Source organism: Pseudomonas pharyngis (assembly GCF_021602345.1).
In the GTDB taxonomy this organism is placed as follows: domain Bacteria; phylum Pseudomonadota; class Gammaproteobacteria; order Pseudomonadales; family Pseudomonadaceae; genus Aquipseudomonas; species Aquipseudomonas pharyngis.
On sequence record NZ_BQID01000002.1, the window covers coordinates 519,045 to 575,603 of the forward strand.

58 protein-coding genes and 1 pseudogene (2 of these 59 running past the window's edge) are annotated in these 56,559 nt (G+C 55.1%); 24 read left to right on the forward strand and 35 right to left on the reverse strand.

Features of this window, described 5'->3' with window-relative positions; all coding sequences use genetic code 11:
- Positions 1-607, reverse strand: partial view of a phytoene desaturase family protein gene (locus L6D74_RS05840; protein ID WP_236184395.1) — the start only. 992 nt of this gene lie to the left of the window's left edge; 607 of the gene's 1,599 nt are visible here — the first part of the coding sequence; its start codon is at positions 605-607; its stop codon lies beyond the left edge, outside the window.
- Between the two features lie 295 nt (positions 608-902).
- Between L6D74_RS05840 and L6D74_RS05845 the strand changes: the two genes are divergently transcribed.
- Together L6D74_RS05845 and L6D74_RS05850 are read left to right on the forward strand one after the other, a co-directional pair.
- A complete protein-coding gene (locus L6D74_RS05845; protein ID WP_236184396.1) occupies positions 903-1,778 on the forward strand; it encodes a TauD/TfdA dioxygenase family protein in 876 nt (291 codons plus the stop codon).
- 25 nt (positions 1,779-1,803) lie between these two features.
- Positions 1,804-2,118 carry an EthD family reductase gene (locus tag L6D74_RS05850; RefSeq protein ID WP_236184398.1) on the forward strand — a complete coding sequence of 105 codons (315 nt, stop codon included), beginning with the start codon at positions 1,804-1,806 and terminating at the stop codon, positions 2,116-2,118.
- Between the two features lie 123 nt (positions 2,119-2,241).
- On the opposite strand, the gene L6D74_RS05855 is transcribed toward L6D74_RS05850, so the two are convergent.
- The 8 genes from L6D74_RS05855 to L6D74_RS05890 form a co-directional block, all read right to left on the reverse strand.
- Positions 2,242-3,363 carry a PLP-dependent cysteine synthase family protein gene (locus L6D74_RS05855; RefSeq protein ID WP_236184399.1) on the reverse strand — a complete coding sequence of 374 codons (1,122 nt, stop codon included), beginning with the start codon at positions 3,361-3,363 and terminating at the stop codon, positions 2,242-2,244.
- A gap of 32 nt (positions 3,364-3,395) precedes the next feature.
- Positions 3,396-3,773, reverse strand: coding sequence for a Rid family detoxifying hydrolase (locus tag L6D74_RS05860; protein ID WP_236188162.1), 378 nt, complete (start codon positions 3,771-3,773; stop codon positions 3,396-3,398).
- Positions 3,774-3,879: 106 nt separating this feature from the next.
- Entirely contained in the window at positions 3,880-5,382 is a 1,503-nt protein-coding gene (locus L6D74_RS05865) for an FAD-dependent oxidoreductase (protein ID WP_236184401.1), read from the reverse strand.
- A gap of 277 nt (positions 5,383-5,659) precedes the next feature.
- The gene (locus tag L6D74_RS05870) at positions 5,660-6,970 is read right to left on the reverse strand and encodes an NAD(P)/FAD-dependent oxidoreductase (RefSeq protein ID WP_224790104.1); all 1,311 of its coding nucleotides are present in this window, start codon (positions 6,968-6,970) and stop codon (positions 5,660-5,662) included.
- A 70-nt stretch (positions 6,971-7,040) separates the two neighbouring features.
- On the reverse strand, positions 7,041-7,706 hold the full coding sequence (locus tag L6D74_RS05875; RefSeq protein ID WP_236184403.1) for an amino acid ABC transporter permease: 666 nt from the start codon (positions 7,704-7,706) through the stop codon (positions 7,041-7,043).
- A 10-nt stretch (positions 7,707-7,716) separates the two neighbouring features.
- On the reverse strand, positions 7,717-8,385 hold the full coding sequence (locus L6D74_RS05880; protein ID WP_108538218.1) for an amino acid ABC transporter permease: 669 nt from the start codon (positions 8,383-8,385) through the stop codon (positions 7,717-7,719).
- On the reverse strand, positions 8,369-9,172 hold the full coding sequence (locus tag L6D74_RS05885) for an amino acid ABC transporter ATP-binding protein (protein ID WP_150750596.1): 804 nt from the start codon (positions 9,170-9,172) through the stop codon (positions 8,369-8,371). The genes L6D74_RS05880 and L6D74_RS05885 overlap by 17 nt, the downstream gene beginning before the upstream one ends.
- A 48-nt stretch (positions 9,173-9,220) precedes the next feature.
- Entirely contained in the window at positions 9,221-10,042 is an 822-nt protein-coding gene (locus tag L6D74_RS05890) for a substrate-binding periplasmic protein (protein ID WP_236184405.1), read from the reverse strand.
- Between the two features lie 275 nt (positions 10,043-10,317).
- Between L6D74_RS05890 and L6D74_RS05895 the strand changes: the two genes are divergently transcribed.
- Positions 10,318-10,821 carry an Lrp/AsnC family transcriptional regulator gene (locus tag L6D74_RS05895; protein WP_069787660.1) on the forward strand — a complete coding sequence of 168 codons (504 nt, stop codon included), beginning with the start codon at positions 10,318-10,320 and terminating at the stop codon, positions 10,819-10,821.
- A gap of 45 nt (positions 10,822-10,866) precedes the next feature.
- On the opposite strand, the gene L6D74_RS05900 is transcribed toward L6D74_RS05895, so the two are convergent.
- Positions 10,867-11,478: an acyl carrier protein phosphodiesterase gene (locus L6D74_RS05900; protein ID WP_236184413.1), complete on the reverse strand. Its 612-nt coding sequence runs from the start codon at positions 11,476-11,478 to the stop codon at positions 10,867-10,869.
- Between the two features lie 583 nt (positions 11,479-12,061).
- Here L6D74_RS05900 and L6D74_RS05905 point away from each other — a divergent pair.
- Positions 12,062-12,265, forward strand: a complete 204-nt coding sequence (locus L6D74_RS05905) for an oxidoreductase (RefSeq protein ID WP_224796979.1) — start codon at positions 12,062-12,064, stop codon at positions 12,263-12,265.
- A 222-nt stretch (positions 12,266-12,487) separates the two neighbouring features.
- Here the strand turns inward: L6D74_RS05905 and L6D74_RS29955 are convergent, their stop codons facing one another.
- From L6D74_RS29955 to L6D74_RS05935, 6 genes are all read right to left on the reverse strand, one after another.
- Positions 12,488-12,775, reverse strand: coding sequence for a cyd operon YbgE family protein (locus tag L6D74_RS29955; RefSeq protein ID WP_309295705.1), 288 nt, complete (start codon positions 12,773-12,775; stop codon positions 12,488-12,490).
- Positions 12,772-12,894 carry a cytochrome bd-I oxidase subunit CydX gene (gene cydX, locus L6D74_RS05915; RefSeq protein ID WP_236184415.1) on the reverse strand — a complete coding sequence of 41 codons (123 nt, stop codon included), beginning with the start codon at positions 12,892-12,894 and terminating at the stop codon, positions 12,772-12,774. The genes L6D74_RS29955 and cydX overlap by 4 nt, the downstream gene beginning before the upstream one ends.
- Before the next feature lie 22 nt (positions 12,895-12,916).
- The gene (gene cydB, locus L6D74_RS05920; RefSeq protein WP_236184417.1) at positions 12,917-14,053 is read right to left on the reverse strand and encodes a cytochrome d ubiquinol oxidase subunit II; all 1,137 of its coding nucleotides are present in this window, start codon (positions 14,051-14,053) and stop codon (positions 12,917-12,919) included.
- Entirely contained in the window at positions 14,046-15,617 is a 1,572-nt protein-coding gene (locus tag L6D74_RS05925) for a cytochrome ubiquinol oxidase subunit I (RefSeq protein ID WP_236184419.1), read from the reverse strand. Before L6D74_RS05925 ends, cydB begins: the two co-directional genes overlap by 8 nt.
- Complete coding sequence (gene cydP, locus L6D74_RS05930; protein WP_024076427.1) at positions 15,614-15,790, reverse strand: cytochrome oxidase putative small subunit CydP; 177 nt, start codon at positions 15,788-15,790, stop codon at positions 15,614-15,616. Before cydP ends, L6D74_RS05925 begins: the two co-directional genes overlap by 4 nt.
- 158 nt (positions 15,791-15,948) lie before the next feature.
- On the reverse strand, positions 15,949-17,274 hold the full coding sequence (locus L6D74_RS05935) for a sigma-54 interaction domain-containing protein (RefSeq protein WP_236184428.1): 1,326 nt from the start codon (positions 17,272-17,274) through the stop codon (positions 15,949-15,951).
- Between the two features lie 243 nt (positions 17,275-17,517).
- Here L6D74_RS05935 and L6D74_RS05940 point away from each other — a divergent pair, with 243 nt between their 5' ends.
- The 4 genes from L6D74_RS05940 to L6D74_RS05955 all read left to right on the forward strand — a co-directional run bounded on the left by L6D74_RS05940 (position 17,518) and on the right by L6D74_RS05955 (position 23,326).
- Entirely contained in the window at positions 17,518-18,396 is an 879-nt protein-coding gene (locus L6D74_RS05940; protein ID WP_236184431.1) for an MBL fold metallo-hydrolase, read from the forward strand.
- 53 nt (positions 18,397-18,449) lie between these two features.
- Complete coding sequence (locus L6D74_RS05945) at positions 18,450-20,120, forward strand: bifunctional protein tyrosine phosphatase family protein/NAD(P)/FAD-dependent oxidoreductase (RefSeq protein WP_236188165.1); 1,671 nt, start codon at positions 18,450-18,452, stop codon at positions 20,118-20,120.
- 28 nt (positions 20,121-20,148) lie between these two features.
- Complete coding sequence (locus L6D74_RS05950) at positions 20,149-20,949, forward strand: sulfite exporter TauE/SafE family protein (RefSeq protein ID WP_236178662.1); 801 nt, start codon at positions 20,149-20,151, stop codon at positions 20,947-20,949.
- Between the two features lie 352 nt (positions 20,950-21,301).
- On the forward strand, positions 21,302-23,326 hold the full coding sequence (locus L6D74_RS05955) for a c-type cytochrome (protein ID WP_236188167.1): 2,025 nt from the start codon (positions 21,302-21,304) through the stop codon (positions 23,324-23,326).
- Positions 23,327-23,677: 351 nt separating this feature from the next.
- Here L6D74_RS05955 and L6D74_RS05960 read toward each other — a convergent pair whose 3' ends face one another.
- The 4 genes from L6D74_RS05960 to L6D74_RS05975 form a co-directional block, all read right to left on the reverse strand.
- The gene (locus tag L6D74_RS05960) at positions 23,678-24,661 is read right to left on the reverse strand and encodes a c-type cytochrome (RefSeq protein WP_236188169.1); all 984 of its coding nucleotides are present in this window, start codon (positions 24,659-24,661) and stop codon (positions 23,678-23,680) included.
- Positions 24,658-25,323 carry a c-type cytochrome gene (locus tag L6D74_RS05965; RefSeq protein WP_236188171.1) on the reverse strand — a complete coding sequence of 222 codons (666 nt, stop codon included), beginning with the start codon at positions 25,321-25,323 and terminating at the stop codon, positions 24,658-24,660. Before L6D74_RS05965 ends, L6D74_RS05960 begins: the two co-directional genes overlap by 4 nt.
- A 589-nt stretch (positions 25,324-25,912) precedes the next feature.
- Positions 25,913-26,485, reverse strand: coding sequence for a TetR/AcrR family transcriptional regulator (locus tag L6D74_RS05970; protein ID WP_236188173.1), 573 nt, complete (start codon positions 26,483-26,485; stop codon positions 25,913-25,915).
- 108 nt (positions 26,486-26,593) lie between these two features.
- Positions 26,594-28,075: an amino acid permease gene (locus L6D74_RS05975; protein ID WP_236184450.1), complete on the reverse strand. Its 1,482-nt coding sequence runs from the start codon at positions 28,073-28,075 to the stop codon at positions 26,594-26,596.
- Positions 28,076-28,446: 371 nt separating this feature from the next.
- Between L6D74_RS05975 and metC the strand changes: the two genes are divergently transcribed.
- Positions 28,447-29,616, forward strand: a complete 1,170-nt coding sequence (metC, locus tag L6D74_RS05980) for a cystathionine beta-lyase (protein ID WP_236188175.1) — start codon at positions 28,447-28,449, stop codon at positions 29,614-29,616.
- A 15-nt stretch (positions 29,617-29,631) separates the two neighbouring features.
- On the opposite strand, the pseudogene L6D74_RS30080 reads toward metC, so the two are convergent.
- Positions 29,632-29,847 (reverse strand): annotated as a pseudogene (locus L6D74_RS30080) (hypothetical protein); the annotation flags it as partial.
- Between the two features lie 784 nt (positions 29,848-30,631).
- Here L6D74_RS30080 and L6D74_RS05985 point away from each other — a divergent pair.
- The 5 genes from L6D74_RS05985 to kefC all read left to right on the forward strand — a co-directional run bounded on the left by L6D74_RS05985 (position 30,632) and on the right by kefC (position 34,854).
- Positions 30,632-30,964: a carboxymuconolactone decarboxylase family protein gene (locus tag L6D74_RS05985; protein ID WP_236188176.1), complete on the forward strand. Its 333-nt coding sequence runs from the start codon at positions 30,632-30,634 to the stop codon at positions 30,962-30,964.
- Between the two features lie 42 nt (positions 30,965-31,006).
- The gene (locus L6D74_RS05990) at positions 31,007-32,113 is read left to right on the forward strand and encodes an alkene reductase (protein WP_069787675.1); all 1,107 of its coding nucleotides are present in this window, start codon (positions 31,007-31,009) and stop codon (positions 32,111-32,113) included.
- A 48-nt stretch (positions 32,114-32,161) separates the two neighbouring features.
- Positions 32,162-32,380: a tautomerase family protein gene (locus L6D74_RS05995; RefSeq protein WP_069787676.1), complete on the forward strand. Its 219-nt coding sequence runs from the start codon at positions 32,162-32,164 to the stop codon at positions 32,378-32,380.
- A 109-nt stretch (positions 32,381-32,489) separates the two neighbouring features.
- Positions 32,490-33,011, forward strand: coding sequence for a glutathione-regulated potassium-efflux system oxidoreductase KefF (gene kefF / locus L6D74_RS06000; RefSeq protein WP_069787677.1), 522 nt, complete (start codon positions 32,490-32,492; stop codon positions 33,009-33,011).
- A gap of 1 nt (position 33,012) precedes the next feature.
- Positions 33,013-34,854, forward strand: a complete 1,842-nt coding sequence (kefC, locus tag L6D74_RS06005) for a glutathione-regulated potassium-efflux system protein KefC (RefSeq protein WP_236188179.1) — start codon at positions 33,013-33,015, stop codon at positions 34,852-34,854.
- 18 nt (positions 34,855-34,872) lie between these two features.
- On the opposite strand, the gene L6D74_RS06010 is transcribed toward kefC, so the two are convergent.
- The 8 genes from L6D74_RS06010 to L6D74_RS06045 form a co-directional block, all read right to left on the reverse strand.
- Positions 34,873-35,202, reverse strand: a complete 330-nt coding sequence (locus tag L6D74_RS06010) for a thioredoxin family protein (protein WP_179028428.1) — start codon at positions 35,200-35,202, stop codon at positions 34,873-34,875.
- A gap of 63 nt (positions 35,203-35,265) precedes the next feature.
- Positions 35,266-35,964, reverse strand: coding sequence for a DsbA family oxidoreductase (locus L6D74_RS06015; protein WP_236188181.1), 699 nt, complete (start codon positions 35,962-35,964; stop codon positions 35,266-35,268).
- A gap of 14 nt (positions 35,965-35,978) precedes the next feature.
- Positions 35,979-36,557, reverse strand: a complete 579-nt coding sequence (locus L6D74_RS06020) for a TetR/AcrR family transcriptional regulator (RefSeq protein ID WP_236188185.1) — start codon at positions 36,555-36,557, stop codon at positions 35,979-35,981.
- A gap of 101 nt (positions 36,558-36,658) precedes the next feature.
- Positions 36,659-37,432 (reverse strand): SDR family NAD(P)-dependent oxidoreductase, encoded by a 774-nt coding sequence (locus L6D74_RS06025; RefSeq protein ID WP_236184469.1) that lies wholly within the window; start codon positions 37,430-37,432, stop codon positions 36,659-36,661.
- A 94-nt stretch (positions 37,433-37,526) separates the two neighbouring features.
- Complete coding sequence (locus tag L6D74_RS06030; protein WP_069787683.1) at positions 37,527-38,081, reverse strand: OsmC family protein; 555 nt, start codon at positions 38,079-38,081, stop codon at positions 37,527-37,529.
- Positions 38,082-38,261: 180 nt separating this feature from the next.
- A complete protein-coding gene (locus L6D74_RS06035) occupies positions 38,262-38,837 on the reverse strand; it encodes a TetR/AcrR family transcriptional regulator (protein WP_069787684.1) in 576 nt (191 codons plus the stop codon).
- 120 nt (positions 38,838-38,957) lie between these two features.
- The gene (locus L6D74_RS06040) at positions 38,958-39,158 is read right to left on the reverse strand and encodes a YbdD/YjiX family protein (protein WP_069787685.1); all 201 of its coding nucleotides are present in this window, start codon (positions 39,156-39,158) and stop codon (positions 38,958-38,960) included.
- A 12-nt stretch (positions 39,159-39,170) separates the two neighbouring features.
- Complete coding sequence (locus L6D74_RS06045) at positions 39,171-41,228, reverse strand: carbon starvation CstA family protein (RefSeq protein ID WP_236188187.1); 2,058 nt, start codon at positions 41,226-41,228, stop codon at positions 39,171-39,173.
- 157 nt (positions 41,229-41,385) lie between these two features.
- Between L6D74_RS06045 and L6D74_RS06050 the strand changes: the two genes are divergently transcribed.
- Entirely contained in the window at positions 41,386-42,753 is a 1,368-nt protein-coding gene (locus tag L6D74_RS06050; RefSeq protein ID WP_236188194.1) for a cache domain-containing protein, read from the forward strand.
- Positions 42,754-42,783: 30 nt separating this feature from the next.
- Positions 42,784-43,425 carry a response regulator gene (locus tag L6D74_RS06055; RefSeq protein WP_236188196.1) on the forward strand — a complete coding sequence of 214 codons (642 nt, stop codon included), beginning with the start codon at positions 42,784-42,786 and terminating at the stop codon, positions 43,423-43,425.
- 17 nt (positions 43,426-43,442) lie between these two features.
- On the opposite strand, the gene L6D74_RS06060 is transcribed toward L6D74_RS06055, so the two are convergent.
- On the reverse strand, positions 43,443-44,414 hold the full coding sequence (locus tag L6D74_RS06060; protein ID WP_236188426.1) for a helix-turn-helix domain-containing protein: 972 nt from the start codon (positions 44,412-44,414) through the stop codon (positions 43,443-43,445).
- Positions 44,415-44,658: 244 nt separating this feature from the next.
- Between L6D74_RS06060 and L6D74_RS06065 the strand changes: the two genes are divergently transcribed.
- The 5 genes from L6D74_RS06065 to L6D74_RS06085 all read left to right on the forward strand — a co-directional run bounded on the left by L6D74_RS06065 (position 44,659) and on the right by L6D74_RS06085 (position 50,433).
- Complete coding sequence (locus L6D74_RS06065; protein ID WP_154973797.1) at positions 44,659-45,192, forward strand: 2,4'-dihydroxyacetophenone dioxygenase family protein; 534 nt, start codon at positions 44,659-44,661, stop codon at positions 45,190-45,192.
- 23 nt (positions 45,193-45,215) lie between these two features.
- Positions 45,216-46,457, forward strand: coding sequence for an MFS transporter (locus tag L6D74_RS06070; protein ID WP_236188199.1), 1,242 nt, complete (start codon positions 45,216-45,218; stop codon positions 46,455-46,457).
- A gap of 61 nt (positions 46,458-46,518) precedes the next feature.
- Positions 46,519-47,787: a carbohydrate porin gene (locus L6D74_RS06075; RefSeq protein ID WP_236188208.1), complete on the forward strand. Its 1,269-nt coding sequence runs from the start codon at positions 46,519-46,521 to the stop codon at positions 47,785-47,787.
- Between the two features lie 45 nt (positions 47,788-47,832).
- A complete protein-coding gene (locus tag L6D74_RS06080) occupies positions 47,833-48,564 on the forward strand; it encodes an SDR family NAD(P)-dependent oxidoreductase (RefSeq protein WP_236184476.1) in 732 nt (243 codons plus the stop codon).
- Positions 48,565-48,804: 240 nt separating this feature from the next.
- Complete coding sequence (locus tag L6D74_RS06085; RefSeq protein ID WP_236188210.1) at positions 48,805-50,433, forward strand: methyl-accepting chemotaxis protein; 1,629 nt, start codon at positions 48,805-48,807, stop codon at positions 50,431-50,433.
- 56 nt (positions 50,434-50,489) lie between these two features.
- Here the strand turns inward: L6D74_RS06085 and L6D74_RS06090 are convergent, their stop codons facing one another.
- Positions 50,490-51,335 carry a fumarylacetoacetate hydrolase family protein gene (locus tag L6D74_RS06090; protein ID WP_236188211.1) on the reverse strand — a complete coding sequence of 282 codons (846 nt, stop codon included), beginning with the start codon at positions 51,333-51,335 and terminating at the stop codon, positions 50,490-50,492.
- Positions 51,336-51,508: 173 nt separating this feature from the next.
- Between L6D74_RS06090 and L6D74_RS06095 the strand changes: the two genes are divergently transcribed.
- The 3 genes from L6D74_RS06095 to L6D74_RS06105 all read left to right on the forward strand — a co-directional run bounded on the left by L6D74_RS06095 (position 51,509) and on the right by L6D74_RS06105 (position 53,663).
- Positions 51,509-52,204 (forward strand): GntR family transcriptional regulator, encoded by a 696-nt coding sequence (locus L6D74_RS06095; protein WP_236188216.1) that lies wholly within the window; start codon positions 51,509-51,511, stop codon positions 52,202-52,204.
- 89 nt (positions 52,205-52,293) lie between these two features.
- Positions 52,294-52,842 carry a YbhB/YbcL family Raf kinase inhibitor-like protein gene (locus tag L6D74_RS06100; protein ID WP_236188223.1) on the forward strand — a complete coding sequence of 183 codons (549 nt, stop codon included), beginning with the start codon at positions 52,294-52,296 and terminating at the stop codon, positions 52,840-52,842.
- A complete protein-coding gene (locus tag L6D74_RS06105; RefSeq protein WP_236188225.1) occupies positions 52,842-53,663 on the forward strand; it encodes a helix-turn-helix transcriptional regulator in 822 nt (273 codons plus the stop codon). Before L6D74_RS06100 ends, L6D74_RS06105 begins: the two co-directional genes overlap by 1 nt.
- Positions 53,664-53,878: 215 nt before the next feature.
- Here L6D74_RS06105 and L6D74_RS06110 read toward each other — a convergent pair whose 3' ends face one another.
- From L6D74_RS06110 to hisM, 4 genes are all read right to left on the reverse strand, one after another.
- Positions 53,879-54,271: an ACT domain-containing protein gene (locus L6D74_RS06110; protein WP_236184493.1), complete on the reverse strand. Its 393-nt coding sequence runs from the start codon at positions 54,269-54,271 to the stop codon at positions 53,879-53,881.
- A 69-nt stretch (positions 54,272-54,340) separates the two neighbouring features.
- Entirely contained in the window at positions 54,341-55,540 is a 1,200-nt protein-coding gene (locus L6D74_RS06115) for a M20 aminoacylase family protein (RefSeq protein ID WP_152746382.1), read from the reverse strand.
- 28 nt (positions 55,541-55,568) lie between these two features.
- A complete protein-coding gene (locus L6D74_RS06120) occupies positions 55,569-56,327 on the reverse strand; it encodes an ATP-binding cassette domain-containing protein (RefSeq protein WP_152746381.1) in 759 nt (252 codons plus the stop codon).
- Positions 56,324-56,559 carry the 3' portion of a histidine ABC transporter permease HisM gene (hisM, locus tag L6D74_RS06125; protein WP_152746380.1) on the reverse strand. The gene runs 529 nt beyond the window's last position, so 236 of the gene's 765 nt are visible here — the last part of the coding sequence; its start codon lies off the right edge, out of view; it ends in the stop codon at positions 56,324-56,326. Before hisM ends, L6D74_RS06120 begins: the two co-directional genes overlap by 4 nt.

Sequence of the window (56,559 nt, forward strand, 5' to 3'; positions counted from 1 at the left end):
CCTTAAGGTCAGCGTTGTCAGTCAATTCGTCCAAAACATCCTGCACTGTGCGCTGCGCAAGTGACATGAACGCAGTCTGAGCCTTGGTGAACGCTGCATCAGACGCTGAACGTGGCAACGCCCGCTCTCCGAAGAAGCATTTCGCAGCCCGGCTTGCTTCACCCACTAGCTCTACGTAACGATCGATCGCGCGCGCATCCTTCGGAAAGTAGTCCTTGAGTCGATCCTTGTAGGCTTCTGCACCGGCCATATGATCGTAGCTATTGGCACCTACGATAATGCGATTGTAGTTTTCGGGCATGGGCGCCCATTCAAGTTGACCACCTGAGACTTTGTCGAAAAGGCGATAGAGGCCACTCGTTTTGCGATGTACCTCGCCCATATAGTGCAGGCCTACGTCCCACTCGAAGCCCTGGCGTTTGAAGGATTGCAAACAACCACCCAACACCGCGTGGCGTTCGAGCACCAAAACGCGCTGTCCTTCGAGCGCCAACAATGCGGCTGTGCTTAGGCCGCCTGCACCAGAACCTATGACAATCGTGTCGAACCTGCTGTCTAGCTCGCCACGAGCCAACGCGCGCTTAAAACTCAGATCGTAATCGCTCATCGTTCGTCCCCTTCCCTGCCCTTTCCGGGATTTTTATTGATCACTGCTGCGCACGCTACGCAGCCTGGCTGAGTGTGGGTACGTGTGGAATCGGCGGGAATGGCACCACACGCCAAAGATTTGTTTCGACACGACAATTGAAAAGCGGGAACACCAACCGCCCAAGGTATTGGCATCCCAAATCAATTCTCTGTCGCACGGTAGCAACGACAGCAGAGGGCTGGCATCGGAGAATCCCTCCACGGTCTTCCTGTGATTTATCTATTTATAAAAATGAGAGAAAGGGACTGCGATGATGGACAGCAACTTTAGGCATATTCAGGTGGAACCCGAGGCTCAGGGTTTTGGAGCCAGGATTACTGGTATCTCGATTGATAAGCCACTCACGGCAGCTGTATTAAGAGAGGTAAAGGAAGCGTGGGCCAGGCACTCGGTAATTTACTTCCCGGATCAGCCTCTCTCCCACACACAACTGGAAGCGTTCACGCTTCAGTTTGGTGAGTTCGGCGTAGACCCATATATCGTCCCGATGGAGGCTCATCCGCACATTCTCGAACTCAGACGCGAGGCAGATGAAAAGGCAGTTAACTTTGGTGCCCAGTGGCACTCAGACTGGAGCTTTCAGGAACAGCCGCCGGCGGGAACCATCCTACATTCCAAGATCACTCCACCCGTGGGTGGCGATACGCTATTTGCCGACGGCTATCGTGCCTACGATGACCTTTCTGAGACGATGAAAGGACTCATGAATAATCTCGTCGCGATACATTCTGCGAGCATGCCGTATGGCAAAAATGGCCTCTTCGCAAAAGAGACAGAAGCACGCTCAATGAAGATAGTAGTCAGTGAAGACGCCGACAAAACCTGGCCACACCCGCTGGTACGTATACATCCCGTGACGGGTCGCAAATCCCTCTACGTGAGCCCTGTCTATACGCAGGGTATTCAGGGTTTGACTCGTGGAGAATCAACGGCGCTGCTGAGTTATTTGTATCAACACATGGTGCAGGACACATATGTCTACCGTCACCGATGGGCGCCGAACATGCTTACTCTGTGGGACAACCGCTGCACGCTTCACAATGCAGAGGGTGGCTACGACGGCCACCTACGCCTCATGCATCGAACAACCATCTCAGGCGAACGCCCTGTTGGTGTTGCCGCCGTTTAATCAATAAACCAGGGAGATACACCCAATGATTGACGTAAGCATTCTGTACCCGAATGAAGCGGACGCAACCTTCGACTTCGATTACTATCGTGACCAACATATGACGATGATTCAGCAGAAGATGGCCGGGGCCTGCAGTCACTTCACTGTTGAAAAAGGCCTTCAAGGCCCAGTGCCGGGAAGCGATCCGACCTACCTTGCGATAGGCCATCTCTTCTTCGAATCGCTCGACGCATTCACCGCAGCATTCGGGCCGCATGCCAAGGCCATCGGGGCGGACATCGCCAATTACACCAATCTCAAGCCCATCATTCAGATCAGCGAAGTGCTCGTAGGCTGATCCCCAAGAAACTGATTGGCGCGAACCGAAAGGCACCTGGCTTTTAAGAACCAAGTGCCGATTTATTTAAAGCTTGCATAAGAGCCGTCAGCTTATTAATAACCAGTTATGAGTCAAGACTAACTACTGGCCTCGTACATTTTCACAGAGGTTGATCAGTGACACATCTGAAGCTTCTCCATCGAGAAATAAATTCAAATATTTCTCATAAGGCCTTATGTCAATTTTGGCTTCTTTAAGCCAGTCAGCATCGTAATACGTAGAGGTATAACGATCTCCCGAATCGCAAATTACCGATACTATTGACCCTGTCTGCTTCTGTGAGCGCATTTGCTCCGCGATACAACAAACACCAAAGAAATTCGTTCCCGTAGAACCACCAACACGACGCGATAGCCGCTCTGAAAGAACGTGCATGGCAGCAAGTGAAGCTGCATCTGGAATCTTTATCATGTGGTCGATGACATCAGGGATGAACGAAGGCTCTACCCTAGGCCGACCAATACCTTCGATCCGAGAGGGAGTGGCACAAGTGCTCGCCTTATCCCCAGTATCGTAGGATTCGTAGAAAGCAGAATGTTCAACGTCAACTACACAAAGTCGAGTGTTCAGATGCTTATACTTGATATACCTTCCGATTGTAGCTGACGTTCCTCCAGTGCCGGCACTCATAACCACCCAAGCTGGTTCAGGATCTTTCTCCATCGCCATTTGCGAAAATATACTTTCGGCGATGTTATTGTTGCCACGCCAGTCAGTAGCGCGTTCTGCATTTGTAAACTGGTCTAAATAATGACCACCCGTTTCACGAGCAAGTTGCTCGGCGACCGTATAGATAGCCCCAGGATTGTCAACAAAGTGACATGTTCCCCCTAATCGATTGATTGCATCGATTTTCTGGCAACTGGTGGAACGCTGCATTACTGCAGTAAAGGGCAGATTTAGGAGCTTAGCGAAATACGCCTCACTGACAGCTGTTGAGCCTGAAGATGCCTCGACTAACAAAGTACCTTTCTTTATCCAGCCATTGCAGATGCCATACAGGAAAAGCGATCGTGCCAAGCGGTGCTTCAGACTGCCTGTAGGGTGAGTAGACTCATCCTTTAGATAAATCGATATCCCAGGCAGCCCGTTAAAATCTAAAGGAATCAGATGTGTATCGGCAGAGCGATTGGCATCCCCCTGCAACACGCCGATCGCCCAGCGAGTCCACTCTTTATCCTGATTACCGAGATTAAGATTCATAAATATCCTGTATTTGGCTACTGATTCAACATTCAGTCCAGCGCGACAATGGCATCTACTGCAACGAGGGCTCCTTTTGGTAGTGCGGAAACCTCGAATGTGGCGCGAGCAGGGAACGGAGAAGAGAAATAGGTAGCATATACGTCATTCAACTTCGCAAAATCACTTAAAACCGTGACCATTATTGTTGTTTTGATAGTCTTTGAAATACCGGTGCCCGCTGCTTCAGCAATCGCTGAGATATTGCTGAGGCACTGTTTCATTTGAAGCAAGGCATCGTCCGCCACCAGCTCTCCTTTGGCTGGGTCAATGCCTAGCTGCCCAGAAACAAATAGATATTCGCCATGGCAGACTGCTTGGGAATAAGGGCCAACGGCAGCAGGGGCTAACAAAGTTGAAATATTTCGCATGAACAGATCCCTATCCATTATTAATGGATATTAACAATTTATAATTTTATGTCAGCAAAGGTATCGATTACCGATACCTTTCATGGGCCAAGCAATGACAAATAATTCAATCAGCGAAAATTTTGCTTGTCTGAGTTGAATTGCTGAACGGAACAACTCCTACCATCTCAAGCTCGGCATAATCGGTGAATTTATTATAAATTTCTTCAGCATCCTCAAGATAAAGCGATTTGGTGATACCACGTACCGCACGAGGAACCGAATATCTAAACCCGCTGATAGCCGAACCGGAAAGCCCCATACTTACAAGGGCGCTATAAGTAAAGTTGAATATATTCTTAATGTAGGGGGCTTCCCCAGGCGATTTTTCGACAAACTCAAAATTCTCACCCAGGTAGGGATGGCTAGATATTTGAGCATCTTCCTCCCCATGGGCAGGACTATATTTGTCTTGCCACAGCGCTATGTCATTGGCAATGCTTGAAAGCTCTGGGCGTAGTGAAAAATCGTTCACAAACCCAACAGCAACTATCAAGTAGTCGACCTTGAGCTTGTCTCCAGACGCAAGGGTGATCTCAACTTGTTCTTTTCCGTCATCAATGACGAGTTTCACCCCTTCCCAGGCCGCATTGGTACGAACGCTCGCACCTTCTAAACCTGACAATCGATTGTAGGCGTCCTGCGGAGCTGGAATGTTGTACCTGAACATATGCCGCATGTATTTCCACTTCAGGGAATTATCCATATCAGCGTAATGATTAAGAAACCCTGCTTTTGCCATCCAGATCTGAGGGTTAATTCGCTGGATATCCTTGCGACGAATACAAACAGTCGCTTCTAACGCTCCTGCCTCAAGCGCAGTCGAAGCGTTGTCGAATGCAGATGCGCCTGCACCGAGAACAGCAATCTTCTTCCCTACAAGCTTGGAAAAATCTATATGCTCTCCTGAAGATGCATATCGATCTTTAGGCAATGCCGATGAGATGAACTTGGGTACATGCCACGCCCCGCTGCCATCAACACCTGTCGCAACAACCACTCTGCGAGCATAAACAACGTCGCGAGCCGATATTTCTCCTCGATCGTCGAATCTGTTCAGCTCTAGTCGAAACAGCTTTTCTTCTGGAATGACGTTGGAGACACCAGTAAGATTCTCCACTGGGATCTTCAACGTATCGCGACACCATGTTAGATACTCTTGCCAGTCCCCTTTCGGAATTTTTATCAGCTCTTCCCAAGCCTCTTCGCCGTATTTGGCTGTATACCATGCTTGAGGTGCAAGACTGGTTAATGTCGCATCAATACCCGGCAAATGCTTTACGGTACGCAAAGTGCGCATCCGCGCCGTATTATTCCATGGGCCTTCCAGGCCTTTGGGCTGCCGATCAAAAACAACGATGTTATCAACCCGTTCGCGCAAGAGACCTGCAGCGATTGCCAACCCGCCTTGGCCTCCCCCGATGATAGCAACGTCGTAGACATGCTTGCCGCTAGGGTGCGCCTTAGGCAGTACCCAAGGGTCATGAGGAAAACGTAGAACGTGGAGATCGGCCTGTACCCTGGACGCCAATTCATCTAGAGCACTATATTCTGTTGATTTCACACTCATTTTTCTTCACCTATCTACATAGATCCGAAATATAGGTCATCTCGTCGCAAACAGCCCCAGAGGCCACTCATATCGCTATTTCGCTAATTGGGCTCGATGAAGTCAGTGTATTCTTCCTTCATCAAAAGCAGTTTCCAATCTTCACCGCTAAAGCCAAGCAAAAATGAATAAACTTCTAAAAAAAGCCAAACTCTTGGAATTATTTTTCCAGGTTTCGCTAGCGCACGAATGAAGACCTCCAACAGAACTGCAGAGCCCACGAGTTTTTTCGTCTTGGCTACGTGAAAAGCAGCGTATTACGATAGAAACGAATTCCAGCGTCATATGCTTCTAATGCGATCTCACGCATTGGATATTTCGTAGACTTTCTTAGTGGCAACGGAGTGATTACATCATCGCCAAGTGCGATTTTAGCCAGCATTTTTCCGAAATAAGCATTTGGTGCAATGCCTCGTCCGTTACATCCGATGGTTGCAAAGATGCCCGGGCGCGGTTCAACGAGATGCGGCAATCTGTCGACCGTTTGGCCAAGCGTGCCTGACCACCGATAGCCCCATTTGAATGTAGGCGCGAAAGGGTAGACAAACTTCATTGCGCGATTTACCCAGTTATCCCCTTCCGAATGAATGGGAAGGAATCCAATAGATCCAACATGAAGACGCCCAACCGGGTCATATCTGAACCACAGCGGTATCTTATGGGTGTCCCACATGGCTATGTAGTGAGGCAAAATTCGCTCTCTCCACTCAGGAGGTAACGGATCTGCAGTGGCGATACCAAAAGCACCAAGAGGCATTATTTCCTCTTTGAAACCTGGTACCAGATCATTGCTGTATGCGTTGGTTGAGAGAATGACTTTGTCGGCTTTTATTGTCGTATTGCCGGTGGTAGCAACCCATCCGGTACCTGAAGGTTCCAGGGATGTCACTTTAGACCCGGTAGAAATTCTAAGACCTCTGGCGACTGCGGCTCGCGCTAACCCGCGCACGTAGGCAAGCGGTTGAAGCGTAAATCCGCGATGATCGATCAGTGCAGCTTTATATCGGGTCGATCCGTTCATCTCTTCGAGTTCAGAGCCATAGACCATCTGAACATTCGCGCCCAGGGCTTGCCAATCCGAAGCCTGGGTTTCGAGTTCTCGTGTTTTTTGAGGAGACGTTGAACAGCGGATGATAGGCCTTTCGTCAGCGGCACAATCAATATCGTAATCGCGTATCAACTGACGGACGACGTCTGGGGCGCTACCCAATTCCTTCAAGAAAAGCTGACCATAATCGGGGCCTAACGCGCGGAGGATTTGTTCGGGCGAGAGGAACTGGCCAGGATTCACTTGCCCCGCATTGCGACCGCTCGCACCAGAACCAATTTCTTGAGCCTCAACCAATATCGTCTTAGCACCGCGCTCCGCACAGTGGAGTCCTGCCGTCACACCGTTAAAGCCGCCACCGATGATCAACACATCGCACGACTCTTGCCGTGCAAGGATCACGCTTTCTGGCTTTGCCCCACCAGTCGCAGACCACATTGAATGGTCGATCTCAGATTCTTGTCCGCTAATGAAAGGTCTATCGCCATTAAACATAGTCATCCTACTTCGCTACGAGCGCTTAAATTATTAACTGTTGTCAATCGCTACAAAGTTTTTCTTTCTTGCTTAACTAAATAGCCATGGTATGCAGGATTTTCCGCTCCAAGGCAGTAACTGCCCGGGTAATAGGAAATGCAATAACAAAATAGATTACTGCCGCTGCTGTCAAAAGCTCCACCGGGTGCCCTGTTCGGTTCGATATGTTTTGACTAACGAACATCAAGTCAGCCATACCCACGGCGGAGACGAGTGCACTCTCCTTAAATAAGCTAGTGCAATTCGATAAAAGCGTGGGAGCCGCTCTGAGAAGCGCTTGCGGTAGAAGAACGTACAAAGTATGAACACGATAAGTCAGTCCGAGAGCAACCCCCGCATCATGTTGCTCTTTGCTAACAAAACTGAACGATGCGCGGAACGTCTCGCTCGTAATCGCCGCCATATACAACGTAAGCGCGATTATTCCGCAAGTCAGATTCGAGAGCTCCATACCCAAGACCAGAGGCAAGCAGAAAAACATCCAAAACAACTGAATGAGCACTGGAGTACCGCGAAACAGCGCTACATAGACAGTGCTGACCCCATAGATAATCTTATTTTTTGAGCTCCTTGCAATCGCAACCAAAAAACCTAAAGCACACCCCAACACAACGCAGATCGCCGTGAGCTTTAAAGTTAACAAAAGGCCAAAAAACAACGCAGCCTTGTAATCGAAGATTACTGAAAAATCTAGTTCCATGGCCGCGTCCTCATGAGTTTTCCGCTTTACGGCGTCGCTCTATGTATTCTACGAGCTGTGATATAGGGAACGATATTGCAAAATATATAAGAGCTATAACGGTAAACACCTCGATAGGTCGATAAGTGTCGGTGGCCAGTATTTTTCCCATATACATGAGATCTTGCAAAGCGACTATCGCAACCAGCGCAGTTTGTTGGAATGCGCCAATGCCGTTTGCAACCAAAACGGGTAGCGCCGAACGAAATGCTTGTGGGAGCACCACATACACAGTTCGTTGAAACGGAGAAAGCCCCAGAGCAACAGTTGCATCGTACTGATTGCTTTGAACTCCCTGGATGGCGGCCCTGTACGCTTCCGCGTTGAATGCAGCAAGGTTGAGTCCAATCGCCAAAATACCCATCGTCATTGCATCGATGTAAACATCGAAGATGATGGGTATGCAGTAGAAAAACCATACGATCTGGACAAGCGCAGGGGTACAGCGGAAAAACTCGATGAACAAGGTAAAAGGCCAACGGAGTATCGGATTTGGGCTCATAACCAATAGTGCAATGATGAAACCAAGAGTCAATCCGATGATATTCGCTGCGACAGTGAGTTCCAGGGTTACGACTAACCCTTTGAGCAGCGGCCAGAGACCGTTCGCGATGAAGAACAAATCAAATTGATAGTTCACGTCCGACTCCTACCGTCTCGCCAATATGAAAGACTCGCTGTATGAACTCTCTCGTTCGAGCTTCCTTCGGCCTACCGAGTACCTGCTCGGGAGGCCCATCTTCGACTACAACGCCGCCAGCGCAGAAAATCACACGTGAAGCGATGTTTTTGGCGAAGTGCATATCGTGAGTCACTATCACCATGGGCATGGATTGTTCAGCCAAATGCATGATGACTTGCTCGACTTCAGCCACCAGCTCGGGATCGAGAGCAGAAGTCACTTCATCAAACAACATTAGCTTTGGATCGAGCATCAAGGCTCTAGCGATGGCGACGCGTTGCTTCTGCCCACCGGAAAGATGGGCAGGATAAGCTTTTTCCTTTGCTTCCAACCCGAATCTCGTCAACAAACCGCGCGCTCGAAGTTCTGCCGACTGCTTCGACTCACCTCTTACCTTGATCGGTGCGAGTGTCAGGTTCTGAAGAATATTGAGGTGGGGGAACAACGTATAATGCTGAAAAACCATTCCAATGTTACGACGGATCTCCTTATCAATTACCGTTCTTCCATATTTGTCAGTCGTAATGTAGTTTTTGCCTTGAAACAGTAATTGGCCTTTATCAATATCTTCTAGACCCATCAACACTCGCAGCAATGTACTTTTCCCGCCACCACTCGGCCCAATCACGACAACCCGATCACCAGGGCACATGCTAATGTCCAAACCTTGCAGCACAGGTTTCACGCCGCCCGCATAGCTTTTGTGCAGCCCCTTCATTTCTACGAGATAATTTGAATTTGCCATTAGCTTCTACTCCAAGATCAGACAGCCTCTAACACCCACTAAGACCAATCACTTAGTCTCGTGTGCGATCGCTTTATTGATTAGCTCATCCATATGACCGGTCGCGACGGCGTCATTGATATAAAGGTCTAATACTTGAAGATCAGCGTATGAGGTATCGCGCCGTAGGCCGAACGAAACGCCTTTTTTGTCGATCGCCGGCACAGGCTTAAGAATGACTGCCCAGTCGGTGTGCGAAGCAGCGAATAAGTCATTAGCTGCTGACGTATCAAAAATCACATCAGCTCGTTTAGACATTACAGCCAAACGGATTTCGTCCGGGCCAGGTAACCGCATAATCGATGCGTTTTTGATGATGGCCGTAAGTGACTTATCTTGAGCAGTACCAGACGAGACAGCGATGGTCACGCCAGGCTGGTCAATATCAGCAAGGCTTTTCGGATGATTCGTCTTTGGGTTTTTCTGGTTGTAGATAAAGGTCGATTCGGTCGCTGATAAGTTTTTTGAGAATACGATAGAGAGCGCACGTTGCGGGGTAGCCGTAAGTGCAGGTGCCAAATCCCATTTTCTGGATTGCAAGCCAGCGATCATGTTGTCCCAACTGGTATCCACAAATACCGGCTTGACCTTCAGGATCTCAGCAAACTCTCTGCACGCATCGACGAAGAAACCTGAATACTCCCCGGTGGCCGGATCTTTCATGATGTACGGTGGAGCTTCTGCCGTGCCACAACGAATCGACCCAGATTTTTGGGCTGCTGCCCAAACGCCATCCCCCTCACCTTCGGCGTAAACGCCTGATGATCCGGAAACCACTCCTACTAGAACCAATGCCGGTAACAGACGCATGCCCATACGTTTGAAAATCATATCGGTATCTCCCAGTGATGCGCCGGCCATGCGCAGATTTGAGGGGATGGCCCTCTGAGCCTCTTGTTATTTTCAGCGCGCCCGCTTTGGGGCTAGAACGCACCTCTTTTTTTCTCCCTGATGAAGCACTCTGCTCGATCCGTTTAGCTGATGAAAAAAGACTACCATTTGACAATAGGTAAACTATTGCAAAATTTCCACACCCCAACCTCTTGACATAGAAGCAACTTCCAATGCTTTCTGTATCTGTGCAATATTTTTTCGAGGCTGTGTAAATGTCCAGTTCTTCAAAGCTGCCGGATCGCTCATCCCGCCTAGACCGTATTGATCGTCGAATACTGGCAGGTCTCCAGCGAGACTCTACTCAGCCAGTCACCGAGCTCGCGGAGCAAGTCGGGCTCTCCATGACTCCCTGCTGGCGCAGAATTCAGCGCCTGGAACAACAAGGTTTCATCAAGAAACGTGTCGCCATCCTTGACAGAACGACGCTGAACGCAAAAGTGACAGTGTTCATAATGATCAAAACAAGGGAACACTCCATTGAATGGATAGATCGCTTCCATAAAGCCACCCGTGACATGACCGAAATTGTCGACATTTATCGGATGAGCGGTGAGGTTGACTATTTAATTCGGGCTTTCCTGCCTGATATCCAAGCGTACGATGCACTCTATAAAAAGATCATTAGTCAGCTACCGGTTGCGAATATGACTTCCATGTTTGCAATGGAAGAAATCAAGTCGACAAGTGAAGTACCGCTTGATTTTATTCCAGATTAAATCGACTTCTGAGGCAGCTCGTTGTATCCAGACGAGCTGCCTGGTCTAAACGCTAACCATCGAAATTGGCGATTTTTTTCCTAATTCCGAACCGGGTTGGGCGTACTGCCACAGCAATGGATAGAACTCTAAGAAATCCGCACTTAGCGGCTCATACAGAGCTGTCAGCTCTTCGTATGCCCCACGCAAGCCGTCTGGTTGGGATAGGCGTAGGGAGATGACTTCCAGCCCATGGCCGATCATCGAAAAATCCCTATACGCTCCAAGCCAATCTTCCGTGATGATCAACGGCGCGATTTGAGCCAATCGTTCCGGCAACGCGGGCTCCCCCTCTAAAAGTCGATAGATTTTTTGAGAGAAAACGTCCAGGGGTAGATCGGCGTATCGCTCCCAATCTCGCGCTAAGCAGTGATCAAAAAACATGTCGAGCGCGATTCCTGCATAGCGACGTCTTGTTGCCGGGAATCGATCAAGCGCCCTTCTAACCAGTGGATGGGAATCCGTGAAGGCATCAATTCGACGATGCAGCCTGATTGCCTCCTCAGTCTGAGTAGAAAATTTTCCTAAAAGCGCACCCTTCACAAAATCTCCATAAAGACTCCCCAGCAGCTGTTGCGGCTCCTGTCCGCCTAAGTGGAGGTGTGCAAGGTAGTTCATATTGATTCCTAGTAGCTGAATGGAGGCTGGCCACACTATTGAAGGAGAGTTCCAAGCGTAAAAAAATACCCTTAGCAGGAACACTACCAGTCAATAGGTAGGTCATCAACACCAGATTTCCCCTCCCCCAACACCGTCGTGTGGCAGACGACGGTCAACCGCCGACGCGTTCAAAGCGACATGATAAAATCGAATATTTAATCCACCGTTAATAGTCAACCAATTAGGTGGCGGCATGTAACAATATTCAACCCCCTTGCCGGTGAGCATCCGGGCTGTTAATTCCACGTAGGATGCTATGCAAGACGGTAAGCAAACTCGTGAAGCCCTCAATGCTTGCTTGGCGCAGGTGAGTAGCCTGCCACCCCGAGACGTGAAGGGCATGGCATAGCTTTGGTTGCCCTACAAATCAGGCCCGGTTCAACCAAGTGTCCCATGTGGTGTGGAAAATGAGGATGGAATACCGGGCATCGCAGACTCTGTGAAATCTGCGCGGATGGTAATGGACGCAGGTTTTGGTGATATCGAAATCATGGCTGCCAATGACTTTCTGTTCGATTAGTTCCTAAGCAGCACGCCGAACATTCGAACGGACCAATACAGTGGCTCCGTTGAAAACCGTCAGCGCTTCCTGCTGGAGACTATTGATTCGGTTGCTGCTGAAATCGCTGGTTCCAAGACCGATGTAGGTTGCTCACCGTTTGGGCACCTGTATGACGCTTGCATATACGACGGTGAGAATAAATTTAGACGAGCACGGCAGCAGCACTCAATGAGCGGGAACTAGAGTTTATTCAACTGAACTGCCTCGCCGCGCAGACACTTCAGGGTTTCAGTGGTGCATTCCTTGAATCCTACAGGCGCACCACTCGCGTTTCAAATAACGTCTAAATCAGGTATTAAAGCCGCCGACGAGTTTGCAGATGTCTAACGTTCTACTGGACCAAAGAAAAATACTTGCACATTTCACTAGGTCGAGCACTCAAGAGGTCAATCGTGTTGTCAGTGCTCAATGTAGAAACTTGACCCAGCCAGCAACTGCAAGTGACGCAAAGCAAGTCCAGCCCGAGAACAGCCAGCGCCACGCGCGCGCGCGTGGCACAAACCCCACGCCCCGCACAAAGGCCACACTCATCGCCGTGAACAAGGCCATTGCCAGCCCATGATCAGCTTTGCCGTCCGGGGCGACCATCAGGGGCGGATAGAGCGTACACACGAGCATGATAGCTACTGCGATAAGCAAGCTTAGCGGGTGAAGGCGTGAGGGTGCCGGGGCGTCGGCGACACGCGGCATCATGGCTGCGGCTCCTCACGGTCGCTCAGGGCGCGACCGGCTTCGTTCTCGCCCCACATCGCATTCAATATGGCCAGCAGCAAGGCAAAACCGACTCCCAGCATCCAGGCGAAATACCACATAGTCTTTACTCCTCTGATGGCGTTAGTAGGCCGAATGTTCGTTGGCTTCGATCTGTGCCACGGTGACCTTGCCGCGCATGACGCGATAGGCCCACGAGGTATAAATCACGATCAGCGGCATGAAGATCAACGTAGCCCAGAACATGATGGACAGGCTGAGATGACTGGACACGCTGTCCCACACGGTCAGGCTGGCCGCAGGCACGGTCGACGACGGCATGACGAAGGGGAACATCGACACGCCGGCCGTGCTGATCACCCCGATCACCGCGAGTGACGAGGCGACAAACGCGGCCAGTGTGCGGCGCATCATCATCAACAATGCGGCACCGACTGCGCCACCCAAGCCCAGCGCGGGCAGCAGCCACAACACAGGATAATGGCCATAGTTGGTCATCCAGGCCCCCGCTTCGCGTACCACGGTCTTGTTGAGAATGTCCGGCAGCCCGGCGGTATCCACTACCGAGGTAATGCGATAGCCGTCGATCGATTGCAACCACACACCGGCAATGACGAATGTAAACAGCAGCACCAGCGCCGCGCCAACCCCGCCCTTGATGGCACGGGCCTGGATCACGCCTTCAGTGCGGTGCGCCAGATAGGTACCGCCTTGCAGGGTGATCATTGCACTGCTCACCACGCCGGTCAGCAGCGCGAAGGGGTTCAGCAGTTGCCAGAAACTCCCGGTGTAAGTCGATACCAGCATGTTATTGAAGTGGAACGGTACGCCTTGCAACAGGTTGCCGAACGCGATGCCAAACACCAGCGGCGGCACGGCCCCGCCGACAAACAGCCCCCAGTCCCAGGTGCTGCGCCATTTGGCGTTGTGAATCTTGCTGCGATAGTCAAACCCCACCGGGCGGAAGAACAGCGCCCATAGGACCAGAATCATCGCCCAGTAAAACCCGCTGAACGCGGTGGCATACACCACCGGCCACGCCGCGAACAGTGCGCCACCCGCCGTGATGAACCACACCTGGTTGCCGTCCCAGTGCGGCCCGACGGTGTTGATTGCGACGCGGCGTTCCAGGTCCGTGCGGCCCACAAAGGGCAGCAAGGTGCCGACCCCCATGTCGTGGCCGTCCATGATGGCGAAGCCGATCAGCAGTACGCCGACCAGTGCCCACCAGATAAGTTTCAGGGTGAAGTAATCAAGCATGTTGGAGGTCCTTCAGGTTGGCATCGTAAGCGTAACGACCGGTTCCGAGGCTGCCGGGCCCTTGGCGGGCAAACTTGACCATCAGGAACATTTCAACCACCAGCAGCACGGTGTAAAACGCCACGAAGCCTGCCAGCGAGCCATAGAGGTTATTGATGCTGAGGGTCGATACGCTCATGTGGGTGGGCAGCACGCCGTAGATGGTCCAGGGCTGACGGCCATATTCAGCGACGAACCAGCCCAGCTCGCAGGCCAACCAGGGTGCAGGCAGCATGCAGAGCGCCCAACGCAGCAACCAGCGGCGGCGTGTGCAGACCGACTTCAAGGTGCTCCAGAAGGCCAGCCCGAACAGCAACAGCATGGCGAAACCCAGCGCGACCATGAGCCGGAACGCCCAGAACATCGGGGTCACGTGCGGTACGGTATCGTTCATCGCCTTGTCGATGATGGCCGGCGTGGCCTGGTTCACATCCTCAACGTACTTTTTAAGCAGTAGGCCAAAGCCGAGGTCCGCTTTGTACTCTTCAAAGGTATCGAACGCCGCCTTATCGGTACGATCGGCCCGCAGGGCTTCAAGCGCATTGACGGCGGTAATGCCACGCAAAATGCGCACGCGGTTTTTCGCTTTGATGTCATGAATGCCCGGGATCTGCTTGCTGACCGAGCGCGTGCCGATCAAGCCCATCACCCACGGCACGTCGACTTCCCAGTTGTTCCGGGATTCGGCTTCATTGATGCTGGCCAGCAAGGTCAGCCCCGCCGGCGCCGGCTTGGTTTCCCACATCGCCTCCATGGCCGCGAGCTTGGTTTGCTGCGCCTCGCCCACCGTGTAACCGGACTCATCCCCCAGCACGATGACGCTCAACACCGAGGCCAGGCCGAAGGCGGCCGCTACCCGAAAACTGCGCTTGGCGAACTCGACATCTCGATTCTTGAGCAAGTACCAACTGGAGATTGACAACACGAACATCGAACCGGTGACATAACCGGCCGACACCGTGTGCACAAACTTGGCCTGTGCGACCGGGTTGAACACCACCGCCCAGAAATCCACCATCTCCATGCGCATGGTGATGTAGCTGAATTCCGAGCCCACCGGGTTCTGCATCCAGCCATTGGCGATCAGAATCCACAGCGCCGACAGGTTGGTACCGATGGCCATCAGCAGCGTGACCAGCAAGTGGTGCTCTTTCTTCAGGCGATCCCAGCCAAAAAAGAACAGCCCGATCATGGTCGATTCGAGAAAAAACGCCATCAACCCCTCAATCGCCAGCGGGGCGCCGAAGATGTCGCCCACGTAGTGCGAGTAGTACGCCCAGTTAGTGCCGAACTGAAATTCCAAGGTGATGCCGGTGGTCACCCCCAAGGCGAAGTTGATGCCGAATAACTTGCCCCAAAAGTGCGTCATATCTTTCCAGATGACATTCCCGGTCATCACATAGACGCTCTCCATGATGACCAGCAGCCACACCATGCCCACCGTCAGCGGTACGAAAAGAAAGTGGTATAGCGCAGTAGCTGCGAACTGCAGCCGTGACAAATCCACCAGTTGTTCTGAGATCACTTGCTTGCCCCTTGAGTCGAGGTGGGTACACCGAATCGGTTGCCGACAGTGTTCGGGTCGACAGTGACGTGCGAATCCCGGACGAACAGCCACCACAGCACGCTCAGCAGCACGAGCTTGATCAGCACCGCGGTGAGCAGATGGCGCAGCAGTCGTTTGTCGGAAATGGTCATGCCAGGCAATTAGCACAGGGCATGCCATGGCCTGAGTCTGTATTTATATCGTTACAAAACAGACGGTTACGATGTTATCGGGTTGAATTCAGCGTGAATTGGCAGGCCAGCACGCTGCCAATCTGCCAGGTTGGCAGTCATTGGCAGTCGTAGACTGCCTAGGCCAGGCCCTGTTCTTTCAGGCGTCGGTACAAGGTCCTGTCGCTGATCCCCAGGTGCTTGGCCAACTCGCTGCGGGTGCCTTTGAATGTCGCCAACACCTGCGCCAGCGTGTTGCTGTCTAACGGCGTCGAAGCCACAGCCTGAGGCGGCAGCGCCGCGCATGCCTGGGGTAAATGGACGGCACGGATGACGCCGTCGTCAGCGAACAGACTGGCTCTTTCCAGAGCATTGCGTAACTCACGGATATTGCCAGGCCAGGGGTATTGCTGGAGCCTTGCCAAGGCTTCAGGGTCGAGGGTCAGGCGGCGCTTGCCGGCACCGCCACGCTGTAGAAAGGAATTGGCCAGCAAGCCGATGTCTTCGACCCGGTTACGCAAGGGTGGCAAGTGAATCGGGAAGGCGCTGATGCGATAGTACAGGTCCTGCCTGAACTCGCCTGTTTCCATCATCTTTTCCAGCGGTTTGTGGGTGGCGGCAATCAATCTGAAATTGGCGTGACAGGTCTCGACACTGCCGACCCGGCGATAAGTCGAGGATTCGATCAGGCGCAACAGTTTCACCTGCATGGCCAACGGCACATCGCCAATTTCATCCAGGAATAATGTGCCGCCCTGGGCGGTTTCGACCAAGCCGGGCTTGCGCGTGATGGCGCCGGTAAAGGCGCCTTTTTCATGGCCGAACAACTCGCTCTCGAACAGCGTTTCGGTCAAGCCCGAGCAATCCACCACGACAAACGGCCCGGCGGCCCGCTCGCTGGTTTCATGGACGGCGCGCGCGAACAGCTCTTTACCGGTGCCCGATTCCCCCAGCAGCAGCACCGGCAGCATGGAGGGCGCCACCCGTTGCAACTCCGACAGGGCGAGGTTGAAAGCCGCTGAACAGCCGACCAACCCTTCGTCGCTGGGGCGCGCCGAGGCGCTGCGTACCAGTGTCAGGCGCTCCACATAGGCGGTAATCACCCCGTGCTCGTCGAGGATCGGGCGCAATTCCACGTCGACATGCTCCGGCCCCCGAGGCGTGTGGTGGATGTGCAAGACACGATCCGGCCCACGCATTTCCTGGGCTTTTTTCATCGGGCAATTCTCACCCGCCTGATCACAAGGGACGTCGTAATGGTGGGAGATCTGATAGCACTTATGCCCGATGAAGGGCTTGTCAGCGCTGCCGAACTGACGCTGATAGGCCGTGTTGGCCGCCAGGATGTTGTAGTCCGGATCAAGCACGATCATGGGGTTCGGTTCGTGTTCCAAAAACGAAACAAGCGACTGCACTTGATCCGGAGGGGGGACGGCGTTGGTGGGGGTCGGCTGAAAAGTCTTCATCATGGCTCCTGGAATCCATTCTTCTATCCTGTTGTGGCACTGCCACCTCTGTCAACAGGCACTGCCAATGGCAGAAAAATCCACCCGATAGAGGCCCTAACACGCCCATACAACAACAAAAAAACAAATAAAATCAATTAGATATTAGAAAATTTAGTGAGTGCCATCGCCTGGCAAACTTATTGCAATGTCAGTCCTTAGTCTAAGTGGCTCGGTAAAAAAGCCCCCTCAAGGAGACCGTTCATGCGCGTCAAACTTCACGTCGAAGGCTTCTTCGACTCTGCCACCAACACCGTCAGCTATCTGGTACTGGATGAAGCCAGCCGCCACTGCGCGATCATCGACAGCGTTTTGAATTACGACCCCAAATCAGGCCACACCGCCACCACGTCCGCCGACCGCCTGATAGCCCGGGTGAACGAGCTGAATGCGCAGGTCGAGTGGATTCTGGAGACCCACGTCCACGCCGACCACCTGACCGCCGCGCCCTACCTGAAAGAGAAAGTCGGCGGAAAAATAGGCATCGGCAGTCAGATTTCGACGGTGCAGAAGGTCTTCGGCACGCTGTTCAATACCGGTAGCGATATGCCCCGCGACGGCAGTCAGTTCGATCACCTGTTCGTCAGCGACGAGTCGTTCAGCATCGGCACGCTGCACTGCACCGCACTGCACACACCCGGCCATACGCCAGCCTGTATGACTTATGTGATCCGCAACGGCGGCGAAACGGCAGCCTTCGTCGGCGACACCTTGTTCATGCCCGACTACGGCACTGCCCGCTGTGACTTCCCCGGCGGAGACGCACGCACGCTGTTCCAGTCAATCAACAAAGTGTTGAGTCTGCCGGCAGAGACATTGCTTTATATGTGCCACGACTACCAACCGGGGGGCCGTGAAGTGCAATTCGTCAGCACCGTTGCCGACCAGCGCGACCACAACGTGCATGTGCGCAATGGCATCAGTGAAGAGGCGTTCGTGGCGATGCGTACCAAGCGGGATGCATCGATGGACATGCCGACACTGATCCTGCCCTCGGTCCAGGTCAACATGCGAGCCGGGCATTTGCCCGAACCTGAATCGAATGGGACCCGCTATCTGAAAATCCCGCTCAACGTCGCCTGACGCTCACCCACCCAAAAAAACTTATAAGAAAAATAGCCATAACGGAGACACTAATGGATATCCGCCGCCTTGCACCTGCTTTATCAGTATCAGAACAGATTTTCCCCAGCCAATTGGCTGAACTGAAAGCCGCCGGCTTTCGTGCCATCATTTGTAACCGCCCCGATGGCGAAGGCAGCGACCAACCGTTGTTTGCCGAAATCAAACGCGCCGCCGACGCAGTCGGCATCGAGGCGCACTACCTTCCCGCCGAATCGGGCAAAGTCACCGACGAGCAAGGGGCTGCCTTCGGCAAGCTGTTGGAAACGCTGCCCAAGCCGGTGTTGGCCTATTGCCGCTCCGGTATGCGCTCGACAACGATGTGGGCGCTGTCACAAGCGGGTCAACACGACCTGCCGCACATCGTCGAGAGCGCCAAAAAAGCCGGGTTCGATATGAAGGGCGTGATTCGGCGGATTGCGAACCAGGGTCGCACGCCGGTCGAAGTGGCTGAGGCGCAGCACACCGTAGTCATCATTGGCGCCGGCGCGGCGGGTATCGCCACCGCCTCCAGCCTGCTGGCCCGCGCGCCGGGGCTCGACATTGCGATCGTCGACCCGGCCGATGTGCATTACTACCAGCCTGGCTGGACGCTGGTGGGCGGCGGTGTGTTCGACGCGCGTCAAACGGCTCACACGATGGGCACCACCCTGCCCCGCGGCGTGCATTGGATCAAGGCAGCGGTGGCGGCTTTCGAGCCCGAGCGAAATGCGGTCATTCTGGATGGCTGCCGGGTCGTCAAATACGAGCAACTGATCGTGTGCCCCGGCCTGAAGCTCGATTGGCATGCCGTCGAAGGTTTGTCGGAGACCCTGGGCCGCAACGGCGTGACCTCCAACTACCTGTATCACCTGGCACCTTATACCTGGGAAAGGGTGCAGCAACTGCGAGGTGGTCGGGCGATTTTCACGCAGCCGCCGATGCCGATCAAATGTGCCGGGGCGCCGCAAAAAGCCATGTACCTATCGGCCGATCATTGGAAACGCAGCGGCGTACTGGATGCCATCGAGATCGAGTTCTACAGCGCCGGTGCGGTGCTGTTCGGGGTTCCGGACTATGTGCCGGCGCTGATGGAATACGTCACTGCTTACGGTATCGACCTGAATTTCGGCAACACCCTCACCCGCGTCGACGGCCCGGCACGGACGGCCACGTTCAGCGGGGTGAATCTGGATGGCAGCCCCCGTGTGGTGACCCGTGAGTTTGATTTACTGCATGTGGTACCGCCGCAGGTCGCGCCGGATTTCATTCGAGTCAGCCCGTTGGCTGACGCGGCCGGCTGGATTGATGTCGACCCCGCCACGCTGCGACATAAAACCTGGGCAAACATTCATGCGCTGGGCGACGCGGCCAATTCGAGCAACGCCAAGACCGCTGCCGCCGCCCGCAAACAGGCGCCGGTGGTGGCCCATAACGTGTTGGCGGCCATGGGTAAGGCGAACGGTTGCGCGCAGTACGACGGTTACGGCTCCTGCCCGCTGACGGTGGAACGCGGCAAGATCGTCCTGGCGGAGTTCACCTATGGCGGCAAGGTCGCCCCCAGCTTCCCGTCATGGCTGATCGACGGCACCCGCCCGTCCCGGCTGGCCTGGCTGCTCAAAGAGCGGATTCTTCCACCGCTGTATTGGAAGGGCATGCTCAAGGGCCGCGAATGGCTGGCGAAACCCGAGTTGACCGACCAATGAAATCAGGGCTGAACGCAAGGAGACTGAAATGATCATCGTCTTACTGCTCGGATTGACAGTGGGCGTGATTCTGGCTCTGACCGGCGCCGGCGGTGGAATACTCGCGGTGCCGTTGCTGGTGTTCGGGGCGGGCTTGAGCATGGCCGAGGCCGGGCCCATTGGCCTGCTGGCCGTCGGCCTGGCCGCGACCCTGGGCGCGGTGATGGGCCTGAAAAACGGCACCGTCCGCTACAAGGCAGCGCTGTTAATTGCCGCCGCCGGGATCATCTGTTCGCCCCTGGGCCTTTGGTTGGCGCAGCGCACGCCGAATCGTCCGCTGACGATCCTGTTTGCCTGCGTGCTGATGTATGTGGCGTTCCGGGTATTCAAACGGTCGTTGCCGCCGTCCGCGGCGTCAAAGGCCGCTGTCGCGAGCAAGCCGCCGCCCTGCGTATTGGACGCCCAACGAGGCAAGCTGAACTGGACGGCGCCGTGCGCCTGGGCGCTCACGGTGTCGGGCGTGGTTGCGGGCGGGCTTTCGGGCTTGCTCGGCGTGGGCGGCGGCTTTGTGATGGTGCCGGCGCTGCAGCGATACACCAATTTGACCGCGCAGTCGGTGCTGGCAACGTCCCTGGCGGTGATTGCACTGGTGTCGATGTCCGGCGTTGCCGCAAGCTCGGCGGCCGGCCATCTGCAGTGGGCGATTGCCCTGCCGTTCTCCCTGGGCGCATTGGTTGGAATGATGTGCGGGCGCCTGATCGCGGCCAGGCTAGCAGGTCCACACCTACAAAAAGGGTTCGCCGCTGTTTCGATGGCGGTTTCGGTGGCCTTGCTGGTGAAGGCTATTTAGTGATGTACATGAGCCATCCACTTCCAGGCCTGCCTAAGCCTCGCCTATAGCCCGTGACTTGCCCCCAGCTTTGTTCGGCTGAGCGAACGGGTGTAGTGAGTGTCACCGGCGGGCACTGCGTCGACCGCTTTTTTCAAATCGCGTTGTCAGTGGCGAAGTCCGAGTCACTTAATAAAATCCCTTGATGTAAGTGGCTGACGCTGACCCACATCAAGGGACGCCCGCAAAAAATTTGCTAAAACGATGCTGGGGCTGACCACGCCCCGGTTGTCTGCCTGATGACTCAATAAAAACGATTGCAGACCTGCGCCGAGGGGACCGCCCCAGGCCGGGTTATTAAAGGAATAGTGCGATGATTTTTCCCCTGTTACGTCTGTGCCTTGTGGGGGTGACGCTGTGTCTGTCTCTTCCCCTGCACGCCAACGAAGCTCCCCCCTCGCTGATCGAACAGGGTAAGTACGTTGCCCAACTGGGCGACTGCATCGCCTGCCACACCGCCAAACAAGGCGCGCCAATGGCCGGCGGGCTGGAGCTGAGCACGCTGATGGGCACGATTTATTCGAGCAACATCACCCCGGACCGCGACACTGGCATCGGCCAGTACACATTCGAGCAGTTCGACCGGTTGATGCGTGAAGGCGTGACGCCTGCCGGGCAGAACGTGTACCCGGCGATGCCCTATCCGTCATACGCGAAGATGAGCGAAGGCGATATGCGCGCCTTGTTCGCCTACCTGATGCAGGGCGTGGAGGCAGTGAAAAAACCGAACATGGAAGCGCAGATGGGCTTTCCGTTCAACCAGCGCTGGGGCCTGGCGTTGTGGAATTTCGCGTTTCTCGACAAGCAGCCGTTCGTGCCTGATGCGGCGAAGGATGAAGTGCTTAACCGTGGCGCTTACCTGGTCCAGGGCCTTGGCCACTGCGGCTCTTGCCACACCCCGCGCGGCATCGCCTTCCAGGAAAAAGCCATGAGCGATGCGGACCGCAGCGGCCAGCATTACCTGGCCGGCGAGACCGTCGAACACTGGCGCGCGTTGAGCCTGCGCAACTTGTGGACGGTGGAGGACACCGTGCAACTGCTCAAAACCGGGCAGAACCGCTTTGCCACAGTCTCGGGCAACATGGCCGATGTGATTCACCACAGCACTCAGCACTTCACTGACACTGACTTGACGGCCATCGCGACCTATTTGAAATCCCTGCCGCCAGGTAAGGATGACCTGCCGATGCCTGCCGTGGCGCACGAGCCCGCAGCACCGCCCAAGGAACTGTTCAACAGCCGTGGCGGCCTGGGTTACATGCAGTTTTGCAGTGACTGCCACCGTAGCGATGGCGGCGGGGTGAAAGGCCTGTTTCCACAGTTGGCCGGTAACCCGAGTGTCGCCTCGAACGACCCGGCTTCACTGCTGCACATCACCCTCACCGGGTGGAAAACGGCTGAGACGGCAACCCATCCACGGGTCTACACCATGCCCGGGTTTGCTCGCCTGGCAGATCAGGAAATCGCCGAAATCCTCAGTTTCGTGCGCAGCAGTTGGAACAATGAAGGCACGCCCATCAGCGCAGCCCAAGTGAAGAAAATGCGCGACCAGCTCAACCCGATCACCACTGATTCTTCAGCCTTCGAAACCCCACGTTTGGCTGAGTTACTGACAGCCCCCAACGCCGAACAAGTTGTACGCGGCATGCGCCTGCATCTGCAGACCAAGGAGCTGCTGCCCAATAACGTCGGCAACTCGCTCAATTGCACCAGTTGCCATCTCAACGCGGGCACTGTGGCGGACGGTTCGCCGTTTGTTGGCGTCTCGACGTTTTTCCCAGGTTATGCGCCACGTGCGGGCAAAGTGGTGACCCTGGAAGAACGGATCAACGGCTGCTTTCGCCGCTCCATGAATGGCAAGCCGCTGCCACCACAATCGACAGATATGCAGGCGATGGTGGCGTACTTCGACTGGATGAAAAACAACGCTAAGCTGGAATATAGAGTGGCAGGGCGCGGGGTGGGCAAGATCGACACGACGATCAAGCCTAATCTGGACAACGGCAAGCTGGTTTATGCCAAGCAATGTGCGGTGTGCCATGGCGACAATGGCCAAGGTCTGACGCGAGCGGATGGCGAACGGGTGTATCCGCCGTTGTGGGGCGAACAGTCGTTCAATATTGGGGCGGGGATGGCGCGCACATACACGGCTGCGGCGTTTGTTAAACGCAACATGCCGATCGGGTTCCACGAGAAATTCCCATTGGGGCAGGGTGGGTTGTCGGACCAAGAGGCTGTGGATGTGGCGGCGTACTTCTCCCAGCAGCCAAGGCCGGATTTCGCAGACAAACTGAAGGATTGGCCGAAGGGTGGTAAGCCGGTGGATGCGCGGTATTAACCGCAGCCGCCCAAAGCGGGCGATGTAAATAAGAGAGCGGCGGTCTTGGTAACTTTATATAAACTCCATTAAGGCCGCCAGACAACTCCCACAGGGTCACACCGCGCCATGGCTCACAACGGATTAAGTAGCAGAATGAGGCTACTTGATCTCACCCTGGTTTTTAAAGATGAGTAAACTTGCATGATGCAGGAAAAGTTCATCGCGACTCTATTTTGGCTAGGGATGGCCTAAAGTAGACGGATATTTTCCGGCTACTTCAGCCCATTCCAAGCACCCATCTGCGGTATGCAATTGAAGCTGCTGACGGCTACATTGCACATTTGCTTACACACGGCGCCGCGGCTAGCGCTAATCCGGTTGGTTGATACCTTGTCCCAGCATCACACCATTAACGGTCTCTCCGTATAAGTTTACGCCGTCGCCTTCGTGATACTTTTTTCGGGTCTTTTCAATGGAACCATCGACCAGACGAGGATCCTGAGGTCGCTCATGGCTATTGATGTATGCAGCCACATGCCAAGCTTCATCATCCGTCAGAGAACCGCCCTTACCCAGGGGCATATTTTGCTTGATAAAACCGGCGGCAGTATTGATGCGGTGCATCCCCGCCCCCCAGTTGTAAGATTCCCATCCCCAAAGCGGCGGAAATACGAATGCTCCCAAGGACTTTTGGCCCTGCCCCTCCACTCCATGGCAAATGGAACATTGTTCAACATATATTTGTTTCCCTTTAGCCAGATCAAAACCTTTTTCAGGTGCGGGGATAACAGGATAGAGGCGCCCTGGAAGGTTCTCGCCCACAGGTGCCTTGGTCGAGAGCCAATAGGCATAGGTGCCGAGCGCTTTCATTACATGACTATCACTGGAGGGAGCCTTGCCGTTCATGCTGAATTCGAAGCAACCCTGCATCCGTTCGGTAAACGTATTCACTTTGTTATTCTTTTTTCGATAGGCGGGGTACATGCCATAAGCTCCCCACAGAGGGGCAGAATCCGCCTTACGACCTTGATCGAGGTGACAATTACTGCAGTTAAGACCATTGCCAACATACTCAGGAGCATTTTTTTGAGTATTGACAAAAATATCACGGCCCTCCTTTACCAGCACCCCGAAGGCATTGTCTGGCAGGTCCATTTCTTGCGGTGGGGTAAATACAGAAGGCGAAACCGTATCAACCGCCATGATGGCGTGGCTTTGAGCATTCGCATCACGTTGAGATCCGACCGGACCCTTGATTGTCGGAGCCATGTCGCGTTCTTCGTACAACGTTTTCGCAACCAGAAGTGGCACAGCTATGGCAATAGTGAGCAGTATTTTCGCTGGAAACTTCATTGCTTAACCTCACCGCTCAACCTGGGCAAATAGACTGACAAATCTTGAACTTCGGTATCGCTCAACGAACGTGCGATATGGCTCATTAGTTCATTTGGGTCATTCTTTCGCGTTCCACTGCGCCAAGCATTTAACTGCGCCGCGATGTAGGCACTGGACTGGCCAACAAGCGGGGGAAAGCTTTCTCCCACGCCAGTGTTACTCACCCCGTGACAAGCCACACACGCAGGAATATTGCGACTCCAGTCTCCTTGCTTCACCAGTTTTTCAGCGACACTGCCCAGACTACCTGTGGAATTCAACCCGACACTCGGAGCATCGACAACTAATGCATTTAAGTAGCGAGCAACAGCCTCACCTTCAGTATTTTTAAGCGCCAATGCGATGGGTTGCATCACGGCACTGGCCCTTTTTCCAGAGCGAAAATCTTCAAGTTGCTTGGCCAAATAACCCTGCGGCAAGCCCGCAAGACGGGGAAATCCTGCGCTGCTGTTGCCCATCCCATTGGTAGAATGGCAGGTAGCGCAAGCCACTGCTGCAGGTGACTCGCCTCCTTGAGTGTAGATTTTCTGACCTAGGGACTCGGCGTTTGCTCCGGTCGCCAGCACAACAACGCAGGCACTAATGCTGGTCTTGAGACAGAATCTTGTTGAAAGACTCACGATTTTTTGACTCCTTTTTTTATTGGCTCATTCACAGTGCGATCCAACTATTTATGCCCTAGGTTTATGCCCTAGGTGAAGGAGCTAGATAGCGACATACCGCGCTGTAATGATTTTTATGAATATACTTATGCCAAAAAAAATATTGTCAATTTGTTCCCTCACAACTTTGAGGGCCGAGCCCCTCCTCCCATCCCCTTACTTGGAAGCGTCGCTCGCCCCCCGTCAGACCTGAAATCGTACGAGGAACTTCAGTGTGCATATCGGCAACATACGCTTCCCACTATTGCAGCGGCTTATATCAGTGATCGCTTGTGACTACCCGTAATTCCATCGAGACAAGTGCGCGCAGAGTCGAGCCCGAATCTTCCACTCGCTCAGACGGGCAATCGCCAAAGCGAGTGCTCGCGATTCTGGATCGTCTTCACTGCGGTCCGCTCCAACGAGCCAAAGCTGCGGGTCCGGAACCTGCTCAACGAAAGCGACAGCCGCAAGCCCGTTGAACACCTAGACGCGGTGCTTACTCATCAACTCGTTGCCCTGCGATGCAACTGGGCGGCTACATCGCGGGAATGCTTAACGATGGCCTTCAGGTCCGGCCTGGCACGACACTACTATTCAAAATCAAATTAAACCCAACCAGATCCGTCACCTTCTCACTGAGCGCCCATGCAACAAAACTACCGCCTTCCAGCACGCTCAATAGCGCCCTTGCCAGCGCCTCGGGATCTAGTTCTGCTTTGATGACGTTTAACGACTGCCCGAGCGCCAAATTATTTTTTAACCAAGCAAGGTGCACTTCAAAAAATTGTCGGGTCAATTGTTTAAGGGCCTCCGGTAATACCGACAGCTCAGCGGCAAGTGCGCCACACAGCGGTAATGCGCCACTGTTGGAGCTGTCAATGAAAAACTCAGAAAAATTTTTCAAGCGCGCCAGCACATCAGCGCTGTCTTCGTTAATTAATGTCAGCTTTTTTTTAAACCTAAAAAGATAACTCTCGATGACCGCGGCCCCCAAATGTTCTTTAGTTGGAAAATGATGATGAATACTGGCTTTTTTAATACCAATTTCATCGGCTAAATCGGCATAGCTGAATGCTGCATAGCCTTTTGTTCGTAACAATAACTCGGCAGTAACTAAAAGATCAGTTCGTGTGCTCATGGCGCTTACCTATATTTATTAGTGCGATAATACTCACTGCGCCGGCGCACTGGTTCAACTCATCACGATAAGAGGCCACCACGACTTCGGCCTCTTATCGTTCATTTCTTATACGCCTGCTTGATTAGGATGAGCATTGATATCTAATGATTCGTTTGTTCTGGAGCGGACCACCTTCCACCATCCCAACGACAGCGCGATCGCCACCAAGGGAATAGACAAGACAGTATAAGTCCCGTTTGGATAATCGAGTCCCAACAGCACCAACACCACACCGAGGAAAATAAGCGTCAGCCATGACGTAAATGGCGCGCCAGGCATTTTAAAAGACACCATTTCTACCTCCCCTCTTTTAACTGCTCGACGGTAGTTTATTTGTGACAAAACAATAAACGCCCACGTCGACAATATCCCCAGCGACACCAAGTTCAATAACAACTCGAAGAGTTGAGCAGGCATGAGAAAGTTCAACCCCACTCCAATGACGTTAATGACCATGGTGACCAGAATCCCCATATAAGGAACGCCCTGGGTGCTCATGCGTTTGAACATTTTCGGCGCAGACCCGCCCATGGCCAATGATCGCAACACCCGCCCTGTTGCATACAAACCAGAGTTTAGGCTTGAGAGCGCGGCAGTCATCACGACAATGTTCATGACGGAACCGATGCCAGGAATGCCGAGCGCCTCGAAAAAGGTGACAAAGGGGCTGACGTTAGCGCTGTAGGCAGTCCACGGTAAAACGGTCACCAGCAAAAATACCGAGCCCACGTAAAACAGGCCGATACGCCAGATCACGCCATTGATCGCCTTAGGAATTACGCGCCGTGCATCAGCCGTCTCACCTGCAGCGGTACCCACCAGTTCGATGCTCGCATACGCAAATATCACGCCTTGCACGATGATAATTGCCGGCAATAGCCCATGGGGGAATATCCCGCCATTCTCGGTAATCAAGTGCAAGCCTGGGATAGTGCCTCCCACCGCATGGCCGGTGGCAAAGAAAAACGAACCTATAACCAGGAAGACACTGATCGCCGCAACCTTTATGACCGCAAACCAGAATTCCATTTCGCCGAACCATTTCACTCCGACCATATTCATCACGGTCACCACACCCAGGGCACTCAATGCAAACACCCACTGTGGAACGTCAGAAAATATACTCCAGTACTTCATGTAAATAGCGATGGCGGTTATATCAACGACGCCCGTTAATGCCCACACCAGAAAATACATCCATCCCGCCACGAAAGAAGCGCCTTCTCCCATGAACTCTCGCGTGTATGAGACAAAACTGCCACAACTCGGGCGGTGCATTACCAACTCGCCCAAGGCTCGCAAGATGAAGAACGCAAAGATGCCACAGACCAAATAAACAACGGCCAGCGACGGACCAGCAATTTGTAGCCTGGCCCCTGCGCCCAAGAACAAACCGGTGCCAATAGCACCGCCCAATGCCATCATCTGTACATGGCGTTTTTTCAAATTTTTTGAGTAGCCACTTTCGTGGGCGTCGAGCCAATCTGCCCGGTTCGCGGGCCTGCCTTTGAAACCACGGTCTTTTGGAAAGGTATTATTTTTTTTCATAATCCACCCGAGCGATTAATGTGCTTTTTTTATTTATCGAAACGCCTACTTTTTGTGTACCTTAAAAAGTTCAGATAAAACGTTCCTCATCATCACTTTGTCAGGCGCCATGCCTCTCCCGCACGCCTCTTGTATAACTCCGACTCTCGCCTGGCCAAACAACCACTAGAAACGCCGGACAACAAAAAAACTACCATCCACATGATAGCCATGCAATAAATATTTAACACGCTCGAGCATGTTATTGTTTTTTATGGCGAAAAAATGAATTGCCAACCAAATGGTAGACAGTTAAATATCGTGTGAATTACTCTGATATCGTCGCCTTAGCCGCGACCAGCCCCCCACCAGGACAAACATTGGACGGTCGTATGAAGCCTTATAAAAACGTACAAACGCTGCTCGCCCACGCATCAATCGAGCCCGACCAGCATCATGGTTTCGTGAACACGCCGGTTTATCGAGGTTCGACCGTCGTATTTCCTACCTGCGAGGACATGCGTGAAGGCCGTCAGAAATATATCTACGGCCGATGGAACAACCCCTCGACGCAGGCGCTGACCCAGGCCCTGACCCAACTTGAAGGTGCGCAAGGCACTGTGCTTTGCCCTTCAGGTCTCAACGCATGTACGACAGCCATATTGTCTGTGGTCGGTACGGGGGATCACCTGCTGGTTGCCGACAATGTGTATTCGCCGATAAGGGCTTTTGCCGATGACGTGGGGCGGCGCCTTGGCATCGAAGTATCGTTCTACGACCCGACGATCGGCTCCGACATCGCGGCGCTCATCAAACCTAACACCAAGGCCATTTACCTCGAGTCGCCTGGTTCCTTGACCCTGGAAATACAGGACATCCCCGCCATCGCCAAGGTCGCCCATGCACATGACGTATTGGTGATCGCAGACAACACCTGGGGTACCCCGCTCTACCATCCTGCGCTGGAACTGGGTGTGGATCTTTCGATCATGGCCGCCACAAAGTACATCGTCGGCCACTCTGACGCGGTGCTGGGAACGGTCTCGGCCTCAGAGAGAGCCTGGGACCGCCTGAAAAAATACCACTTCAATATGGGCTTGTTCGTCAGCCCTGACGACGTGTCACTGGCGCTTCGCGGCATGCGAACCCTGGATGTAAGACTTGAACGACATTACAAAAACGCGATGATCGTGGCCCGCTGGCTGGAAAGCCATGACGACGTTACGGCGGTTTACTACCCGGCCCTCGAATCCCACCCTCAGCATGAACTATGGAAAAGAGATTTCAAGGGCGCCTCCGGTCTGTTGTCTTTTCTGACCAAGCCCGCGACCCAAGCAGCGGCCGATGCACTGCTGGACAACTTGTCGCTGTTTTCAATCGGTTACTCGTGGGGCGGCTATGAAAGCCTGGCGATGCTTACAGACCCTAAAGCAGTCAGAAGCGCGACAACCTGGGAGCATGATGGCCATCTTGTGCGACTGCACATTGGCCTGGAAAACCCGGAAGACCTTATCGCCGACCTGGAACAAGGCTTTGAGCGCTTCAACAAGTTAAACAGCTGACAGGCTGCTGGTTTTTCATACACTTCTTTGGCTGCGCCTGACCAGCGCAGGCAAGGTTGCGAACAGCACGTCATACGGCACCGGAATCAGCCCGAACATCACCAGCGGACCCAACGAAAGCCCGCCCATGAGGGTGATCGCCATCCCCGCCCGCGAACAGCATCAACGGCACAGGCCGATGATGCAGGTAAACTTGGCCAAGACGATAGGCCGCAGCCTCATCACTGCGGCCTTCAGCATAGGGCTCCAGACCTGCACTGCGCGAGGCTGAACATGCGATCAAATCCAAATGGATGAGGAGTGGCCGGCTGGTTGGTTGGTTGGATGAACACCGGCCCTCTGCGCCTGGCAAGTTCGCGCGGCCCCACAAATCCACGACCAAAACAGTCGACCATAGAAGCGATCGGCGGCTGATCAATGGGCAGATTTGCAGTCGCGGCCGTTGAAGTCAGAGCACTTGCTCATAGCACTCAACTTTCGACCGAAGAAACCACAGCGATGACAAGGCGATCCAAAGCAAGTCGATCCTCACTGTGAGTGCGATGCAACTGAGTACCGACATGGCGACAAACTCGATTGCGGTGGCGCAGGCCTGCCAGAAAGGTGTACCGCAATCGGGTCAGCATCACCGATGCTTTCGACCCAAAGTGCAGCGGGAGCCAGCCAGGCGGCCAGCGCTTGCAGCGAGCTATCGAGCCTGGCGATAAACGTGAACAAACTGGTAGGCGGTTTCAAGGTTTAAACGTGCAGTGATGCCAGCGGCCGCTCAAAAAACTGCGGGTTAAAACAAATCAATAACCTGCCGAAAACGCTCTCGACGGCTCAGGGCAAACGGTTAACGCTTCGGTCATGTCACTGCCCTACACTGTCTTTCAGCGCGTTTTCAGCACCTTCGATTATACGGATAGCAAATATCTTCAGAATAAACGTTGCAAGCCTACCAACTGGATGGTAGCTTGTTACCACGTTCCAAGAAGCCCGCCATCCACCACCCTACTTTTTTTGTGAGAATCCTATGAAAGACTGGACCCAAACCCGCAAAGACATCAACGCTCGCTTGGTAGAACTCAACGCTCTGTCTCCAGAAACCATGAAAGGCATGGCTGCACTCGGTGCCGCCGGTAGCAAGACCAACCACCTGGACGCCAAGACCCGCGAGCTGATCTCTCTGGCCGTGGCCGTGACCACTCGTTGCGACGGTTGTATCGCTTTTCACGCTGCCGAAGCCAAGAAGCTTGGCGTTACCAGTGAAGAAGTGGCCGAAGCCTTGAGCGTGGCAATCAACATGAATGCCGGCGCCGCACTCGTCTACAGCACTCACGTGCTGGACGCGTTCGATAAGTCGTAAGTAAACGCTGACTTTCAACCTTTAACACTGTCGAGATCAATCATGACTAAGCTGTTCACCCCTTACGATCTGTCCGGTACCGCGCTGAAAAACCGCGTGGTCATGGCGCCGATGACCCGTACCCGTACCCTGAACAACATCGCGAACGCGTTCACCGCGCAGTACTACGCACAACGCGCGTCCGCTGGCTTGCTCATCACAGAAGGCCTGCCGATTTCCGACGAGGCTCGCGGCTACCTGTACACCCCCGGGATTTATACCGAGGAACACCTGGCAGGCTGGCGCCCGGTAACTGACGCAGTGCATGCCAAGGGCGGGAAAATTTTCGCGCAACTGTGGCACGTTGGCCGTATGTCGCACATTTCGGTACATGGCATCGTTCCGGTTTCTTCGGGTACTCAGCCGGCGGTCGATACCACCGTGTACGCCTGGTCCACACCGGACCAAACCGGCCCGGTACAACCCAGCGTGCCGCGTGCGTTGGAAACCAACGAAGTGAAACGTGTCATCGCTGACTTTGTGAAGTCCGCACGTATCGCGATGGATGCCGGTTTCGACGGGATCGAAATCATGGCAGCTAATGGCTTTCTGTTCGATCAGTTCCTCAGCAGCGCTTTGAACACCCGTACCGACCAGTACGGCGGTTCAATTGCCAATCGCCAGCGTTTCCTGTTGGAAACCATTGACGCGATCGCTGCCGAAATTGGCGGCTCGAAAATTGGCGTACGTTTCTCCCCGTTTGGTCGCTTGTACGACTTCGGCGTCTACGAAGGCGAAGAAGAAACCTGGATGAGCATGGCGGCCGCGCTGAATGAACGCGAACTAGCGTTCGTTCACCTGAACTACCAGCCGACCATCGTCGCCGCGCAAACGCCACCGGGTTTCGGTGCCGCATTCCGTGAAGCGTATAAAGGTACCTTAATGGCCGCCGGCGGCTTTACCCAAACGCTCGCCGAGTCTGAATTGGCCAAGGGTGAGCTCGACCTGATCGCCTTCGGCACCGCCTACATTGCTAACCCGGATCTGGTAGAGCGGATGCAAAACGGCTGGCCATTGGCTGAACCTGATCGCGCGACGTTCTACGCTGTCGGCGATCAAGTAGCCAAAGGCTACACGGACTACCCTGAGTATGCCGCAGCCAACGCTTGATGGCTCATTGCATCACTTTTTTTCACCACAACCGTTAAGGAGCAGACCATGCCACTCGTTACCATCAAAGGTATTGAAGGCGTTTTTACCGACCAGCAAAAAGCTGAAGTCATTCAGAAAGTGACGGACGCCATGGTATCCGTAGAAGGTGAAAGCATGCGTGGCATCACCTGGGTCATCTTTGAGGAAGTCAAGAGCGGCGATTGGGGCATTGGCGGCAAACCCATTACAGCTGAAGAAGTACTGAAACTGCAAAAAGGTCAGTAAGGGGTCTCATCCCTTAATAAACGACTCCCGGGTCGTTGGGCGTTATCACGCCCAACGACCCGGGAGTTTTTGCGTTCTATATGAACACTGATTTATCGTGGAATATTCAATGATTCTGATCATTTATGCTCACCCGTACCCGGACAAATCCACGGTAAACGCGGCCATGCTCAAGCAGGCAGCCACTCATCCTGATGTCGTCATCCGCTCTCTCTACGCGCTTTATCCCGACTTCAACATCGACGTCGAGGCCGAACAGCGGGCGGTTGAAAAGGCTGACCTGGTAGTGCTGCAACATCCAATGTACTGGTACAGCTACCCTCCCCTGATGAAATTGTGGATCGATAATGTATTCACCCATGGCTGGGCCTACGGCAAACACGCCCATGCGCTTAAAGACAAACCTCTGTTGTGGGCAGTTACGACCGGCGGCGACGAGGATCACTTCGGCATCGGTGCCCATCCCGGTTTTTCTGTACTGGCTCAGCCACTGCAAGCTACGGCTATCTATTGCCATATGCGCTGGCTGGAGCCTGTGGTTTTCCATGGCGCGTATACCGCGGACCCAACTGCCCTGCACACACACCTCGAGCACTACAGCGCACGTCTGACCGCTGGCAAGGAAGATTGATATGGAAACTCACAGCCTGATTGAAATGCTCATTTACCTGGGTGCGGCGGCATTGATAGTACCGATTGCCGTGCGACTGGGGCTGGGCCCTGTGCTCGGCTACCTGATTGCCGGCTGCCTGATCGGCCCATGGGGGCTGAAGCTGGTAACGGATGTGAAGTCCATTTTGGAGTTTGCCGAAATCGGCGTCGTACTGATGCTTTTCATCATCGGCCTGGAACTTGATCCCAAACGGCTCTGGGCTATGCGCCGAATGGTATTCGGCGGCGGCGCCTTGCAAATGCTGGTCTGTGGCGCGGCGATTGCGGTGTTTTGCGTCGCATTGGGCCTGAACTGGACGGCAGCGCTGTTGGTCGGCTTGACGCTGAGCCTGTCGTCGACCGCAATCGCCATGCAAGCCATGAACGAACGCAACATGACCTCGACCGCCGTGGGCCGCAGCAGTTTTGCCGTGCTGCTGTTCCAGGACATCGCGGCCATTCCGCTGGTGGCAATGATTCCACTGCTGGCGGCACATGGCGGCACGCCGTCGGGTGCAGAACTGGCGATATCGGTCGCCAAAATCGTCGGGGCGATCGGCGCGGTCGTCGTGTTAGGCCAGTACGTTTCCCGCCCGGTGTTGCGCTTCGTGGCGCGCTCCGGATTGCGCGAAATCTTCAGCGCCGTGGCGCTGTTTCTGGTGTTCGGGTTCGGCTTTCTGCTGGAAGAAGCCGGTTTGTCGATGGCCATGGGCGCCTTTCTTGCCGGCGTGCTGTTGGCCAGCTCCGAATACCGGCACGCCCTGGAAAGCGACATCGAGCCGTTCAAGGGGCTACTGCTCGGCTTGTTCTTTATCGGCGTAGGTATGTCGATCGACTTCGGCACGCTGATCAATGCACCGCTGCTGGTCTTGACCCTGACCCTGGGCTTTATAATGATCAAGCTGCTGGTGATCAAACTGCTCGGGCGCTTCCTGAATGTTCCCGCTGACCAGCGCTCCTGGCAGGCGGTGTTTCTCGGCCAGGGCAGTGAATTTGCGTTCGTCGTGTTTGGCGCTGCAACGGTGGCCGGAATTCTGGTCGACCCGTGGGGGAAAAGCCTGACACTAGCTGTAGCCTTGTCCATGTGTGTCACGCCGTTGCTGATTCTGCTGCTTAACCGCCAGGAATCCTCCGGCAAACAGGCCGAAGGGGACGCCGACACGATCGACCAGAAAAATCCGCGGGTGATCATCGCCGGCTTCGGGCGATTCGGCCAGGTCGCCGGTCGCTTGCTGATGTCTTGCGGCTTTGAGGTAGTGGTGCTGGATCACGACCCCGACCATATCGAGACGCTGCGCAAATTCGGCGTCAAGGTGTTTTACGGGGATGCTACTCGTCTGGATTTATTGCATGCCGCCGGTGCTGACCAGGCGGTGGTGCTGATCAACGCCATCGACGATCAGGCCGACAACTTGAGACTGACCCAACTGGCCCAGGAGCACTTTCCTGACTTGAGGTTGGTGGTGCGCGCGCGCGACATGGGCCACATCATTACCTTGCGCCAGATGGGCATCGAGGCGGTCGAGCGGGAAACCTTCGAAAGTGCGCTGTCCTTGGGACGCAGGGCGCTGGAGTACCTGGGCATTGGGCGATACGAAGCCCGCGAGCGAGCGGATCGATTCCGTCGGCTGAATCTTGAGATGCTTGAGGACATGGCCGCACAACCGGTGGAGGATACCGAATACAAGTACGACGCCTACAAACGGGCCAACGCACTGTTGACGGAAATCTTCAACGAAGACCGCGCGCATCCCATCGTTAACTGGATCGGCGCCAATCCACACCCAAGCGATGAACAGGACCGCAAGGCAGATCAACCATAGCCCTGAGGGACAGCCGGGTCAGGCCGCCTCTTCCAGCTCTGCGAGAATCGCTTTTTTCATGGCGCCGATCGACCGGGATCCGGCCATGACTCGCAACAATCGACCCTCATGGAAAACCGCCAGGGATGGCACCGCGCGGATACCGTACATTTGCGCAATGGTCGGAGACACCGCCACATCGATCTTGCCAAACGCAGCCAACGCATGAAGTTTTTCTTCCAAGGCATGGAAGACTGGTTTCATTTCTTGGCAAGGCTTGCACCAGGACGCCGAAAACAGCACGACGCTACTGCCTTTGGCCACAAAGCGGGCGAATTGTGGGGCACTCAACTCAACGATACGGCTCATTTTGACCTCGTGTTTAAGGCGATGGGCAGGCGGTCGGTTTAAGGGCCGCATGACCATTGCCAATCAAATTTTGCAACCATCGATCCCGCAGACCTGGCCAATGAACGCGTCATCGTTGACTCCGGCCTTTGTCTGCATTTTATTCAGCGCCTCGAGAAACGCGGCCTCAGGCTGAGCCCCCGATAACGAGAACGCATTATTGAAGACAAACATCGGAACGCCTGAACCCAGTTGCGCGGCGATTTGCTCGTCCTCTTCCATCTCCACACGCAGCTCAACGGATGACTCCGCCAGTCGGAACGACTCATCCGATACACCGGCTGCCCGAGCAATGGCTTCCAGGCTGCCTTGATCAAACAGTGATTGCCCGTGAGTGGTGCTTTGCTCGTACAGCGCTTCCACCAGGTGTTTTTTCACATCGGCGTCTGTGACGGCCTTGACCAGTACGTGGGCCTGCGTGGTATCGCCAAACAGCATGGTGTCAAAGCGGTAGTCCAAGCCGTCGGCCCGACCATATTGACTCACCGTGCTGATCATCGCCTCAACCGAACTGGGATTACCAAGCTTGCGTTTAAGCGCCGCAATCATCGGCTCTGGCGCGTGGTTTGCCGCCAGGCGATACGCTCTGATGTTGATCTGTACCTGGTCTTTCTCGGCAAACTGATCAAGCGCTTTCTCGAATCGACGCTTGGCAATCCAGCACCAGGGGCACACATAATCAGACCAGATATCGACTACATATTTTTTCGAAGGGGTTTGCATCATTTATCCTGTATTCAAAGAAATTGAGACCCGGCCAGCGTGTCAAGCAAATGGTCGAAGCCAGCCAACGGGTCGGCTGATCGGCCCAATGTCCAGTTGATAAGGCTTGCGCCTTCCAACGTGCTCAGCAACATGAAGGCGTACACTTGCACAGGCTTGTTCAACGACCAGCTGTGCTGCTGAGCCGCGTCATTGAGCGTGCTTTGCAGCCAGTCAAGCTGGGATTCAAAGAAGTCCCGAGTCAGCCCTTGCAGCGACAATGGCAACGCCGCCATTTCTGCTGCCAGCGCACCGCATAGCGGTAACAGCCCGTCATTGGCGCTGATAACGAAAAGCCGGGAGAACGCACGCAGGCGCTGCAGCGGATCGGCATGTATGGCTTCGATTGATGCCAGAGTCTCATTGAAGCGAGCGATATAGTCCTTGATCAACTCCGCGCCCAGGCACTCCTTGGTCGGGAAGTGATGATGGATACTGGCTTTTCTGATGCCAATTTGCATCGCAAGATCGGCGTAGCTGAATGCTGAATAGCCTTTGGAACGCATATGCGTTTCTGCGGCATTGAGTAGCGCAGCTTTGGTCGTGATGGACATTTAAGACTCCTGTAGCCAGCCTTCAGCCGCCTTCACCGTTCATCGGTAAAGGCGTGAAACTCCCGCAATGGGAGCTTCACACGCTTTGCTTGCCGCTATGGTCAGGCACGAACGGCCATGATGCCGGCATCCACGTCCCAAATAGCACCCGTCACCCAGGACGTTTTGTCCGAGAGCAGGAACAGGATCGTGTTAGCGACATCTTCGGGAACACCGACGCGGCCCAGTGGGTGGAAATCGTTCAGCGACTTCATCGCCTCCGGGATCGCGTCCTTGTCCATGAACCCTTCGTAGATCGAGGTGTGGACGATGCCTGGCGAAACGGCGTTCACGCGGATACCCGAGTGAGCCAATTCAATTGCCAGGTTACGTGTCATCGCATGCAGACCCGCCTTGGCCATGGAGTAAGCGGAAGCCGGCGAATTTGCCAGTGCAGCCTGTGCGCCGATGGAGCCGACGTTGACGATGGCACCTTCGCGCTTGGCCGCAAGCATGTTCTTGACCACGGCCTGGGTGATGAAAAAGGTCGCACGGTTGATCGACAGGTACATGTCGTACTCGGCCTCATCGTGCTCGGTGAAAGCCTTAGGAATGAAGATCCCGGCTGAGTTCACCATCAGGCTGATATCGGTGTGGTTGGCGTTGATTTCCGAGCGAACTGCGTTCATGCCCGCTTCAGTCATCAGGTTAGCAACGATCACCGACACAGAGCCAAGCGGGCTCAGCTCTTTGCGGACGGCATCGGCCTTGTCTTGCTTGCTGCCGGTGAGTACCACGCTGCCGCCGGCCTTGAGCACCATGCGGGCCGTTTCCAAGCCCATGCCACTGGTGCCGCCAACGACCAACAGCTTCTTGCCTTTAAAAAAGTTGTTCATTTCAGACTCCGGTTATCCAGAACTATTTAGGGTCGGCACCAGGGCAGTTGGCCGCTGGTGCACACAAGGATTGAATCAATTTGCCGTGGGCGAATCAGCCCTCACGCACTTCCAGAGTAGGGACCATACGGATGGCTCGCGAGAAGTTGGCGTAGTTGACCGAGGTTTTCAGCACAACTTTGTGCAACTCTTCAACACGCTCACGGGAGGCGTCGGTGTGCAGGCGCACCACCACGCTCACTTCGTCGTAGCCTGGGTTGACGCTCTCGTCGATGCCCAGGAAGCCACGCAGATCGAGGGTGCCGTCTGTCTCGATTTCCAGGCTATGGATCTTGATGCCCATCATCGCGGCATTGGCGGCGTAACCGACTGACATGCAGGCGTTGAGAGCAGCCATCAGCAGTTCTTGCGGGTTTGGTGCAGAGTTCTGGCCGAGCAATTCGTTGGGCTCATCGGCGGCAATTTCAAAATTACGCGAGTGGGTCTCACCTGCCAGGCTGTAGCGGTTCACTTTGGCGACAGAACGCGTCTGGCCTTTCCACTCAGTCTTGACGTTGAAACTTGCATGGCGCTTGGTCGCATCCTCAGCTACACCTTGTGCAAACTGCTGGAGTGCGGCGACGTCGATACCGTTCAGGTTGTTGCTCATCTGCTTAATCCTCTCTGGATGGACCGGGCGTTTGGCCCGAAAGAGAAGCAACTCTACCAAGTAGTAGGTAGCTAATCAAGCTATTTTATAAAAACCCCATAAACCGCTCAAAAAATGCAAAAAAAACGCCTCGATTATTCGAGGCGTTTATGAGGTGACGGGCGTGCAATGCAATAGTTTTTAATGACGCATGGTGTCTGCACGTAGCCCATTCAAAATCAAATCGAACCCGGTGGACTGCTCATAAGCGTCGCTCATTGCCCAGGAAACAAAACTGCCCCCTTCCAATGTATTGAGGATGAGCCGAGCAACGTGCATTGCATTGAGCTCGGCCTTAATCTCCCCTCTCGCCTGGCCCAGCACGACATTGGCTTGAAGCCATTCAAGATGGATCTCGAAAAAGCCTCGGGTCATTTCCTTGAGCCTGACCGGTAATGCCAACAGCTCCGCAGCCAGTGCGCCGCACAACGGTAACAATCCGTTTTCACTGCTCTGGGCGAACATCTGGGCAAATGCGTTCAGGCGCTCGACAATTTCCGTGTTTTCGTCATTTACCTGCTCCAATTGTTTTTTGAAGCGAAACAGATAGCTCTCGACGATGGCAATCGCAAGGCCTTCCTTGGTGGGAAAATGGTGATGGATACTCGCCTTTTTAATGCCGATATCCTCAGCCAGGTCGGCGTAGCTGAAGGCTGCATAGCCCTTGGTACGCAACAGGATTTCGGCGCTGCTCAGAAGATCGGAACGTGTACTCATGATGAAGCATCCAGATTTTATCAATCGGCCATCATAAATCAGTCATCCCTGAGTTGACAGTGCACAGCCCTCATGCATAACGCCCGATGCAAGCATCGGGCGTTATGGGTTTACCTATTGTCAGCAACAGCGCGGCTGGCCGTTACCGCCGCCGTAGCGGGCTTGTTGGCGCTCCCGAAAGAACGTCTCGTAATCCATCAGCGGTTTGTGCGGGTGTTTGGTCTGCATGTGTTCCACATAAGTATCGTAATCAGGCATGCCGACCATCAGTCGTGCGGCCTGACCCAGATATTTACCCAGACGGCTCAGGTCATTGAACATCGCGCGCTCCCCTCATGCATCCGGCACTGGCTGATAAGGCGCTTCCCTGTCGGTGCGTTCCTTCGTGCCCCATGCAGCAATACCTACCTTGAGTGCAAAGAACAGGATACTGAACACCACCGCCAGGAACAGCGCGGTCAACGTCGCGTTGGTATAAGCGTTGTAGATCACGTGCTGCATCTGATCCAGGCTTTTAGCCGGTGCCAGTACCTGCCCATTGGCAACCGCATCGCTGTATTTTCTGGCCAGGGCCAGGAAGCCGATCGCGGGGTTGGCGTCGAACAACTTGATGAAGCCCGCCGTAGTGGTGCAGATCAGCAGCCACACCGCTGGCAGCATGGTCACCCAGATATAGCGTTGGCGCTTCATTTTGATCAGCACAACCGTCGCCAGCATCAGCGCGATACCCGCCAGCATTTGGTTGGAGATACCGAACAGCGGCCACAAGGTGTTGATGCCACCCAGTGGGTCGATCACACCTTGGTACAGCAGGTAACCCCACATCGCCACACAACCGGCCGTTGCGATCAGGTTAGCGGTCCAGGACTCGGTACGTTTGAGCGCCGGCACGAAGGAACCCAGCAGGTCTTGCAGCATAAAGCGACCGGCACGGGTGCCCGCGTCGACGGCGGTCAGGATGAACAGTGCTTCGAACAGGATCGCAAAGTGGTACCAGAACGCCATGGTGTTTTCACCCGGCAACAGTTGGTGAAGGATCTGCGCGATGCCAACAGCCAACGTCGGCGCGCCGCCGGCTCTGGCAAGAATCGTGGTTTCACCGATGTCATGGGCGACCGCCTGCAATGCTTCCGGCGTGATCGCAAAGCCCCAACTGCTAATGGTTTGCGCGACGGTTACCGCATCAGCACCCACGACGGCGGCCGGACTGTTCATGGCGAAATAAACGCCAGGCTCGATGACCGATGCCGCAACCATCGCCATGATCGCCACGAACGACTCCATCAACATGGCGCCGTAGCCGATGTAACGGGCGTGACCTTCGCTGGCAAGCAACTTGGGCGTGGTGCCCGAGGCAATCAGCGCATGAAAACCGGAGACCGCACCACACGCGATAGTGATAAACAGGAACGGGAACAGGCCGCCCTTCCAAACTGGGCCAGTACCATCGGTAAACTGCGTCAACGCTGGCATTTTCAAATCAGGCATCGTAACCAAGATGCCGATTGCCAACGCCACAATGGTGCCGATCTTCAGGAACGTCGACAGGTAGTCACGCGGCGCCAGGATCAACCACACCGGCAGCACTGCGGCAACGAAGCCGTAACCTATCAGCATCCAGGTAATTTGGATGCCGGTGAAGGTAAAGGCCTTGGCCCAGACCGGATCAGCGGCAATCTGCCCGCCCAGCCAGATTGAACCCAGCAGCAATGCCACGCCGATGACAGAGATTTCACCGATGCGACCCGGGCGGATATAGCGCATGTAGATGCCCATGAACATCGCAATTGGGATGGTCGCCATTACCGTGAAGATGCCCCAAGGGCTCTCGGCCAGGGCTTTGACCACGATCAGCGCCAGCACCGCGAGGATGATGATCATGATCAGGAAACAGCCGAACAGGGCGATGGTGCCGGGAATACGGCCCATTTCTTCACGTACCATGTCGCCTAGCGAACGGCCATTGCGACGTGTCGACATGAACAACACCATAAAGTCCTGCACCGCACCGGCCAGCACCACACCGGCGATCAGCCACAGCGTGCCGGGCAGATAACCCATCTGTGCCGCCAGTACCGGGCCCACCAATGGGCCTGCACCAGCAATTGCTGCAAAGTGGTGACCGAACAGTACGTGCTTATTGGTCGGCACGAAGTCCAGGCCATCGTTGTTCACCACGGCAGGGGTGGCGCGACCGGGATCGAGTTGCATCACCTTGTTGGCGATAAACAGGCTGTAGTAACGATAAGCAACCAGATAGATAGCGACTGCCGCGACGACGATCCACAGCGCGTTGATCGCTTCGCCGCGGCGCAAGGCCACGACACTCAGCGCAAACGCACCCAGGACAGCCACGGCAAACCAGGCGAGATGTTTAGCCAGACGGTTCATTGCGTGTCTCCTGTCACAGCCATTGAGCTGCGACGATAATTTTTATAATTGTGTCCGCTATGCGGCGGTGGCTAATATCCGCGCACACCGATAACAAATACATCCGCACTACTACGCAGGCGTCTACGTAGTTCTACTGAGACGCACGGGAGTCGCGATGCAACTCAAACATAAAATCGTCGCACTCGGGATACTGCCGTTAGTGTTGGCCATCGCGGTTATATGCGCACTGGTTATTTCCTTGAATAACCAGTTAGGTGACCAACAAGCGCGCCTGATTGAAGACAGCATCCTGGCCAGCAAACGCGCAGAACTGAAAAACTACGTCGCCATGGCGCAAAGTCTGATCGCACCGCTGTATAACGACGGCGAGGGCGACGAGCAGGCGCAGCGCCAAGTACTCGAAGAGCTGCGCAAGCTGAGCTTTGGTATCAACGGCTACTTCTTCGTTTACGACCGCGAAGGCCGCAGCCTGATGCATGCGCGTCAGTCGGAGTTAGTGGGGCAGTATCTGTGGGAGATGAAAGATCCGCACGGGCTGCCCGTCATCCAGGCTCTGTTCAAAAGCGCCCGATCCGGCGAAGGTTTTCAGCGTTACGCCTGGAACAAGCCCTCCTCCGGCCAGGTCACCGATAAGCTCGCCTATGTGGTCATGCTGGACCGCTGGGGCTGGATGCTCGGCACCGGCATTTATCTGGAGGACGTCGAGCGCGCCACTCAGCAAGCTCGCGATGAAGTGGCCCTGGGCATCCGCAAAACCATGCTGGCCATCGCCGCCGTAGCGTTGGTCGCGGTGCTGCTGGTATTCGCCAGCGGCATGACACTCAACGTCAGTGAACACCGCCTGGCCGACAAAAAGCTGCAACGCCTGAACAGGCGTATCGTCAGCCTGCAGGAAGAAGAGCGTGCCCGCGTTTCCCGCGAGTTGCACGACGGGATCAGTCAGCTTCTGGTCTCGATCAAATTCCAGTTTGAGCTGGCCGGGCATGTGCTTGAGGGGCCGGAGTCGAGCAAGGGGCTGGTGATTCTTAGGGAGGCTACGCAACGGCTGGGTAGCGCGATTGGCGAAGTGCGCAGCATCTCCCATGACCTGCGCTCGTCACTGCTCGATACCTTGGGGCTGCCGGCCGCCATCGGTCAGCTCGCCAGTGAGTTTGAACAACGCAGCGGTCTGAAGGTGAGTTGTCAGTGCCAAGGCATCGATTACCCAATGCCGAGCGGCACGACAGATTCGTTGTTTCGGATCCTGCAGGAAGGCTTGATGAATGTTGAGCGCCACGCTCACGCAGAGCATGTTTCTATCACGCTACTCGCGACGGATAAGGGATTGAGGTTGACGATTGTGGATGACGGCGTCGGGTTCAACGTTCTCCAAGTGCTACGCCGCCACAACGGCATTGGCCTGCGTAATATTCGCGAGCGCGCCGAACACTTGGAGGGACATCTGCAACTGACCTCAACGCCAGGCAAGACCATGTTGAACATACTGCTACCGATGGAAAAACCTGGCAAAGATGCCGTTTGATTTCCCCCACTCAACAGGAAGAACACGTCGATGAAGGTGCCAGGTCGCATACGTATTGGATTGGTCGACGACCATTCGCTGGTTCGCGACGGCATTAAATCGTTGCTGGCCATTGTGGATACCGTCGAGGTGATCGGTGAGGCCGAGAACGGTCACGAGGCGCTCCACATGGTCGAGCAGTTCCAGCCGGATCTGTTGCTGGTGGATATTGGCTTGAAGGATATGAACGGCCTTGAACTGACCCGTCGGCTCAAACAGCATTCGCCCTTTCTCAAGATCCTGATACTCAGCATGTACGATAATTTCGAGTACGTGAGTGAATCCATTCGCAGTGGTGCCAGTGGTTACGTACTGAAAAACTCCCCGTCCAGGGAAATCATCGCGGCCATTGAAGCCATCGCCAGTGACGGCACCTTTTACAGTGCGGACATCGCGCAAAAGCTCATCGCCGACAAGGACACCGACAAAGAACTGACACCTCGTGAGAGCGAGGTTTTGTACAAGATGGTTCAAGGCATGAACAACAAAGAGATGGCCCGCGACCTGGATATCAGCGTTCGCACCGTTGAAACCCATCGGCTCAGTATTCGTCGCAAACTCAACATCGACAAACCGGCAGCCCTGGCGAAATACGCACTGGATCACGGCCTCGTTTCGCGTAATCGAGAGTGACGGCCGAAGCGCAGACGCTATACGCCGACCGACGATGCGCGCACGTCGCTGGGCGTGCGTCCATAGTGCGCCTTGAACGCCCTGGCGAAATGCGCCTGGCTGGTGAACCCTTGGCGATAGGCGACTTCAGCAATGTCCAGTCCGCGGCTGTCCGTCTGGCTCAGCAGACGGAACGCTCCCTGTAAGCGCTTTTCCAGAATAAAACGATGGGGTTGTGTGTCTTCCAGCGCAAATAGCCTGGCCAGGTGTCGTGTGGAGACGCCGGTTTGAAGAGCCACCCGCTCACAACTCAATGCAGGATCGGACAGTTGCTCGAGGATGCATTGCTTGGCGACCAACAAGTAGGACGCACTGAGTGCGTTGATCCGGCGATTGCCCATCTGACCCGCAATGATAGTCCCCAGCAGTTCAAGGGCATCCTCTTGATAGCTGTCTGCCCCTTGGCTGAGCGGCTGCTCGAAAAAACCGCCGGTGCGCTCACTCAATGTCCTTAACAGTAAACGCTGTGTGCCGGTGTGGGCGCTGATCTTCACGGCGTGATCAAAGCGGCGCAGGCAGCGGGATGCAAACACGTCCTGGGGGATATCGAAGATAAACTTGTGCATCGAAGCGGAGAAGCCGAACAGGTAGGGCTTGTCGGTGCGATACACCATCATCTCGCCCGGCTCCAGCAGATGGCAGTTGCCGTTCTGAAAGAAAAACGACGCACTGCCCATGACCAGCGATACGAACACCGACTCTTTGGGCACGGTGCGAATCATTGAGCCATCACGCTCGATAACGTGTTGGTTACCGACAATATGGGCGACCCGGAGCCGGTCAAGGCTCAGGTTGTCTTCACGGGCGCTGAACCCGGTTTCACTGAAGGACGAACACTTCAGACCAACCAGTGTCGATGCGTTGTACTGCTCCCAGAATACCACGCGCTGATCCAGCGGAAGGTCATCGGTACTGGCACGTTGGGTATCAAGCAAGGCGGCGGATCGGATCATTTTTGTTATTCTCATTTTTATTGACTGCTCGGTCCCTCACCAGACGGATTCCGGGGCCTGCAGCGCCCCATTAACCGCCGACCCAGACATGCTGTCAATCCGTAGCCGATACAAAACCCCGGTAACCGATGAACTGAAAATATCCGTCCGATTCAGACAACAATGACGTCAGTTTCGATCAAACCGTAGAGTTCCTTTCACCCTAGAGTGCCCTCTGTATTCCAACAATCAGAGGCCCAACATGCCCGAATTAGCCCGCAACGAATTTTGGAAAGACCTGCAGCCGATCGCGAACTGCTTCAAGCCCGACGCCAAGCCTGAGGTTTACCTGCCAAATGCCGCCAGTGATGATTTGCGGCTCTACGTGCCCTTCACCGAGACCGTATCTTCACGCCCCTTGTGGATCTCCCCGAGCGAAAACCGCTGGTGCGACATCTTGATGTCCAGCCGCGCAGGCCTGGTCAATCGCCACTACCACCCGCACGAAGTGTTCGCCTATACGCTTTCAGGCAAGTGGGGCTACCTGGAACATGAGTGGACCGCCACGGCTGGCGACTTTGTTTATGAGACGCCCGGCGAGGGTCACACCTTGGTGGCCTATGAGCACGAAGAACCCATGCGCGTTTTCTTCATCGTCAAGGGGCCGCTGATCTGGCTCGACGAGCAAGGCGAGTCCACCGGCTACTTCGACGTGCACTCCTACATCGCCTTGTGCCGTGAACACTACGAAAAGGTCGGATTGGGCGCTGATGCAGTGGACCGTCTATTCCGTTAAATCCCGTGCTGCGGAGAACCGTCATGGCTCACAAAAATAATAAAGCCAGTTATGAAAATGTACTGCTCTGCGTGTTGTTCCTGACGTTTGGTTTTGTGTTTTTCGACCGTTTGGCCCTGTCCTTCCTGTTTCCGTACATGGCTAAAGACCTGCAACTGAGCAACAGCCACCTTGGCATGTTGTCTTCGGTGCTGGCCTTGGCCTGGGCGATTTCCGGCACGCTGGTCGGCGCGTGGTCAGATCGTCGGGGGGTGCGCAAGCCGCTGCTGATTGCGGCGGTCATCCTCTTTTCCCTGTGCTCGGCCCTCTCAGGATTGGTCTCGGGCTTCCTCAGCCTGTTGCTGTTTCGCGCCATCATGGGGTTGGCCGAGGGCCCCATACTGCCGTTGTCCCAGTCGATGATGGTCGAAGCATCATCGCCGCACCGACGGGGCCTGAACATGGGCTTGCTGCAAGGCTCGGCAGCGGGTCTGTTGGGCGCAGTGATCGGCCCTCCGGTGTTGATTGCCCTGGCCGAGGCTTATGGCTGGCGACATGCGTTCATTGTGTCGCTGCTGCCAGGATTGCTGATTGCATGGTTCATCTGGCGTTACGTGCGTCAGGATGAACCTCGTCAGGCTGCGATGAGTAACGTCAAACTCACCGGGCATCGGCTGGCACTGCTTAAAAGCCGCAACATCGTGCTGTGCACCTTGATCAGTTGCGTGTTTTTAACCTGGTTCGTGATCCTGATCTCCTTTACCCCGACGTTTCTGGTCAGCGTCCGCGGTTACAGCGCGCCGAGCATGGGCACGATCATGAGTTGCCTGGGTGCGGCATGGGTTGTGTGGGGGTTTGTGGTGCCCAGCATCTCCGACCGTCTCGGCCGCCGTCCGACGCTGGTGCTGTTCTCACTGGTTGCTGCCTGCTGCCCGATAGCCCTGCTATTTGCCCCATCGCCGATGATACTCGGCGTGCTGATGGTGCTCACCTTCACTGGGCTTGGCTGCTTCACGCTGTTCATGTCCACCATTCCGGCCGAAACCGTCCCGCGCGAGGTCATGGCTACGGCACTGGGCATGATCATGGGCATTGGCGAACTGGTGGGAGGGTTCGTGGCGCCGACCGTCGCCGGGTTCGCCGCCGATCAGTTCGGGTTGTCGATTGTGATGTGGATCTCCTGCGGCGGCGCCTTGCTGGCAGCAGGGCTGTCCCTGCTGCTCAAAGAAACCGCGCCTTCCGTGCTGCAACGCCGATCAATGCAAGCCTGCACACAGCGTGCGTGATCCAAGACCGCCACGCTGCTCCATTTGCTCATCACAACAACAATAAAATGAGTCCCCGACCATGCCCCCTACTCTTCGTTTGTGCGCGTTTTTGTTCCTGGTGTTTACCTATCCCCAAGCCTGGGCACTGGACCGAGAAGGTCCACTGGCCGGCCTGGGCGAGCATTTGGCCGACTATGGCATCCAGCCCCATGTGCAATTCACGAGCCTGTCGATGAAAAACCTCGACACCGGCCCGCGCCCCTACAGCTTCGGCAACAGCGGTGACCTGTACATCGGCGCAGACGTTAACCTCGCCACGCTCAGTGGCCTGGACGGCGCAGCCCTGCATTTCGAACAAACCGTCTTTATCCTCGATAACGGTACCGGCCAACCGACCGGGAACAAATGGCAAGGTGCCGTCGGCAGCTATTTTGGCGGTGCGCCCTTGCACAATGACATCGCCAGCAATCAGTTAAGCGTGTTGACCTACGAGCAAAAATGGCTCGACGGTCAGCTCGACCTGCACGTCGGACGGACCAATGGCCGACGGTACTTCTACATCTATAACTGCGAAACGGGCGTCACCTGCACCGACCCGATCCTGGACGCTTCAAGTGGCATGTTGCCGCCGCCCTTCGGCGCCTGGGGTGGCTACCTGAAGTATCAAGTGAACCCGCGTTTTTACGTGCACGCGGGTGCGTTCGAATCCAACCCGGTGGATTACCTGAAAAAGCGCAAAGGCCTGGACTTCAGCACTGACGACGCGAGTGGCACCAGCTTTCTGCTGGGCATTGGCAGCAAGCCGGGCGATGACACCACCCAGTACGAACTGAATGCGTACTTCAACTCGTCCAATCAGGTCGACCCATTGACGGGTGCCAGCGACCACGGCACGGCCGGCGGCTTCTTCAAGTTCCGCCAGACGCTATGGCGCGGCGGGCAGCAAGGCGTTCAGGTATTCGGCTCGCTGTCGGCGGCGGCTGACGATAAACAACCCTTCAGCCATTTCGCCGAAGCCGGGCTGACCTACCTTGCCCCCTTTGATCGGGCGCAGGACAAGCTCAATCTCAAAGCCAGCTACCTGCAAGTCAACGACCATCAGTTGCAGTTCCAACAACGCCTGCGCACGGCGGCCGGTGGCGATCCTGAATTGGGTGAGCGCAATGTCTACGCCGTGGAAGCCAACGGCCATTTTGCCTTGACCCGCAACCTGGCGATCGAACCGAGCATCCAGTACATCATCAACCCGGACAACTTCTACAACCCGGGCGCGACGCAATTGAGCAACAACGGTTTCGTGGTTGGCCTGCTGGTGGTGCTGGATGTGGGTTCGGTACTGGGTCTGTAAGCCGGTGCCTTGAATAAAACGTTTAACTGACTCCATGAGGTAACGATGACTATGTTCAGCAGCACTCTGTTTGAAGGCAAGGTCGCGCTCGTCAGCGGCGGGACGTCCGGGATTGGCCAAGCGACCGCCGAGTATCTGGCGCGGCATGGCGCCAGGGTCGTCGCTATCGGCTTGGGCGCCGACGCGACAATCGTCGCCGACGGGGTTGAGCTCGATCTTCGCGAAGTTAACGTCACCGACGATGATGCGCTCAAAGGCGTGATCCAAAGCCTGGACCGCCTGGATATTCTGGTACCGGCTGCGGGTGGCACACTGGGCGAAAAGGAGATGGAGTGGGACGCCTTCAACCAGGTGTTGTCGGTGCAACTCAACGCTGTCTACCGTCTTATCAACCTGGCGCATCCGTTGCTCGCCAGGCAAGGTGGTTCGATAATCAACATTGCATCGATGTTCTCTTATTTCGGCGGCGGCAAACTCGTGGCCTACTCAGCCGCCAAAGGAGCTGTCGTACAGATCACCAAATCGCTGGCCGAGGCGTACGCTCCGGATCACATTCGCGTCAACGCGGTAGCACCGGGCTGGATCATCACACCATTGCTGGCGAAAATCGATGATCAACCGAGGATTGACCGTCTACTGTCACGCACCCCTATGAAGCGATTTGGTAGTGCCGAAGAGGTCGCCAAGGTGATTGCGTTTTTAGCATCGGATGCGGCGTCGTTTGTAAATGGCGTGATTCTGCCCGTTGATGGGGGCTATCTCACCACGGCGATTTGAAGCTGACGACCAGTCAAAACGCGCCTACTCTGTCAGGCGCGTTTATTCTGTGTTTTAAAGATTAGACACGACCTTTCGCTCCCGAACTTTCGTTTTAAACATCACCCTATGCCCTACCCTCCTATCGATATCATCAACCAACTGAACGGTAGACTTTTTAACCCCCCCCAAAGCTCAAGTATTCCTATCTATCGTCGATACTAACTTCACGGATGGACACTCTCAACTTAAGGACATCGTATGCTCCTGCGAAAACTGAACCTCGCGCCCCGCTCAGCTCTGTGTTTCGGATTCTTCTGCCTGATAATCATCGCGATGGGATTACTCGCCTTAAGGCAAGCCGAGTTATTGAAGACCGCCGAAAAGTACGTTGAAACCAACGTCTTGCCCAGCGTAAAACTGCTGGGCCAACTAGACCGGGAATTCATAGCCATCAGAGGCAACAATGCTCGGGTGCGCAATCCGATCGAGCCTCAGGAGCGCAAGACCAAGGCGCTCAGCGACATCCAACAATCGCAGCAAGTCATCGATCAATACTTGCAGTCTTTAACAGCACTGATTGTCACGCCTCAAGGTCGCGAAGCGTTTGAACGCCTGCGTGAAACCAAAAGTGACTATTCAAAAGCACAGGATCAGTATCTCGCCGCCGTGGCCGCGCAGCAGTTGGAAACAGCCGTGTCTATCTCAAATGGGCTGATGAAAGATGCCGCCGATCGTGTCGAAGCATCACTGAACAATCTCATCAGCGTTAACGAAAACAAAGCCAAAAAAGCGGGCCGGGATGCTGATGATATTTATCAGCAAACCCAAATAATGGTAGGCGTTTTCTTGGTTGTTTCGGTGGCCGCTTCGTTACTCTTGGCTTGGCTTTACACCCGAAGTCTGACGGTGCCTATTAATGAATCTTTGGTGATTGCCCGCCGTATTGCTGCGAATGATCTGAGCCAAGTCTTCAATGCGATAGGTTCTGACGAGGCGGCACAACTGGTAAAAGCAATCGCCGCGATGCAGTCAAACTTACGTGATGCCCTGGCACTGATAGGGGATTCCTCCACCCAGTTAGCCGCGACCTCCGAAGAAATGCATGCCGTGACGGAGGGGGCTTCGCGGACCATTCAACGTCAAAATCATGAAATTGAAATGGCCGCCACCGCAGTCACTGAAATGAGCGCAGCCGTGGAAGAAGTAGCAGGCAATGCCGCGTCCACCTCCGAGCTGACCTCACAATCGAGCTCAGCCGCTATCGCAGGTCGTAACCAGGTTAACGAAACGGTCGCGGCCATCAACCTCATGGTCTCCAACGTCCAAAGCACCTCAGGTGAAGTGCAAGCCTTGGCAACCATGGCAACCGATATAAGCAAGGTGCTGGATGTCATCCGAGGGATTGCAGAGCAGACCAATTTATTGGCCTTGAATGCGGCCATTGAAGCTGCGCGTGCCGGCGAAGCCGGTCGTGGCTTTGCGGTCGTCGCTGATGAAGTCAGAGCCTTGGCCCATCGCACTCAAAAATCCACACAGGAAATTGAGCACATGGTCGATTCAATCCAGGCAGGCACAGGCAACGCGGTGACATCGATGAGTCAAACAAGCCTCCAAGCCAGGCAGACACTCGAAATGGCCAATAGAGCAGGTAAGGTGCTCGGCGAGATCACCGACTCGTTGAGTCAAATCAACGAGCGAAACCTGATGATTGCCACCGCGGCAGAGGAACAGGCCCAAGTCGCGCGCGAAGTGGATCGCAACCTCGTCAGTATTCGGGATTTGTCCAGCGAAGCATCGGAAGGATCAAGTCAGACGGCGATTGCCACCGCTGAGCTGACGAAGCTGGCTACCGATCTGAATCATTTAACCAAGCAGTTCACGCTCTAAGCATCCGCACGCCGATAGTCCCATCGACGTGCACGCCACGTACGTGAATATCGGGTTCAAACAGCCGACACGACCTTTTGCCGTTGTTCGCCGAGGCCGTCAATCCACAGGTGTATTTCATCACCCGGTGACAGCCATTGCGGCAGCGGCTTCATGCCCATCCCCACACCCGGTGGCGTACCCGTACAGATCACATCGCCCGGCTGCAATGTCATGTAACGGCTGCAATACGCCACGATTTGCGCAACGGAAAAAATCATGGTTTTCGAGTTCCCGGTCTGGCGTCGCTCACCATTGACCTCCAGCCACATGTCCAGATTTTGCGGGTCAGGTACCTCATCCCGCGTCACCAGCCAAGGCCCGACCGGGCCGAACGTGTCACAGCCTTTGCCCTTGTCCCATTGTGAGCTTTGCATCTGAAATGCCCGTTCCGACACATCGTTCACCACGCAATAGCCTGCAACGTAGTTCAGCGCCTCGGCTTCGGACACGTACTTGGCTTCACTGCCAATCACCACGCCCAGTTCCAGCTCCCAGTCCATTCGGGAAGCGTCACGCGGTTGCAGGATGTCATCATCAGGGCCGTTCAGGCAGCTGATCGCCTTATGAAAGATGATCGGCTCGACAGGAATCGACATGCCAGCCTCTTCGGCATGATCGCGATAATTAAGGCCGATTGCGATGAATTTGCGCACCTGGGCGACAGGGACGCCATAACGAATCCCCTCCTCGACCAGCGGTAACTGTGCGACATCAAGCTTCGACAATTCAGCCAGCGCCGACGGCGCAAGCACCGTCGCATTGATGTCGGTGACATGTGCAGAAAGATCGCGCACGCGGCCTGCTGCATCTATCACACCAGGGCGCTCCTGCCCCTGCGGCCCAAAACGACACAGCTTCATACCTACCTCGAATGTTGTCTATTAACTCAGGTAAAGCCACGAAATCGCGGGCGATATTCAGGCTAAGGAAGCCGGCGCGACAGAGATCAGGCAGGCCCGTTTGAACAAATTTATCCTATGGCATAAAATATATTTCCTGCAACATAATATATTTTCATTAAAGGAATTCTTCCATGCTTGAACGCTCCGCTCAAAGCCTCACCCAGGCCACCTATGAGCGTCTGCGCAAAGATGTCTTATCCTGCGTTTTGCGCCCCGGAGACCGAGTCAACCTGAAGGCTTTGGCCGAGCGCTACCAGGCTAGCGCCGGAGCAGTGAGGGAAGCTTTGTCACGACTGGTCGCCGAAGACTTGGTGTTGGCAGAGCCACAAAAAGGCTTTCGCATTTGTGCCATTTCGCTGGCCGATCTGAATGACCTCACATTGGCCCGCATTGAGATAGAAACGAGCTGCCTGCGCCATTCTCTGGAACACAGCAATCTTGCCTGGGAGGCGACATTGGTCTCGGCTCATCACCGCCTTTCACGGCTTGAAGAGCCCCACGATGGCGATCACGCTGATGCTTGGACGTCAGCGCATGTGGCGTTTCATGAGGCCCTGGTTGGTGCTTGCCCGAACACCTGGCTCTTGCGAATTCGCTCGATGTTGTTCGAGCAGACGGCGCGCTACCGCGCAATGTCAATCGCCATCGCTGCCGAACAAAGGGATATCGGTCATGAACACCAAGCGCTATTCGAGGCGGCTCTGGCCAAAGATGCCTCCAAGGCCAGCGAACTGCTGAAGCAACACATCCAGACCACCTCTGCCCTACTGATTGAAGGCCTGCGCGTCACTCCCGAAATGACGGGGCGTTCGACTCAGTCAAATTGACTGGATGGCGATGAAAATCGAGCGATAGCAAACAGTCTTAGTGCCGCTTGCGCCCCACACTCTCCTCTCCAACCCAAGAGGAAATCGGTATGCATAAATCATTGTTAGCCGCAGGCGTTCTAGCGCTGTCGCTGATCGCAACTGGCGCACACGCTCAAACGTTCGCAGTACAAAGCACCAGCATCCTGGATGGGCATTTTCAACAACGCCAATTCGCCAACGTATTCGGCTGCAGCGGCAAGAATCTCTCCCCGCAATTGTCCTGGAGCGGTGCCCCGCAAGGCACCAAAAGCTTTGTCGTGACGATGTACGATCCCGACGCGCCAACCGGGTCCGGCTGGTGGCACTGGGTGTTGGCGAACGTACCTGCAACGGTCAGTGAGTTGAAGGAAGGCGCGGGTAGCGCAGGCGGCAAATTGCCCGCAGGTACACTGCAGATTCGCGGTGACAGTGGTATGCCAGGCTATCTCGGCGCCTGCCCTCCAGCAGGGCAGACGCACAATTACGTGGTCACCGTATACGCTATGAACGTCGATAAGGTGACATTGCCGCCGGCCGTCACACCCGCAATGCTGGGTTTCATGCTGCCCGGCAGTTCGCTTGGCAAAGCCACGCTCACGGCACAAGGCGGCCGCTGATGTCACCGACAAACGCTTACGACGCGCTGCGCATCACTCATCGGCCTGGCGTCGGTACGGCAGGCATCGTACTTCAGCAGGAAAACCTGGAGTTCAAGCGTTTGTATATTGAGAACCCCCTCTTGATCTACGTGGAGCGGGGTTCTAAAAGCGTGCGGTGGGCGGGTGGCGAGTACGTCATCCAGCCAGGAGAAGCGATTGCGGTGGCGGGTGGCCAATCCCTGGATATCACCAACAGGTTGGCGCAGGACGGCAGCTACCGAGCCCACTGGCTGGTGTGGGACGAGACGTTGATCGAAGCCACCGCCGAAGCCGATGCGCATTTGGCGGTCATTCAATACGCCCAGCCCATTACCCGCGATACGGTGCATTTTTCCGCAGCGTTTCAACGTGCGATTGAGGCAATAGAAGACAGCACACTGCCGAGCCTTATCGCCCGGCACCGACTACACGAACTGTTGGCGTGGATTGGCGTGAATGGCGGACGACTCGAACAGTCACGGCTGCCAACAATGGCGATTAAAGTAAGACGGCTCATCGCCAGCGACCTGGCTAACGACTGGAGCGCTCACGCTGTTGCGTCAGCGTTTGCACTCAGCGAGGCCACGCTGCGGCGCAGGCTGGCAGAAGAAGGCACGACGTTCAGCAGCTTATTGATCGATGCACGCATGACCTTCGCCCTGCAGCTGCTGCAATCTTCCGCCCAGACGGTCATGCAAATAGCACTGTGCGTGGGCTATCAGACGCCCTCGCAATTTGCTGTGCGCTTCCGTGACCGATTCGGCTTTGCACCCACGGCGGTTCGGGGTCATCGACGCTAATTGAGCAGATGAACACTCCGATCCCTAAAGACCTTTTCAGCGGCGGCCAAGATCAGCGCATCGACTATATTCCGGCTGGGTTGTAAGCCGACTAACATCCAGAGTTATTGATGATCCAGCATCTGCTCATGCTGCTCCAATAACTGGAGCGCTACGCGCCCGCCGGCTGAATGGCCGTATCGTTATCAAGCCTTTCGCCAGCCCGGTCGGCCTGTTTAGCCGAGAATTTGATGACCCGCCTCGTTGAGCACGGCAAGCCCCTGCGCGAATCGGTCGGCTTTGAGCAGCAGGAAGTCGCCATCAAACGTCGACACGACAAATACACCGAAACCGGCTTCGGTGAGAGGACGCACGACTGACAGCACAATACCGGTCTCATCAAACGCGAAGGGGCCGACAAACTGCATGCAATTCCAGTCACGGTCGATTTTGACGCCCTCGGGCACGCGGCTCTGATGGCAGACGATGGACAGTTCATCGGCGGAGCGCGCGATGTTGACGAACCCGTCACCGTCGGCCCAGGCGGGGATCGGATCTTTGCTGTCCAGCCGGGAAATCGAGTAAAGCTCGGGCAGGACTTTCAGGCGAATGCTTTTGACCAGTTTCATAAAATCTCCAGATAGATAAGGTTTAGTGCTGATTTGGGCGACGCTGCAGCTTGATCGCCGCCAAGGTTTTCAGGGACCCACCGGCAACCAGGTTTCAGCCAGGCGAACCCAATACGTCGCGCCGACCGGTAAAATAGTGTCGTTGAAATCAAAGCTCGCATTGTGCAGAACACACGGCCCCGGGCCGTGGCCGATACCGCGATGCGCGCCCTCGCCGTTGCCGATGAACACATAACAACCGGGCGTATGTTCGAGCATGTGGGCGAAGTCTTCGGCAGCCATCGTCGGCTTGCCGTCGGTAATGACATGCCCTTCTCCGACCAGCTTGCGTAATACCTCGATGCACACCTGTGTCTCACCGGGGTGATTGATCAGGGGCGGATAATCCGAGTTCAACACGGTTTCCACACGGCAGCCGAACGCCTGCCCGACACTGTCGGCGATCTCCCGCATGCGCCTCTCGATCAAGTGCATGGCCTCGCGGGAAAAAGCTCTGAACGTACCGCCCAGCCAGGCTTCATCGGGAACCACGGTAAGGCTTTCCTGGCTTCCCGCCTGCAGGTGCGTCACTGAAATAACCGCAGGATCCTGGGTATCCAGATTGCGCGTAATGATGCTCTGCAAAGCCTGCGCAATGTGCATTAACGGCTGCAAAGGGTCAATGCACTGATGTGGCAACGCAGCGTGACCGCCTTTGCCGATCAGCTTCATACGAAACTCAGTGTCAGACGCCATCATCGCGCCCGCATGCACCGCAAACTGTCCGGCCGCCAGCCCGGGCCAATTATGCATTCCGAATACCGCCTGCATGGGGAACAGTTCGAAAAGGCCGTCTTCGATCATGCGCCGGGCCCCGGCGTCACTTTCCTCGGCAGGCTGAAAAATGAAATACAGCGTGCCGTCCAGTTGGCGGGTGCGTGCAAGTTCGTATGCCGCCGCCAACAACATTGCGCAATGCCCATCATGGCCGCAGGCGTGCATTTTTCCGGGGTGGGCGGAAGCATGCTCGAATCGGTTGAGTTCCTGTACCGGCAGCGCGTCCATGTCCGCGCGCAAACCGATAGTCTTGGGGCTCGTGCCGCAGCGCAAAATACCCACCACGCCCGTACCCGCAAGCCCGCGGTGCACAGTCAGCCCCCACGACTCAAGTGCACGGGCGATGAGGTCGGCAGTCCTGTGCTCCTCGAAGGCCAACTCCGGGTGCCGATGAATATCACGCCTCAGGGCGTAAATCGCTTCAGGTACGTTGATCCAGTGTGTGTTGCTCATGGCGCCACTCCGGTCGCTGGATCAGCGATCACTTGAGGTCCAACGCCAGAAACTGGCGCAGCCGGTCGCTTTGCGGGTTATCGAACACCTGCTCGGGCTTGCCCTGTTCTTCAATCTTGCCGCCATGCAAAAACACCACCTGGGTGGAGGCGTGTCGGGCAAAGCCCATTTCGTGGGTGACGACAATCATCGTGCGGCCCTCCTGCGCCAGCTCCTGCATGATTTTCAGCACTTCGCCCACCAGTTCGGGGTCGAGGGCAGAGGTCGGCTCGTCGAACAACATGACCTCCGGCTCTACGGCCAGCGCGCGCGCGATCGCAACACGTTGCTGTTGCCCGCCGGAAAGATGGGCCGGGTAACTGTCGTGGAAACGCGCACCCAGTCCGACTTTCTCCAGATACCCGATCGCGCGGACTCGTGCCTCTTCCTTGCTGACGTTGAGCGCGTGCACGGGCGCCATGCTGACATTTTCCAGCACCGTCATATGCGCCCAGAGGTTAAAGTGCTGAAACACCATTGCCAGCCGTGTACGCAGCGCCTGCAGTGCACGGCGCTCCGGGCGCAAGGGCTTGCCTGCACCCAGATCGATCGTCAGATTGTCCAGGCTGACACGGCCGCAGTCCGGCTGTTCGAGAAAATTGATACAACGCAAAAAGGTACTTTTACCCGAGCCGCTGGAGCCGATGATGCTGATCACTTCGCCGCGCTTGGCGCTCAAGGAAACCCCGTGCAGGACTTTATGATTGCCATAGGATTTGTGGATGTTTTCAACGGTAAGGGCATTCATACCAGGCGGCCTTCTTTTATCGTAGGAACGGGGTGCTCAAGGGTGTTTTTCGCTACGCGTGGCTTCAGGTGCCTTAGCCAACGTTTTTCGGCACGATTGAAGCTGGCGATGATGCAGAAGGAAATCATCAGATAGAGCAAGGACGCCAGACCGTAGGTGCTGAACGTCGCATAGGTTTCAGCGTTGACGTCGCGAGCCACTTTGAGGATGTCCGGCACGGTGGCGGTGAACG

Bases quoted from the DNA above. Each gene is read 5' to 3' on its own strand.
- L6D74_RS06025 (WP_236184469.1), bottom strand. From the start codon at position 37,432: ATGAACAACTTTTTTAAAGGCAAGAAGCTGTTGGTCGTTGGCGGCACC.
- L6D74_RS06035 (WP_069787684.1), bottom strand. From the start codon at position 38,837: ATGAGTACACGTTCCGATCTTCTGAGCAGCGCCGAAATCCTGTTGCGT.
- L6D74_RS05850 (WP_236184398.1), top strand. From the start codon at position 1,804: ATGATTGACGTAAGCATTCTGTACCCGAATGAAGCGGACGCAACCTTC.
- L6D74_RS05885 (WP_150750596.1), bottom strand. From the start codon at position 9,172: ATGGCAAATTCAAATTATCTCGTAGAAATGAAGGGGCTGCACAAAAGC.
- L6D74_RS05865 (WP_236184401.1), bottom strand. From the start codon at position 5,382: ATGAGTGTGAAATCAACAGAATATAGTGCTCTAGATGAATTGGCGTCC.
- L6D74_RS06015 (WP_236188181.1), bottom strand. From the start codon at position 35,964: ATGCAAACCCCTTCGAAAAAATATGTAGTCGATATCTGGTCTGATTAT.
- kefF (WP_069787677.1), top strand. From the start codon at position 32,490: ATGATTCTGATCATTTATGCTCACCCGTACCCGGACAAATCCACGGTA.
- L6D74_RS06040 (WP_069787685.1), bottom strand. From the start codon at position 39,158: ATGTTCAATGACCTGAGCCGTCTGGGTAAATATCTGGGTCAGGCCGCA.
- cydP (WP_024076427.1), bottom strand. From the start codon at position 15,790: ATGACCATTTCCGACAAACGACTGCTGCGCCATCTGCTCACCGCGGTG.
- L6D74_RS05900 (WP_236184413.1), bottom strand. From the start codon at position 11,478: ATGAACTACCTTGCACACCTCCACTTAGGCGGACAGGAGCCGCAACAG.
- L6D74_RS06065 (WP_154973797.1), top strand. From the start codon at position 44,659: ATGCCCGAATTAGCCCGCAACGAATTTTGGAAAGACCTGCAGCCGATC.
- L6D74_RS06080 (WP_236184476.1), top strand. From the start codon at position 47,833: ATGACTATGTTCAGCAGCACTCTGTTTGAAGGCAAGGTCGCGCTCGTC.
- L6D74_RS05950 (WP_236178662.1), top strand. From the start codon at position 20,149: ATGATCATCGTCTTACTGCTCGGATTGACAGTGGGCGTGATTCTGGCT.
- L6D74_RS05855 (WP_236184399.1), bottom strand. From the start codon at position 3,363: ATGAATCTTAATCTCGGTAATCAGGATAAAGAGTGGACTCGCTGGGCG.
- L6D74_RS06115 (WP_152746382.1), bottom strand. From the start codon at position 55,540: ATGAGCAACACACACTGGATCAACGTACCTGAAGCGATTTACGCCCTG.
- L6D74_RS06120 (WP_152746381.1), bottom strand. From the start codon at position 56,327: ATGAATGCCCTTACCGTTGAAAACATCCACAAATCCTATGGCAATCAT.
- metC (WP_236188175.1), top strand. From the start codon at position 28,447: ATGAAGCCTTATAAAAACGTACAAACGCTGCTCGCCCACGCATCAATC.
- L6D74_RS05935 (WP_236184428.1), bottom strand. From the start codon at position 17,274: ATGAAGACTTTTCAGCCGACCCCCACCAACGCCGTCCCCCCTCCGGAT.
- cydX (WP_236184415.1), bottom strand. From the start codon at position 12,894: ATGTGGTATTTCGCCTGGATGCTGGGAGTCGGTTTTGCCTTGCTGCTG.
- L6D74_RS29955 (WP_309295705.1), bottom strand. From the start codon at position 12,775: ATGATGCCGCGTGTCGCCGACGCCCCGGCACCCTCACGCCTTCACCCG.
- cydB (WP_236184417.1), bottom strand. From the start codon at position 14,053: ATGCTTGATTACTTCACCCTGAAACTTATCTGGTGGGCACTGGTCGGC.
- L6D74_RS05870 (WP_224790104.1), bottom strand. From the start codon at position 6,970: ATGACTATGTTTAATGGCGATAGACCTTTCATTAGCGGACAAGAATCT.
- L6D74_RS05975 (WP_236184450.1), bottom strand. From the start codon at position 28,075: ATGAAAAAAAATAATACCTTTCCAAAAGACCGTGGTTTCAAAGGCAGG.
- L6D74_RS05945 (WP_236188165.1), top strand. From the start codon at position 18,450: ATGGATATCCGCCGCCTTGCACCTGCTTTATCAGTATCAGAACAGATT.
- L6D74_RS06050 (WP_236188194.1), top strand. From the start codon at position 41,386: ATGCAACTCAAACATAAAATCGTCGCACTCGGGATACTGCCGTTAGTG.
- L6D74_RS06095 (WP_236188216.1), top strand. From the start codon at position 51,509: ATGCTTGAACGCTCCGCTCAAAGCCTCACCCAGGCCACCTATGAGCGT.
- L6D74_RS05985 (WP_236188176.1), top strand. From the start codon at position 30,632: ATGAAAGACTGGACCCAAACCCGCAAAGACATCAACGCTCGCTTGGTA.
- L6D74_RS05955 (WP_236188167.1), top strand. From the start codon at position 21,302: ATGATTTTTCCCCTGTTACGTCTGTGCCTTGTGGGGGTGACGCTGTGT.
- L6D74_RS06085 (WP_236188210.1), top strand. From the start codon at position 48,805: ATGCTCCTGCGAAAACTGAACCTCGCGCCCCGCTCAGCTCTGTGTTTC.
- L6D74_RS05970 (WP_236188173.1), bottom strand. From the start codon at position 26,485: ATGAGCACACGAACTGATCTTTTAGTTACTGCCGAGTTATTGTTACGA.
- L6D74_RS06030 (WP_069787683.1), bottom strand. From the start codon at position 38,081: ATGAGCAACAACCTGAACGGTATCGACGTCGCCGCACTCCAGCAGTTT.
- L6D74_RS05845 (WP_236184396.1), top strand. From the start codon at position 903: ATGGACAGCAACTTTAGGCATATTCAGGTGGAACCCGAGGCTCAGGGT.
- L6D74_RS06110 (WP_236184493.1), bottom strand. From the start codon at position 54,271: ATGAAACTGGTCAAAAGCATTCGCCTGAAAGTCCTGCCCGAGCTTTAC.
- L6D74_RS05860 (WP_236188162.1), bottom strand. From the start codon at position 3,773: ATGCGAAATATTTCAACTTTGTTAGCCCCTGCTGCCGTTGGCCCTTAT.
- L6D74_RS06105 (WP_236188225.1), top strand. From the start codon at position 52,842: ATGTCACCGACAAACGCTTACGACGCGCTGCGCATCACTCATCGGCCT.
- L6D74_RS06020 (WP_236188185.1), bottom strand. From the start codon at position 36,557: ATGTCCATCACGACCAAAGCTGCGCTACTCAATGCCGCAGAAACGCAT.
- L6D74_RS05895 (WP_069787660.1), top strand. From the start codon at position 10,318: ATGTCCAGTTCTTCAAAGCTGCCGGATCGCTCATCCCGCCTAGACCGT.
- L6D74_RS05995 (WP_069787676.1), top strand. From the start codon at position 32,162: ATGCCACTCGTTACCATCAAAGGTATTGAAGGCGTTTTTACCGACCAG.
- L6D74_RS05990 (WP_069787675.1), top strand. From the start codon at position 31,007: ATGACTAAGCTGTTCACCCCTTACGATCTGTCCGGTACCGCGCTGAAA.
- kefC (WP_236188179.1), top strand. From the start codon at position 33,013: ATGGAAACTCACAGCCTGATTGAAATGCTCATTTACCTGGGTGCGGCG.
- L6D74_RS06070 (WP_236188199.1), top strand. From the start codon at position 45,216: ATGGCTCACAAAAATAATAAAGCCAGTTATGAAAATGTACTGCTCTGC.
- L6D74_RS06045 (WP_236188187.1), bottom strand. From the start codon at position 41,228: ATGAACCGTCTGGCTAAACATCTCGCCTGGTTTGCCGTGGCTGTCCTG.
- L6D74_RS05960 (WP_236188169.1), bottom strand. From the start codon at position 24,661: ATGAAGTTTCCAGCGAAAATACTGCTCACTATTGCCATAGCTGTGCCA.
- L6D74_RS05875 (WP_236184403.1), bottom strand. From the start codon at position 7,706: ATGGAACTAGATTTTTCAGTAATCTTCGATTACAAGGCTGCGTTGTTT.
- L6D74_RS06075 (WP_236188208.1), top strand. From the start codon at position 46,519: ATGCCCCCTACTCTTCGTTTGTGCGCGTTTTTGTTCCTGGTGTTTACC.
- L6D74_RS06090 (WP_236188211.1), bottom strand. From the start codon at position 51,335: ATGAAGCTGTGTCGTTTTGGGCCGCAGGGGCAGGAGCGCCCTGGTGTG.
- L6D74_RS06055 (WP_236188196.1), top strand. From the start codon at position 42,784: ATGAAGGTGCCAGGTCGCATACGTATTGGATTGGTCGACGACCATTCG.
- L6D74_RS05890 (WP_236184405.1), bottom strand. From the start codon at position 10,042: ATGATTTTCAAACGTATGGGCATGCGTCTGTTACCGGCATTGGTTCTA.
- L6D74_RS05940 (WP_236184431.1), top strand. From the start codon at position 17,518: ATGCGCGTCAAACTTCACGTCGAAGGCTTCTTCGACTCTGCCACCAAC.
- L6D74_RS06100 (WP_236188223.1), top strand. From the start codon at position 52,294: ATGCATAAATCATTGTTAGCCGCAGGCGTTCTAGCGCTGTCGCTGATC.
- L6D74_RS06010 (WP_179028428.1), bottom strand. From the start codon at position 35,202: ATGAGCCGTATCGTTGAGTTGAGTGCCCCACAATTCGCCCGCTTTGTG.